The 44,502-nt window shown below is 70.3% G+C and carries 41 protein-coding genes and 3 pseudogenes (1 of these 44 running past the window's edge); 24 read left to right on the forward strand and 20 right to left on the reverse strand.

The annotated features are described in order from the left end of the window. The 5 genes from MCHUDSM44219_RS22945 to MCHUDSM44219_RS22965 form a co-directional block, all read left to right on the forward strand. Positions 1-204 carry the 3' portion of an SRPBCC family protein gene (locus MCHUDSM44219_RS22945; RefSeq protein ID WP_048420565.1) on the forward strand. It extends 180 nt beyond the left edge of the window, so only the last 204 of its 384 coding nucleotides appear in the window; its start codon lies off the left edge, out of view; the stop codon is at positions 202-204. 38 nt (positions 205-242) lie between these two features. After that, a complete protein-coding gene (locus MCHUDSM44219_RS22950) occupies positions 243-524 on the forward strand; it encodes a GlsB/YeaQ/YmgE family stress response membrane protein (RefSeq protein ID WP_048420566.1) in 282 nt (93 codons plus the stop codon). Continuing rightward, complete coding sequence (locus MCHUDSM44219_RS22955) at positions 525-965, forward strand: SRPBCC family protein (protein WP_048420567.1); 441 nt, start codon at positions 525-527, stop codon at positions 963-965. 200 nt (positions 966-1,165) lie between these two features. Continuing rightward, entirely contained in the window at positions 1,166-2,767 is a 1,602-nt protein-coding gene (locus MCHUDSM44219_RS22960) for a thiamine pyrophosphate-binding protein (protein ID WP_048420568.1), read from the forward strand. 9 nt (positions 2,768-2,776) lie between these two features. After that, complete coding sequence (locus MCHUDSM44219_RS22965) at positions 2,777-4,252, forward strand: sodium:solute symporter family protein (RefSeq protein WP_048420569.1); 1,476 nt, start codon at positions 2,777-2,779, stop codon at positions 4,250-4,252. On the opposite strand, the gene MCHUDSM44219_RS22970 is transcribed toward MCHUDSM44219_RS22965, so the two are convergent. Genes MCHUDSM44219_RS22970 through MCHUDSM44219_RS22980 form a run of 3 tightly spaced genes read right to left on the reverse strand, consistent with a single transcriptional unit; the run spans position 4,245 to position 8,396 of the window. Further along, positions 4,245-5,966 carry a glycerol-3-phosphate dehydrogenase/oxidase gene (locus MCHUDSM44219_RS22970; protein WP_048420570.1) on the reverse strand — a complete coding sequence of 574 codons (1,722 nt, stop codon included), beginning with the start codon at positions 5,964-5,966 and terminating at the stop codon, positions 4,245-4,247. The genes MCHUDSM44219_RS22965 and MCHUDSM44219_RS22970 overlap by 8 nt on opposite strands. 38 nt (positions 5,967-6,004) lie before the next feature. Beyond that, positions 6,005-7,522 carry a glycerol kinase GlpK gene (gene glpK, locus MCHUDSM44219_RS22975; protein WP_048420571.1) on the reverse strand — a complete coding sequence of 506 codons (1,518 nt, stop codon included), beginning with the start codon at positions 7,520-7,522 and terminating at the stop codon, positions 6,005-6,007. Between the two features lie 43 nt (positions 7,523-7,565). Beyond that, positions 7,566-8,396, reverse strand: coding sequence for an MIP/aquaporin family protein (locus MCHUDSM44219_RS22980; protein WP_048420572.1), 831 nt, complete (start codon positions 8,394-8,396; stop codon positions 7,566-7,568). 163 nt (positions 8,397-8,559) lie between these two features. Between MCHUDSM44219_RS22980 and MCHUDSM44219_RS30545 the strand changes: the two genes are divergently transcribed. Genes MCHUDSM44219_RS30545 through MCHUDSM44219_RS22995 form a run of 3 tightly spaced genes read left to right on the forward strand, consistent with a single transcriptional unit; the run spans position 8,560 to position 11,847 of the window. Further along, positions 8,560-9,321, forward strand: coding sequence for an IclR family transcriptional regulator (locus tag MCHUDSM44219_RS30545; protein WP_048420573.1), 762 nt, complete (start codon positions 8,560-8,562; stop codon positions 9,319-9,321). Beyond that, a complete protein-coding gene (gene glpK / locus MCHUDSM44219_RS22990) occupies positions 9,318-10,838 on the forward strand; it encodes a glycerol kinase GlpK (RefSeq protein ID WP_109777913.1) in 1,521 nt (506 codons plus the stop codon). The genes MCHUDSM44219_RS30545 and glpK (MCHUDSM44219_RS22990) overlap by 4 nt, the downstream gene beginning before the upstream one ends. A 28-nt stretch (positions 10,839-10,866) precedes the next feature. Beyond that, entirely contained in the window at positions 10,867-11,847 is a 981-nt protein-coding gene (locus MCHUDSM44219_RS22995; protein WP_172506309.1) for a tripartite tricarboxylate transporter substrate binding protein, read from the forward strand. 1 nt (position 11,848) lies between these two features. On the opposite strand, the gene MCHUDSM44219_RS23000 is transcribed toward MCHUDSM44219_RS22995, so the two are convergent. The 3 genes from MCHUDSM44219_RS23000 to ilvD form a co-directional block, all read right to left on the reverse strand. Beyond that, positions 11,849-12,700: an SDR family oxidoreductase gene (locus MCHUDSM44219_RS23000; protein WP_269084098.1), complete on the reverse strand. Its 852-nt coding sequence runs from the start codon at positions 12,698-12,700 to the stop codon at positions 11,849-11,851. Between the two features lie 72 nt (positions 12,701-12,772). Beyond that, complete coding sequence (locus MCHUDSM44219_RS23005; protein WP_048420574.1) at positions 12,773-13,387, reverse strand: LysE family translocator; 615 nt, start codon at positions 13,385-13,387, stop codon at positions 12,773-12,775. Continuing rightward, on the reverse strand, positions 13,388-15,106 hold the full coding sequence (ilvD, locus tag MCHUDSM44219_RS23010) for a dihydroxy-acid dehydratase (RefSeq protein WP_048420575.1): 1,719 nt from the start codon (positions 15,104-15,106) through the stop codon (positions 13,388-13,390). A 78-nt stretch (positions 15,107-15,184) separates the two neighbouring features. On the opposite strand from ilvD, the gene MCHUDSM44219_RS23015 reads away from it, so the two are divergent. Both MCHUDSM44219_RS23015 and ricR read left to right on the forward strand, forming a co-directional pair. Next, positions 15,185-15,790, forward strand: a complete 606-nt coding sequence (locus MCHUDSM44219_RS23015; RefSeq protein WP_048420576.1) for a DUF305 domain-containing protein — start codon at positions 15,185-15,187, stop codon at positions 15,788-15,790. Continuing rightward, the gene (ricR, locus tag MCHUDSM44219_RS23020; RefSeq protein WP_048420577.1) at positions 15,787-16,092 is read left to right on the forward strand and encodes a copper-sensing transcriptional repressor RicR; all 306 of its coding nucleotides are present in this window, start codon (positions 15,787-15,789) and stop codon (positions 16,090-16,092) included. The genes MCHUDSM44219_RS23015 and ricR overlap by 4 nt, the downstream gene beginning before the upstream one ends. Before the next feature lie 4 nt (positions 16,093-16,096). Here ricR and MCHUDSM44219_RS23025 read toward each other — a convergent pair whose 3' ends face one another. The 4 genes from MCHUDSM44219_RS23025 to MCHUDSM44219_RS23040 form a co-directional block, all read right to left on the reverse strand. Further along, positions 16,097-17,464 carry an HNH endonuclease signature motif containing protein gene (locus tag MCHUDSM44219_RS23025; RefSeq protein WP_048420578.1) on the reverse strand — a complete coding sequence of 456 codons (1,368 nt, stop codon included), beginning with the start codon at positions 17,462-17,464 and terminating at the stop codon, positions 16,097-16,099. 94 nt (positions 17,465-17,558) lie between these two features. After that, positions 17,559-17,867 carry a 6TM ABC transporter family protein gene (locus tag MCHUDSM44219_RS23030; RefSeq protein WP_131722344.1) on the reverse strand — a complete coding sequence of 103 codons (309 nt, stop codon included), beginning with the start codon at positions 17,865-17,867 and terminating at the stop codon, positions 17,559-17,561. Positions 17,868-17,923: 56 nt separating this feature from the next. Next, positions 17,924-19,147, reverse strand: a complete 1,224-nt coding sequence (locus MCHUDSM44219_RS23035; RefSeq protein ID WP_048420580.1) for a lipase family alpha/beta hydrolase — start codon at positions 19,145-19,147, stop codon at positions 17,924-17,926. A gap of 69 nt (positions 19,148-19,216) precedes the next feature. After that, positions 19,217-19,513, reverse strand: coding sequence for a thiamine-binding protein (locus MCHUDSM44219_RS23040; protein ID WP_048420581.1), 297 nt, complete (start codon positions 19,511-19,513; stop codon positions 19,217-19,219). Between the two features lie 175 nt (positions 19,514-19,688). Here MCHUDSM44219_RS23040 and MCHUDSM44219_RS23045 point away from each other — a divergent pair, with 175 nt between their 5' ends. The 6 genes from MCHUDSM44219_RS23045 to MCHUDSM44219_RS23070 all read left to right on the forward strand — a co-directional run bounded on the left by MCHUDSM44219_RS23045 (position 19,689) and on the right by MCHUDSM44219_RS23070 (position 24,815). Next, complete coding sequence (locus MCHUDSM44219_RS23045; protein ID WP_048420582.1) at positions 19,689-20,711, forward strand: L,D-transpeptidase; 1,023 nt, start codon at positions 19,689-19,691, stop codon at positions 20,709-20,711. Between the two features lie 91 nt (positions 20,712-20,802). Beyond that, on the forward strand, positions 20,803-21,735 hold the full coding sequence (locus MCHUDSM44219_RS23050; RefSeq protein ID WP_048420583.1) for a DUF4129 domain-containing protein: 933 nt from the start codon (positions 20,803-20,805) through the stop codon (positions 21,733-21,735). After that, the gene (locus MCHUDSM44219_RS23055) at positions 21,732-22,214 is read left to right on the forward strand and encodes a hypothetical protein (RefSeq protein ID WP_048420584.1); all 483 of its coding nucleotides are present in this window, start codon (positions 21,732-21,734) and stop codon (positions 22,212-22,214) included. The genes MCHUDSM44219_RS23050 and MCHUDSM44219_RS23055 overlap by 4 nt, the downstream gene beginning before the upstream one ends. Further along, complete coding sequence (locus tag MCHUDSM44219_RS23060; protein ID WP_082162353.1) at positions 22,211-23,182, forward strand: AAA family ATPase; 972 nt, start codon at positions 22,211-22,213, stop codon at positions 23,180-23,182. Before MCHUDSM44219_RS23055 ends, MCHUDSM44219_RS23060 begins: the two co-directional genes overlap by 4 nt. Then, on the forward strand, positions 23,179-24,402 hold the full coding sequence (locus MCHUDSM44219_RS23065) for a DUF58 domain-containing protein (protein WP_048420585.1): 1,224 nt from the start codon (positions 23,179-23,181) through the stop codon (positions 24,400-24,402). The genes MCHUDSM44219_RS23060 and MCHUDSM44219_RS23065 overlap by 4 nt, the downstream gene beginning before the upstream one ends. Beyond that, positions 24,399-24,815 carry a hypothetical protein gene (locus MCHUDSM44219_RS23070; protein WP_048420586.1) on the forward strand — a complete coding sequence of 139 codons (417 nt, stop codon included), beginning with the start codon at positions 24,399-24,401 and terminating at the stop codon, positions 24,813-24,815. The genes MCHUDSM44219_RS23065 and MCHUDSM44219_RS23070 overlap by 4 nt, the downstream gene beginning before the upstream one ends. Positions 24,816-24,819: 4 nt before the next feature. On the opposite strand, the gene MCHUDSM44219_RS23075 is transcribed toward MCHUDSM44219_RS23070, so the two are convergent. Continuing rightward, complete coding sequence (locus tag MCHUDSM44219_RS23075) at positions 24,820-26,769, reverse strand: M13 family metallopeptidase (protein ID WP_048420587.1); 1,950 nt, start codon at positions 26,767-26,769, stop codon at positions 24,820-24,822. A gap of 59 nt (positions 26,770-26,828) precedes the next feature. Beyond that, positions 26,829-27,017 (reverse strand): annotated as a pseudogene (locus MCHUDSM44219_RS31840) (hypothetical protein); the annotation flags it as partial. On the opposite strand from MCHUDSM44219_RS31840, the gene MCHUDSM44219_RS23080 reads away from it, so the two are divergent. Both MCHUDSM44219_RS23080 and MCHUDSM44219_RS23085 read left to right on the forward strand, forming a co-directional pair. Further along, positions 26,983-27,495 (forward strand): Rv1363c family protein, encoded by a 513-nt coding sequence (locus MCHUDSM44219_RS23080; protein ID WP_461786658.1) that lies wholly within the window; start codon positions 26,983-26,985, stop codon positions 27,493-27,495. The pseudogene MCHUDSM44219_RS31840 and the gene MCHUDSM44219_RS23080 overlap by 35 nt on opposite strands. Beyond that, a complete protein-coding gene (locus MCHUDSM44219_RS23085) occupies positions 27,492-28,181 on the forward strand; it encodes a hypothetical protein (RefSeq protein ID WP_048420589.1) in 690 nt (229 codons plus the stop codon). Before MCHUDSM44219_RS23080 ends, MCHUDSM44219_RS23085 begins: the two co-directional genes overlap by 4 nt. 62 nt (positions 28,182-28,243) lie before the next feature. On the opposite strand, the gene MCHUDSM44219_RS23090 is transcribed toward MCHUDSM44219_RS23085, so the two are convergent. Then, the gene (locus MCHUDSM44219_RS23090; RefSeq protein ID WP_109777915.1) at positions 28,244-28,732 is read right to left on the reverse strand and encodes a transcriptional regulator; all 489 of its coding nucleotides are present in this window, start codon (positions 28,730-28,732) and stop codon (positions 28,244-28,246) included. Between the two features lie 2 nt (positions 28,733-28,734). Beyond that, the gene (locus tag MCHUDSM44219_RS23095; protein ID WP_048420591.1) at positions 28,735-31,653 is read right to left on the reverse strand and encodes an MMPL family transporter; all 2,919 of its coding nucleotides are present in this window, start codon (positions 31,651-31,653) and stop codon (positions 28,735-28,737) included. A 268-nt stretch (positions 31,654-31,921) separates the two neighbouring features. Here MCHUDSM44219_RS23095 and MCHUDSM44219_RS23100 point away from each other — a divergent pair, with 268 nt between their 5' ends. From MCHUDSM44219_RS23100 to MCHUDSM44219_RS23115, 4 genes are all read left to right on the forward strand, one after another. After that, positions 31,922-32,419 (forward strand): hemophore, encoded by a 498-nt coding sequence (locus MCHUDSM44219_RS23100; protein ID WP_048420616.1) that lies wholly within the window; start codon positions 31,922-31,924, stop codon positions 32,417-32,419. Positions 32,420-32,557: 138 nt separating this feature from the next. Continuing rightward, positions 32,558-32,956: a heme-binding protein gene (locus MCHUDSM44219_RS23105; RefSeq protein WP_048420592.1), complete on the forward strand. Its 399-nt coding sequence runs from the start codon at positions 32,558-32,560 to the stop codon at positions 32,954-32,956. 5 nt (positions 32,957-32,961) lie between these two features. After that, positions 32,962-33,708, forward strand: coding sequence for a response regulator transcription factor (locus MCHUDSM44219_RS23110; protein WP_048420593.1), 747 nt, complete (start codon positions 32,962-32,964; stop codon positions 33,706-33,708). Between the two features lie 22 nt (positions 33,709-33,730). Beyond that, a complete protein-coding gene (locus tag MCHUDSM44219_RS23115; RefSeq protein WP_048420594.1) occupies positions 33,731-35,071 on the forward strand; it encodes a HAMP domain-containing sensor histidine kinase in 1,341 nt (446 codons plus the stop codon). 137 nt (positions 35,072-35,208) lie between these two features. On the opposite strand, the pseudogene MCHUDSM44219_RS29195 reads toward MCHUDSM44219_RS23115, so the two are convergent. The 3 genes and pseudogenes from MCHUDSM44219_RS29195 to MCHUDSM44219_RS23130 form a co-directional block, all read right to left on the reverse strand. Next, positions 35,209-35,499 (reverse strand): annotated as a pseudogene (locus tag MCHUDSM44219_RS29195) (DUF3054 domain-containing protein); the annotation flags it as partial. Next, on the reverse strand, positions 35,486-36,718 hold the full coding sequence (locus MCHUDSM44219_RS23125) for a peptidoglycan DD-metalloendopeptidase family protein (RefSeq protein ID WP_048420596.1): 1,233 nt from the start codon (positions 36,716-36,718) through the stop codon (positions 35,486-35,488). The gene MCHUDSM44219_RS23125 and the pseudogene MCHUDSM44219_RS29195, both read right to left, overlap by 14 nt. After that, positions 36,715-37,893 (reverse strand): lysylphosphatidylglycerol synthase transmembrane domain-containing protein, encoded by a 1,179-nt coding sequence (locus tag MCHUDSM44219_RS23130; RefSeq protein WP_048420597.1) that lies wholly within the window; start codon positions 37,891-37,893, stop codon positions 36,715-36,717. Before MCHUDSM44219_RS23130 ends, MCHUDSM44219_RS23125 begins: the two co-directional genes overlap by 4 nt. A gap of 76 nt (positions 37,894-37,969) precedes the next feature. Here MCHUDSM44219_RS23130 and MCHUDSM44219_RS23135 point away from each other — a divergent pair, with 76 nt between their 5' ends. After that, complete coding sequence (locus MCHUDSM44219_RS23135) at positions 37,970-39,115, forward strand: AI-2E family transporter (protein WP_048420598.1); 1,146 nt, start codon at positions 37,970-37,972, stop codon at positions 39,113-39,115. Here MCHUDSM44219_RS23135 and mmpL3 read toward each other — a convergent pair whose 3' ends face one another. The 3 genes from mmpL3 to trmB form a co-directional block, all read right to left on the reverse strand. Then, complete coding sequence (gene mmpL3 / locus MCHUDSM44219_RS23140; RefSeq protein ID WP_048420617.1) at positions 39,116-42,136, reverse strand: trehalose monomycolate exporter MmpL3; 3,021 nt, start codon at positions 42,134-42,136, stop codon at positions 39,116-39,118. A 75-nt stretch (positions 42,137-42,211) separates the two neighbouring features. Next, positions 42,212-42,922: an NYN domain-containing protein gene (locus tag MCHUDSM44219_RS23145; RefSeq protein WP_048420599.1), complete on the reverse strand. Its 711-nt coding sequence runs from the start codon at positions 42,920-42,922 to the stop codon at positions 42,212-42,214. Further along, positions 42,919-43,710, reverse strand: coding sequence for a tRNA (guanosine(46)-N7)-methyltransferase TrmB (gene trmB, locus MCHUDSM44219_RS23150; protein ID WP_048420600.1), 792 nt, complete (start codon positions 43,708-43,710; stop codon positions 42,919-42,921). Before trmB ends, MCHUDSM44219_RS23145 begins: the two co-directional genes overlap by 4 nt. 154 nt (positions 43,711-43,864) lie before the next feature. Between trmB and MCHUDSM44219_RS23155 the strand changes: the two are divergent. Continuing rightward, positions 43,865-44,502: pseudogene (locus MCHUDSM44219_RS23155) on the forward strand (hypothetical protein); the annotation flags it as partial.

Here is a 44,502-nt window from a genome sequence, read left to right on the forward strand (position 1 = left end):
ACCATCACCGAACTCGACCAGGGGCGGTCCTGGGCGTGGCGCGTCGCCGGTGTGCCCGCCACGCATCACGGGGTGGAACCGACCGCCGACGGGTGCCGGGCGTGGATGAGCGCGCCGGTGTGGGCGCCCGCCTATCTGCCCGTGCTCGCGGTGGCGCTGGGGCGCATCGAGGCGATGGCGGTTGATTCCGGCGCCGACGGGTAACCCTGCGCCGTCGGGACACCCCTATCGAGGAGCACATCGTGATCGGAACCATCATCGGCGCCATCGTCGTCGGTCTCATTGTCGGAGCACTGGCCCGGCTGGTCATGCCCGGCAAGCAGAACATCGGCGTGCTGATGACCATCGTGCTCGGCGCCCTCGGGTCCTTCCTGGGCGCCTGGGTGTCCTACAAGCTGGGCTACTCGAATCAGAACGGCGGATTCAAGATCATCCCGTTCCTGGTCGGCATCATCTTCGCGACCGTGCTGATCGCCGCCTACCTGGGCATCACCGGCCGGCGCGGCACGAAGCCACGCGTCTAGATGGCCATCACCGAATCCCGCGAGACCGTCATCGCGGCGTCGCCCGCGGAGATCATGGACGTGCTGTTCGACCTCGAGTCGCTGACCGAATGGTCCTCGGCGCACCAGGAGGTCGAGATCCTCGAACGCGACGACCAGGGCCGGCCCGCCCGGTCCCGGCAGGTGGTCAAGATCGTCGGCATCAGCGACGAGCAGGTGCTCGACTACGCGGTCCACGACGACGGTGTCAGTTGGACGCTGGTGAGCTCCTCGCAGCAGCGCGCTCAGGACGCCCGGTACACGCTGGTCCCCGAGGGCGACACCACGCGGGTGACGTTCGAGTTGACCGTCGATCCGACGGTGCCCCTGCCGGGGTTCGTCGTGAAGCGGGGCGCCAAGGGACTGATGGAGACGGCCACCGAGGGGCTGCGCAAACGGGTGCTCGACCTCAAGGGGCGGTGATCGGGCCGAAAATTTTTCGGCCTGACCCGCCCGACGGATCAATCGTCGAGTACATCGTCGGTGCCGCATCTGCGCGGATCAGCCGGGTCGTGTCGGCAGATCGGGACTACGGCAGCCGGTACAGCGACGGAATAGCTTGCGGGTGGTGGGTAGCGGCTTTACCGTGAGCCACACCACATTCCCCACCCGAAGGATCGCCGATGGAGCGCAACGGTGGCGACGTCGTCGTCGAGACGCTGACGGCGCTCGGCGAGTCGCACGTCTTCGGGATCCCCGGGCAGAACGCGCTGGGCCTGTTCGACGCGATCCGGCGCAGCGACCTGACGTTCGTCAGCTCGCGGGTCGAGAACAACTCGGCGTTCGGCGCCGACGGTTACGCCCGAGCCACCGGCCAGGTCGGTGTGCTGTTCCTGTCGACCGGACCGGGTGCGCTGACCGCACTGGGTGCGCTGCAGGAGGCCTACGCCACCGGTGTGCCGCTGCTGGTGATCGTCAGCCAGGTGCCGCGGGCGGCGATGGGCCTGCGGCGCGGTGCGTTGCACCAACTCGACGATCAGCAGCGCAGCGCCGTCAACGTCACGAAAAGCACTGCGGTGGCCCAGCATTCGGGCCAGCTGCCGAGTCTTCTCGTCGACGCGTGGTCGCTGGCGCAGTCCGCGCCCGCCGGTCCCACCTGGGTGGAGATCCCGCAGGACGTGCTCCTCGAGCCGACCGATGTGCCGCCGGTGACCTCCGTCGTCACCGCCGTCACGGCTCGCCCGCCCCGTGCCGAGGTGGTCGCCGAGGCCGCGGCGGCACTCGCCGCCGCGCAGCGACCGGTGATCCTGGCCGGCGGTGGCGTGCGTCGCTCCCGCGGCGGCGCGCAGGCACTGGTCGCGCTCGCCGAACTCCTGGACGCGCCGGTGGTGTCGACCGTGGGCGGCAAGGGCGCCATCCGGTTCGACCATCCGCTGTCCGCGGCGTCGTGGATCGAGGACCGGCACACCACGTCGCTGCTCGAGGACGCCGACGTGCTCCTCGCGGTGGGCACGGCGATGGGGGAGGTGACGAGCAACTACTTCACCCTCACCCCCAAGGGCGCCGTGATCCACGTCGACGCCGAAGCCCGGGTGCTGGCGGCCAACCATCCGGCGCTCGCCGTCCACGCCGATGCCGCGCAGGCGCTGACCGCGATCGCCGCCCAGGTGACACCGCGGACGAGTACCGACGGCGCCGACATCGCCGCGGCCCTGAGGGCGGCCGTCGAGGACCGGCTCGCCGGCCAGGACGTCACGGCCGAGCGCGCACTGATCCGTGCTCTGCGGTCGGCGACTCCCGCTGCGGCACAGACGTTCTGGGACATGACGATCGCCGGGTACTGGGCGTGGTCGGCGTGGGACCCGCTCGACGGCGAATTCCACTCCGCGCAGGGAGCGGGCGGACTGGGCTTCGCGTTCCCCGCCGCGGTGGCGGCCGCGATCGGCACCGGGCAGCGCACGCTCGCCGTGTCCGGCGACGGCGGCGCGATGTACTCGATCGCCGAGTTGGCCACCGCACGTCAGCACGACGCGGACGTCACGTGGCTGATCGTCGACGACGGCGGCTACGGCATCCTGCGCGAGTACATGACCGGGGAGTTCGGCCAGGCCACCGCCACCGAGCTCGCCCGGCCCGACTTCGCCGCTCTGGCAGCCAGTTTCGGTGTCCCCGCGCACCGGGCCACCCTGGACACCGTCGGCGAGGTCGTCGCCGGCACCTTCACGGCACGCGGACCCGCCGTTGTCGTCCTTCCCGCAACGCTGCGGATGTTCTCAGCCACCTAGGAGTTCACCATGGGCAAGCCGCTCGACATCGCGATCATCGTCGTCTATCTCGTCGCCATGCTGGCGTTCGGTTTCTGGGGCAAGACCAGGACCAAGGACTCGGCCGACTTCCTGGTCGCGGGGCGCCGGCTGGGCCCGACGCTCTACACCGGCACGATGGCCGCCGTGGTGCTGGGCGGCGCGTCGACCGTCGGCGGCGTCGGCCTCGGCTACAAATGGGGTCTGTCGGGGATGTGGCTGGTGGTCTCCATCGCGGTCGGTCTGCTGGCGCTGAGCCTGTTCTTCGCCGGCCGCATCCAGCGGCTGCGGGTCTACACCGTCGCGCAGATGCTGCGGCTGCGCTACGGCGTCGACGCCACGTCGTCGTCCGGGCTGGTCATGGCCGCCTACACGCTGATGCTGTCGGTCACGTCGACAATCGCCTACGCCACGGTGTTCAACGTGCTGTTCGGCACCGACCGCACGATCTCGGTGATCATCGGCGGCGCGGTGGTGATGCTGTACTCGTCGATCGGCGGCATGTGGTCGATCACGCTCACCGACATGGTGCAGTTCATCCTCAAGACCATCGGCGTCTTCGCTCTGCTGCTGCCGTTCACGCTGAGCAAGGCGGGCGGCTTCGCCGGTATCCGGGAACGCGCGGGCGATGCGGTGTTCGACCTCGGGGCGATCGGGATGCCCACCATCATCACGTTTTTCGTCGTGTACAGCTTCGGCATGCTGATCGGCCAGGACATCTGGCAGCGGGTGTTCACTGCGCGTTCCCCGCAGGTCGCCAAGTGGGGCGGCACCACCGCGGCGCTGTACTGCGTGTTGTACGGCATCGCCGGCGCGGTGATCGGGATGGCGGCCTCGACGTTCCTTCCCGATATCGAGGCCAAGGACGACGTGTACGCCCAGATCGCGGAGAGCATCCTGCCGGTGGGGATCAGCGGGCTGGTGCTCGCCGCGGCGGTCGCGGCGATGATGTCCACCGCATCCGGAGCGCTGATCGCCACCGCGACCGTCGCCCGCACCGACGTGAAACCGTTGCTGCAGAGGCTGATCGGACGTCCTGCTGAATCGGAGAACGCGGAGCGGGACGTGCACTCCGACCGGCTGTACGTGGTGGTGCTCGGTATCGTGGTGATCGTCATCGCCGCACTGCTGAACGACGTGGTCGCCGCGCTGACGATCGCCTACGACATCCTGGTGGGCGGGCTGCTGGTCGCCATCCTGGGCGGATTCCTGTGGAAGCGGGCCACCGGGGCCGGAGCGCTGTGGTCGATGGCGGTGGGCACCGTCGTCACGCTGGGCACGATGGTGATCGTCGGCGACGTGCTCGCCAACGAGCCCATCTACTACGGGCTGGCCGCCAGCCTCGTGGTCTACGTGATCGCGAGCCTGGCGACGCCGCGCACCTCCCCCGAGGTGCTCGACGAGTGGGACGCCCGGCTCGCGGGGCGGGAGCGCGCCGACCAGGGGGCCCCGCGCACCGTCAGCTGACCGGCACGATGTCGGCGGCGCCCAGCCGTGCACCGTCGGCGGTCTCGTCGTCGGGCATGGCCTGGCTCTCCCGCTCGGCGGCGACGCGGGCCAGGTAGTGCGCGATCTCCCGATCCTTCTGCTCGTCGGACCATCCGAGCACCGGAGCCATCAGATCGGCGACTTCCGAACAGGATTCGGTGCCTCGGTCGAATGTCTCGATCGAGATGCGCGTGCGCCGGCACAGGATGTCGTCCAAGTGCAGCGCGCCCTCGTGGGTGGTGCCGTACACCACCTCGGCGCGCAGGTAGTCGTCGGCCGCCGCCAGCGGCGCACCGAGCGACGGATCTTCCCGGATCAGGGCGAGGATCTCGCCGATCATCGAGCCGTACCGGTTCAGCAGCGCGGCGATCCGCGACTCGTTGAGGCCGGACTCGGCCGCCAACTGGGTCCGGGCATTCCACATCGCCCGGTAGCCCTCGGCGCCCAGCAGGGGGACGTCGTCGGTGATGCATCCCGGAATCCGACGGTCGAAGGTCTCACCCAGGCCGTGGACGGCCTCGTCGACCGCGTCCTTGGCCATCACCCGGTAGGTGGTGTACTTGCCGCCGGCGATCACCACCAAACCCGGAACACTGTGCGCCACAGCGTGTTCGCGTGACAGGGCGGACGTGTCGGCGCTCTCGCCCGCGAGCAGCGGCCGTAGCCCCGCGAACACGCCCTCCACGTCGGCCTCGGTGAGCGGTGTCCGCAGCACCGCGTTGACCTGGTCGAGCAGGTAGCGGATGTCCTTCTGGCTCGCCGCCGGATGGGCCTTGTCCAGCGACCAGTCGGTGTCGGTGGTGCCGATGATCCAGTGTCGGCCCCAGGGGATGACGAACAGCACCGAGGTCTCGGTGCGCAGGATGATCCCGGTCGAGGAGCGGATGCGGTCCCGCGGCACCACCAGGTGGATGCCCTTGCTCGAGCGCACGTGGAACTGACCGCGCTCGTTGGCCAGCGTCTGGGTGTCGTCGGTCCAGACACCGGTCGCGTTGATGACCTGACGCGCCCGAAGGGTGTGCTCACGGCCGGATTCCAGGTCCACCACGCGGGCACCGGTGACCCGCTCACCCTCGCGGATCAGGTCGACCACCCGGGTGCGGGTGGCGACCCGCGCACCGTAGGCGGCCGCGGTGCGGGCGATGGTCATGGTGTGCCGGGCGTCGTCGACCTGCGCGTCGTAGTACTGGAGGGCGCCGACGAGCGAGTCCTTGCTCAGCGACGGTGCGGCGCGCAGCGCACCGCGCCGGGTCAGGTGCCGGTGCAGCGGGACCCCGGCGCCGTGGCCGGACGCTTTCGACATCGCGTCGTAGAGCGCGAGCCCGGCGCCCAGATACAGCCGCTCCCATCCGCGGTGCTTGAGCGGATAGAGGAACTTGACGGGCCGGACCAGGTGCGGCGCCAGCTTCTCGAGCATCAGCCCGCGTTCGGAGAGCGCCTCGGCGACCAGGCCGAAGTCGAGCATCTCCAGGTAGCGCAGCCCGCCGTGGATCAGCTTGCTGGAGCGGCTCGACGTCCCGGAGGCGAGGTCGCGGGCCTCGACCAGACCGGTCCGCAGGCCCCGGGTGGCGGCGTCGAGGGCGGCGCCGGCGCCGACCACCCCGCCTCCGATGATCAGGATGTCGAGCGGTTCGTCGGCCATGTCGGTCAGGGCGGCGTCACGGTTGCGGGGGGACAGGGGGAGGGATTGCATGAGTTGACCTTTCGGGGTCGATGGTGTCGGGGGTGCGGTCAGCTGACGTCCACCCAGTCGAGCGTGCGCGAGACGGCCTTGGTCCACTGGGCGTGGCCGGTCTGCCGCTGCTCGTCGGACCACTGCGGTTGCCAGCGCTTGTCTTCGAGCCAGTTCTTGCGCAGCTCGTCGGTGTCCTTCCAGAACCCGACGGCCAGCCCGGCGGCGTAGGCGGCGCCCAGCGCGGTGGTCTCGGCGACCACGGGCTTGACCACGTCGACCCCGAGCACGTCGGCCTGGATCTGCATGCACAGGTTGTTGGCGGTGATGCCGCCGTCGACCTTGAGCACCTCCAGGTGCACGCCGGAATCGGCCTCCATCGCCTCGACGACGTCGCGGCTCTGGTAGCAGATCGCCTCGAGCGTCGCGCGGGCCACGTGGGCGTTGGTGTTGAACCGGGACAGCCCGACGATCGCGCCGCGCGCGTCGGACCGCCAGTGGGGTGCGAAGAGCCCGGAGAACGCCGGCACGAAGTAGACTCCGCCGTTGTCCTCGACCTGCCTTGCCAGCACCTCCGATTGTGCTGCGCCGCTGATGATCCCGAGCTGATCGCGCAGCCACTGGACGGCCGAGCCGGTGACGGCGATGGAACCCTCCAGCGCGTAGACGGCGTCGGCGTCACCGAGCTTGTAGGCGACCGTGGTCAGCAGTCCGGACTTGGATCGCACGATGTCGGTGCCGGTGTTGATCAGCATGAAGTTGCCGGTGCCGTAGGTGTTCTTGGCCTCGCCCGGTGCGAAGCACACCTGGCCGACGGTGGCCGCCTGCTGGTCGCCCAGGGCACCGGTGAGCGGCACTTCGCCGCCCAGCGGGCCATCGGCGAGGGTCATGCCGTACGGCTCCGGGGAGGACGAGGGCACGATCTCGGGAAGCATCTGACGCGGAATCCCGAAGAGCGACAACAGCTCGTCGTCCCAGTCCAGGGTCTCCAGGTTCATCAGCATGGTGCGGCTTGCGTTGGTCACGTCGGTGACGTGCACGCCGCCGTGACTGCCGCCGGTCAGCCGCCACAGCAGCCAGCTGTCGGTGTTGCCGAACAGGGCCTCGCCGCGTTCGGCGGCCTCGCGGACACCGTCGACGTTGTCGAGGATCCACTTGATCTTGCCGCCGGAGAAATAGGTCGCCGGCGGCAGACCCGCCGTGTGCCGGATGGTGTCACCGTGGCCCTCGGCTTCCAGCGCGCTGGCGATCCGGTCGGTGCGGGTGTCCTGCCAGACGATCGCGTTGTAGTAGGGCCGGCCGGTGCGCTTGTTCCACACCACGGTCGTCTCGCGTTGGTTGGTGATCCCGAGCGCGGCGAGGTCGCTGCTGACCAGACCGGCCTTGCCGAGCGCGGTCTGGATGACCGAGGAGGTGCGCTCCCAGATCTCCACCGGGTTGTGCTCGACCCAGCCGGCCTGCGGCAGGATCTGTTCGTGTTCGAGCTGATGTGCGGCGATCACGTTGCCGCCGTGGTCGAAGACCATGAAGCGGGTGCTGGTGGTGCCTTGGTCGACGGATCCGACGAAATCGGGCATGGGAATGGCCTTCCTGTTGGGGTGGGTTCGGTGGTTGGGGTGTTCAGCGGTCTTGGAGGGCGGCGGGTTGCTCGACGCCGATCTCCTGGGGCTGGGTCGCGGGGGGCAGGAACCTCTCGATGCCGTAGACGAACAGCGCACCGCCGATCAGACCGCCGATGATGGGCGCGACGATCGGCACCCAGACGTAGAGTTCGGGGCCGTTCGCCGAGAACATCGCCTCCTGATAGCCGGTGATCCAGGACGCCAGGCGGGGGCCGAAGTCGCGTGCCGGGTTGATCGCGTAGCCGGCGTTGGTGCCCCACGCCATGCCGATCGCGACGACGAGCAGACCGATGATCAGCGGTGCGGTGTTGGCCAGCGGCGGATTGTTGATGGCGCTGGTCAGCGCGAAGATCACCATGACCAGCAGCGCGGTGCCGACGATCTGGTCGGCGAACGCGGTCATGACCGACACGCCCTCGCCGGGTGAGGTGGAGAAGATGCCCTGGGTGGCCTTGGTGTGGCCGGCGTCCACGGCGGCGATCTGGTCGGCGTAGACCACGCGGACGATCAACGCCCCCACGAATGCCCCGATCATCTGAGCTCCGATGTAGGGCAGCACTTTTCGCCGTTCGAAGCCACGGAAGACGGTGAGCGCCACGGTGACCGCGGGATTGAGGTGGGCGCCGCTGATCCGGCCGGCGACGAAGACGGCCATCGTCACGCCGAGCCCCCACCCGAAGGCGATCGAGTTGTGATCGCCCGAGGTGACCGAGTCGGGGAACCCGCCGGTCACCACCTGGGCGACCACGCCGCAGCCGAACAGGACCAGGATCGCGGTGCCCAGCAGCTCGCCGGACAGTTCACCGAGTAGTGGGTGTTTGGTTTTCATCGTTGCTTCCTCCGTGTCGGTACGTCCCTTGAAGCGGGCACTCGATCGATGACGTGCTGCGAACGTAAGGAGGGAATGTGACGCGCATCAACCGGCGTTGTTCGACAATGTCGAACGGTGCGCAGTGGCCCCCGTCTCAGCGCCTTCAGTCAGGAGCATCTCCATGCCCGGTCCCATCCAGGCCATCGCCCGCGCCACCGCGATCATCGACCTGGTCGAACGCAGTGGGCGCGCGATGCAGTTGCGCGAGATCGCGCAGGAGGTGGACCTGTCCAAGACCACGACCCACGGCATCCTGCGCACCCTGGTCGACCTCGAGTACCTCGATCAAGATCCCGACACCGGGGACTACTCGCCGGGTCCGCGGCTGTCCTCACACGACGTCGTGGAGCTGGACGGCAACGACCTGCGCTCGGCGGCGATGCCCTGGGCGGATGCGCTGGCCCTGAGCACCGGCACCGAGGTGCTGATGACGATGCTCGACGGTCAGGAGGCCGAGATCGTCCACCATGTGTTCCGTCCGGACGACCGGCGCCAGACCCTGCGGGTCGGTGAGCGCCTCCCACTGCACGCCACGGGATGCGGCAAGCTCCTGCTGGCGTATTCTCCTCTGCGAGAACGACTTCTGCGCAACCTCACGCTGGACCGCCTCACCCGACGGACATCGACCAACCGGTCCCGGCTGGCCGCGGCGGTGGAGCGGATCAGGGCGGAGGGGGTCGCGACCGCAGACGGCGAGTGCGATCCGGACTCCGCCGACATCGCGGTTCCCGTGCACGGTCGGCGTTCCACGGTGGCGGCGATGGCGGTGCACGGGGCGCCGGAGGAGTTGCTGCGCAGCGACGGGACGCCGCGCGAGGACCTACTCGACGATCTGCGGCGCGCGGCCGCGGCGGTGATGCTGGCGCTCGAGTCGGCCCGGTGAGCGATCAACGGGTGATCGCCGCCATCGACCTCGGCACGACGTCTGCGCGCTGCATGGTGTTCGACCAGCGCGCCCGCATGCTCGCCATCGCGCAGCGCGAGCAACGCCAGAGCTTCCCGCAGCCGGGCTGGGCCGAGCAGGATGCGCTCGAGCTGTGGCGCAACGTGCGCCGCATCGTGCCCGAGGCACTGAAGGCGGCGGGGCTGGACCGCTCCCACGTCGTCGCTCTCGGCATCGCCAACCAACGGGAGACCACGGTGGTGTGGGATCGCCGCACGGGCCGGCCGGTGGCGCCCGCGATCACCTGGCAGGACACCAGATCCGGACCGGTGGTCGACCAGATCGCTTCGCACGCCGAAGATTTCCGCCGGATCGCCGAACTCGACCCGGCCACCTACTTCGCCGCGCCGCGGCTGCGTTGGCTGCTCGACAACGTCCGCGGGCTCGAAGCGCGGGCCCGCAGGGGCGACGTCCTGTTCGGCACGCTGGAGTCGTGGCTGATCTGGAACCTGACCGGGGGACCCAAGGGCGGCGTCCACGTCACCGACGTGACCAACGCGAGCAGGACCCTGCTGATGGATCTGCACACCTTGCGGTGGAGCTCGAAACTGTTGGGCATCTTCGACATTCCGGAGGCGATGATGCCCCGGATCGTGTCGAACGGCGAGGTGTACGGCCGGTGCGCGACGGTCGTTCCCGGAGTGCCCATCGCGGCGGCGCTGGGCGATCAGCAGGCTGCGCTGTTCGGCCAGCTGTGCTTCGAGCCCAGCGACGCCAAGTGCACCTACGGCACCGGCGCCTTCCTGTTGATGAACGTCGGCACCTCGATCGTCCGGTCCGACCACGGCCTGCTGTCGACGGTCGCGTACGCGGCGCCGGGGGAGGAGACCAGGTACGCGTTGGAGGGGCCGATCGCGGTCGCCGGCTCGCTGGTCCAGTGGTTCCGCGATGCGCTCGGGGTCATCAACACGGCACCGCAGATCGAGACGCTGGCGCGGACCGTCGAGGACAACGGCGGCTGCTACATCGTGCCCGCGTTCTCTGGAATCTTCTCTCCGCACTGGGATTCCGAGGCCCGCGGCATCGTGGTCGGCCTGACGTCCTACATCACCCGGGGGCATCTGGCGCGCGCGGTGCTGGAGGCGGTCGCGTGGCAGACGTGGGAGGTGGTGAACGCGATGACGATCGACTCGGGGGTGCCGCTCGCACGGCTCGCCGTGGACGGCGGGATGACGTCGAACCACCTGCTCATGCAGTTCGTCGCCGACGTGCTCGACGTCCCGGTGATGCGGCCCTTCGTGTCCGAGACGGTGTCCCTGGGCGCGGCCTATGCTGCCGGGCTCGCGGTCGGGTACTGGCCGGACCGCGCGGCCCTGCGCGCCCACCGCCACGTCGCCGCGGCGTGGTACCCGGACATGGATGCGCGGCTGCGCAGACGGGAGGCCGCCGGCTGGCGGTCGGCGGTGTCCCGGGCGCTGACGATCGACGAGGCTGTCGCCACCGACGCCGAGTCATGAGAAGCGCCGACCGTCTGACGAAGGAGTGATGACCGTGTTCCGCCTGTCCACGATCGGCGCCGTGCTGGTGTCCCTCTTGTTCCTCATCGGTTGTCAACGGACAGAGCCTGTTTCGGAGCCGACGCCGTATCCCTCGGCGCCGATCATCATGACCGCCGGCGCGGGCCCCGGCAGCGGTTTCGACCTGACCATCCGGTCGGTCGTCGAGGCGCTGCAGGACGCGCACCTGGTCGATGTGCCGCTGACCGTCGAGAACCGGCCCGGCCGCAGCGGAGCCGATCAACTCGCGACCATGGTGGAGCAGCACGCCGGCGCCGACGACCAGATCTCCGTCACCTCGCTGTCGATGATGATGAACCAGATCCGCGGCGTCTCGCCGTACGGCTACCGCGACGTCACCATGATCGCCCGTCTGATGACGGAGTACTACGTCGTCGTCGCCGACCCGGCATCGCCGTTCGCGACGCTCGGCGACGTCATGTCCGCCGTCGAGCAACGTCCCGCTGATGTCGCCGTCGGTGCGGCGAAGGACGACGAGGCACCGTTCGACCTCCTCGTCTCCGCGGCGGGCGGCACTGCTTCGGCGGTGCGCTACACGCCGCTGGAAGGGGGCGGCGACCAGATCGAAGCGCTGCGGGCGGGCCACGTCCCCCTCGCGATCGGAGGGCTCAGCGAGTTCGTCGACGAGATCAGGGCCGGGACACTGCGGGGGCTGGCGGTGCTGGCCGAGAACCGCGTGCCCGGCCTCGATGTCCCGACCGCCCGCGAGCAGGGGCTCGACGTCACGCTGTCGAACTGGCGGGGACTGTACGGGCCACCCGGCATGCCCGAGCAGGCGCTCGCCTACTGGCAGAAGGTGCTCGGCGAGATGGTGCAGACGCCGACGTGGCAGCGGATAGCCGACCAGCGGCAGTTCACCACCGCGTTCCTGGCCGGTGCCGACCTGAACACCTTTCTCGCCGAGACCCAGGCCGACGTGACGAAGGCACTCGACGACGCCGTGCGCTGACTCACGTCGCTGGCGTCGAGCGCCTCATCACGCCGTTGAGCAGGCGGGGCGAGACGAGGTCGAGTGCCCTCAGCGGCAACGTCTTTCGGGGCGCGATCCGCACCGGGCGCATCCGTGCGGCGTACACCATCCAGTCGGCCGCCTCGTCGGCGTGCAGCGCCGCCAGCCCGTCGTAGGCGCGGGTGGGTGCGATCATCGGTGTTGCCACCAGCGGGTAGTAGATGGTCGTGGCGTGCACCCCGGAGTCGGCCAGCTCGTTGTCGATGACCCGGCTGACCGCACTCAATGCCGCCTTGGACGCGTTGTAGACGCTGAACAGTGGCGAGGACTCCGGCATCACCCGCCAGCTCGAGATGTTGATGATGTGGCCGTCGCCGCGCGCCACCATGCCCGGGGCGAGGCCGCGGATCAGGCGCAGCGGGCCGTAGTAGTTCAGTGCGATCGTGCGTTCCACGTCGTGCCAACGCTCGAGGGAATCGAGCAGTGGTCGCCGGATCGACCGGCCCGCGTTGTTGATGAGCACGTCGATCGGTCCGACGTCGCGCACCAGCTGGTCGATCGCGTCGAGGTCGGCCAGGTTCGCGGCCATCGCGACCGCGGTGCCGCCGCGCTCGGTGATCCGTGCGACGACATCGGCCAGCAGATGTTCCCGGCGTGCGACGGCGATGACGGTGGCGCCGCATGCCGCGAGCTTCCCGGCGGCAGCCTCGCCGATGCCCGAGGACGCCCCGGTCAGCAGAATCCGCTTGCCGCGCAGATCGATCGGCGTGCCCATCGGCACACGGGGCAGGGGCCGCATCCCGGCCAGCCGCAGGGCCCGCCGCACCCTCGCCACCCCGCGTCGCTGGTTCACCGTCTCGATTCTCCGGCATGGCACGTCTTCTGCGGCGGGATCGGACGATGTCGCCGTGGACGCCACCGGCGATCAGCGGGAGGTGACGGCCATCCGCGCCGCGAGCGCCACGTACGTCGCGGCGAAGGTGCGCCGCATCCACGTCACCACGCGAGGACGCCTGATCACGTGCGTCCGCACTCCGGCGGCGAAGACGCCGTAGGCCGCGAACATCACGAGGGTGACCGCCATGAAGACGCCCGAAAGGCCGACCATCCGCAGGAACGCCGGACCGGCGGCCGGGTCGACGAACTGCGGCAGGAATGCGAAGAAGAACAGGGTCAGCTTGGGGTTCAACACGTTGACGCCGACCGCGGTACCGACGATGCGCCACGGCCCGGGCGGCGTCGCGGGCGACGACTCGGCGACCAACTCTGAGTCGTCACGCCAGGTGAGCCACGCGAGGTAGAGCAGGTACGCGACACCCAGATACTTCAGCGTCTGAAACGCCACCGCGCTGCTGTGCAGGATGGCCGCCAGCCCGCTGACCGCCGCCACCATGTGCGGGACGATCCCCAGCGTGCACCCCACGGCGGCGACGATCGCCGCGCGGGTGCCGTGTGCCAGTCCCGTGGCCACGGTGTACAGCGCGCCGGTGCCCGGGGTGGCGACCACGACAAGGGTGGTCAGCAGGAAGGCCAGCGACATCTAGCTGCAGACCGCGCCGCCGGCCGCTGAACCGACCAGCTTGGTGTACTTGGCCAGCACGCCGGTGGTATAGCGCGGCGGCAGCGGCTCGAAACCTGCCTTGCGCGAGTCGAATTCGGCCTCGTCGACCAGCACGTCGAGCGTGCCCTTGGCGACGTCGAGGCGGATGCGGTCACCGTCGCGCAGGAATGCGATCGGGCCGCCGTCGACGGCCTCGGGCGCGATGTGCCCGACGCACAGTCCGGTGGTGCCGCCGGAGAACCGGCCGTCGGTCATCAGCAGCACGTCCTTGCCGAGGCCCGCGCCCTTGATCGCGCCGGTGATCGCGAGCATCTCCCGCATGCCCGGACCGCCCTTGGGGCCCTCGTAGCGGATCACCACGACGTCGCCGTGGGTGATGGTGCCGTCCTCGAGCGCATCGAGTGCTGCCCGCTCACGCTCGAAAACCCTTGCGGTGCCCTCGAAGACGTCGGAGTCGAAGCCCGCCGACTTCACCACCGCACCCTCGGGCGCGAGTGTGCCGTGCAGGATCGTGATGCCGCCGGTCGGGTGGATCGGCTCGGAGAGCGCGCGCAACACCTTGCCGTCGGGGTCCGGGGGCGCGATGTGCGCGAGGTTCTCGGCCATCGTCTTGCCGGTCACGGTGAGGCAATCCCCATGCAGCAGACCGGCATCGAGCAGCGCCTTCATCACGACGGGCACCCCGCCGATGCGGTCGACGTCGTTCATCACGTACGAGCCGAACGGCTTGACGTCGGCGAGGTGGGGCACCTTCGCGCCGACACGGGTGAAGTCCTCGAGCGTCAGCTTCACGTTGGCCTCGGCGGCGATCGCCAGCAGGTGCAGCACCGCGTTCGTGGAGCCGCCGAACGCCATCACCACGGCGATCGCGTTCTCGAACGCCTCCTTGGTGAGGATGTCGCGGGCGGTGATGCCGCGGCGCAGCAGTTCGACCACCGCGATGCCGCTCTTGCGGGCGAAGCCGTCGCGGCGGCGGTCGGTGGCCGGGGGAGCGGCCGAACCGGGCAGCGACATTCCCAGCGCCTCGGCGGCCGAGGCCATGGTGTTGGCGGTGTACATGCCGCCGCAGGCACCCTCGCCCGGACAGATCGCGCGTTCGATCGCGTCGACGTCCTCGCGCGACATCAGCCCGCGCGCGCAGGCGCCGACGGCCTCGAACGCGTCGATGATCGTGACGTCCTTCTCGGTGCCGTCGCTGAGCTTGGCCTTGCCGGGCAGGATCGACCCGGCGTAGAGGAAGACGCTGGCGAGGTCGAGCCGGGCGGCGGCCATCAGCATGCCGGGCAGCGACTTGTCGCAGCCGGCAAGCAGCACCGATCCGTCGAGCCGCTCGGCCTGCATGACGGTTTCCACGCTGTCGGCGATGATCTCCCGGCTCACCAGCGAGAAGTGCATGCCTTCGTGACCCATCGAGATGCCGTCGGACACCGAGATGGTGCCGAACTCCATCGGGAAGCCGCCGGCTTCGAAGACGCCCTCTTTCACGGCCTTGGCGAGCCGGTCCAGCGACAGGTTGCACGGCGTGATCTCGTTCCACGACGACGCGACGCCGATCTGCGACTTGGCGAAGTCCTCGTCACCCATGCCGACCGCACGGAGCATGCCGCGGGCGGCGGCCTTTTCGAGACCGTCGGTGACGTCGCGGGAGCGGGGCTTGATGTCAGGCGTGGTGGTGGCGTCTGGGGACTGTGAGGGCATGGGCACGATTATGCGCCTGGCGTTTCACCCGGCCAAACCGTTATAGATACCCCCGTGGGGTACTAGTACGCTGGGCGCATGATGCCGATCGCCCGTGTGGTGGCCGCCGTGTTCGCCGCCGTGATGCTGGCCGGGTGCGGCAGTTCCGGGTCGTCGTCGGGCGGTGGGGCGCCCACGTCGACCGACACCCCGGTGATCACCGGCGAACCGGCCGGGTTCAACGCCCACGACGTGACGTTCGCCCAGCAGGTGATCGACCATCACCGCCAGGCCGTCGCGATGGCGAAGCTGGTGCCGGACCGCTCGACCAACGCGCAGCTGGCCGCGCTGGCCGCCCGCATCGCCGAGGAGCAGCAGTCCGAGATCAACACCCTCAACGTCTTTCTCGTGCAGTGGAACGAGCAGCCGAAGCTGGGCCAGGCCGACCAGGAGGCTCCGGATCAGACCATGCCCGGCATGGTCGACCCGGCGACGATCACGCGGTTGGAGTCGCTGCGCGGCCCCGAGTTCGACAGACTGTGGCTGCAGTCGATGGTCGGTCACCATCAGGGGGCGATCGAGATGGCGAAGGCGGAGATCGCCCAGGGCGAGAACGTCGACGCCGTGTCGATGGCCAAGACGATGGTGTCGACGCAGCAGGCCGAGATCGGGCAGATGAACACGATGCTGGAGGGCAACCCGTGACCGAAGCAGACGACACCGGCGTCCACGGCTACTCCGCGCAGAAGGAGAACTACGCCAAGCGGCTGCGCCGCATCGAAGGACAGGTGCGCGGCATCGCGAAGATGATCGACGAGGACAAGTACTGCATCGACATTCTCACGCAGATCAGCGCCGTCAACAGCGCCCTGCAGTCGGTGGCGCTCGGGCTCCTCGACGAGCACCTCGGCCACTGCGTCACCCATGCCGTGGAGGCCGGCGGCGCCGAGGCCGACGCGAAGCTCGCCGAGGCGTCCGCGGCGATCGCGCGCCTGGTCCGCTCCTGACGCCTCACCCGTCGGGGTCTCCGCGCAGCAACTCCTCGGGGTGATGGGCCCGGTTGACGCCTGGTGGTGCCTCTCCGTCGGTCCAGGCCAGCCGGCCGTCCTCGGTGACGGCGGTCTGCCAGTGCCCGTCGGTGACCAGCTTGTGGTCGGGTCCGCACGCGAAGTACAGCGCGTCGGCGTCCGTGCGGCCGTCGGGATGCCAGGCCGGGCTGTGGTGTACCTCGCTGTGGTACCCGGGCTCGAGACAGCCCGGACGCGTGCAGCCGCCGTCGCGCGAATAGCAGATGATGCGCTGATCGGCCGTGGCGATACGGCTCTGGCGGCCGAGGTACAGCGGCCGCTCAGTGTGGTCGTCGAAGACCGCGAGATAGTGAATCGCGTCGGCGGCCATGCGCACCAGGTCCCGCATGGGTAGCGCTGTCGAGCCGCCGGTACGGGCCGGGGCTGGCATCGAGACGCCCGGATCGACCACTGCGTGGGCGGCCTGCTCGAGCTCCGCCAGTGTGGTGCGCACGATGACGGTGACCGGGTGTCCGCGATGGGAGCCCATCTCTGTCGTGCCCAGGGCGATTTTCAGGCCGAGTTTGATGCCGTCGTGACAACGCTGGGCGGGGCTCCGCTCGTCGCGGTTCTGCGCTTCGACGGTCCCGTCGGGTTGATGGCGTCCTGGGCGAACGGCCGCAGCGACGGCCTCGATAGAGGCCCGCGCCTCCGGGTCGACGAAGCCGGTCAACTTCGACATGCCGTCGCTGCCTTGCGCGCCGAGGGTGAGGCCCCGGCGGCGCGCGCGGTCGGATTCGTCGTAGTGGCCATCTGGGTTGAACACCTCGTCGAGCCGCCTGCCGAGTTCGGTCACGAAATCGGCGTCCTGCTTGGCAGATTCACGCACCAGGGTGGCTTCCACCTCGGTGCGGTCGGTGACCGAGGTGCAAGAGGGCAACTTGGCCATCGTGTTGGCGATCGCCTTCAGATGGTCCTCACCCAGCGTGCCCTGCGCCGTCGCGTCAGCGACCACGGGGAGCAGCGGCGGCAACGCGGGCCCGGACACCTGGCGCCGCGCACACAGCAGCGCGGCGGTCCTGAAGCGCCGGGTGACCTCGCGCACCGGGATGCGCAGCCGTGCGGCCAGTCGCGGCTTGATGGCCGGGACGCTCCCGCTCTCGTCGGGCGGGTCGGCGAGTTGACCGAAGACCTGGTACATCAGCGCGCGGTTGCGGCGCTCCTGGAGTTCCAGCCGTTCTGCCATCGTCATCCGGAATCCGGAACCGATTGAATCGGAGGGGGTTTCGATCATCTCGGCATAGGCGGCGTCGACCTGGTCCAGCAAATCGCTGAACCGGTCTCGCGCCGCGGCGCCGCCGACGTCACCCATACCGCCACGGTAGGCACGGCAGGGATTGACGTCGACGTCGGAACAGCAACGCGCAGTGGATCTGTGGATGAATCCGGCTCTGTGGATGAAACTCTCACTGCGGCGGGGCGACGTCCTCCGGACGTTCGGGCGTGACCGCGGTCGTCCGCTGACGCAGCCGACGGTGTTCGGCCACCAGCCAGCCCACCCCCGCCGACAGCGCCAGAACGGCGATCACGACGCCGGCCGTGGCGAGTCCGCTGCGGCCGACGGCGAACCCGGTGAGCGAGAGCGCGAACGCGAGCAGTCCCGCGGCGATCAGGGTGTGACCGGGCCAGCTGGCCGGGTCCTTGAGCGTCTCTCCGGCGACGGGACCCACCGGCTGCGCCTCCTCGGGCATGGCGTGTTCTCTGTGTGTGTCCATGTCAGTGAGACGGTGTCAGCGGGGGCGATCCGAACGCCGAACCCGTGTGGTTCTGCTCACCCGGCGCCGAGCCAGTGATGCAGTCGTTCGTAGATCCGCGGGTGGTTGAGCAGATCGAAGTGATGCAGGCCGGTCAGCACCAGGCCGTCGTCGTCACCGAACGGCAACCGGCGCTTCCGGCCCCGCCCCGCCGCACTCGACGGCCGCACCAGGTGGTCGCCGAACAGCATGCCCAGCGCCGTCGGCGCCGCGGAGGTGGCGACGAAGTGGTAGCGGGCGTGCGGGAGGAACGGCGCCTCGCCGCACCGGTCCCGCAGGAACTCGTCCGGATGGGCCTCGGCCCAGTCGTCGTCCAGCACCGAACCGAAGCGCAGGTCCTTGATGCCATCGCTGCGCAGGTTGAGCAGCTCGGCGATCGCGCGCGTCTCCCGCAGGCGAATCAGCAGCCACGTCGCGGCGTTCACGCCCTTCTCCAGGTCGGCGCCCAGGTGCGGCGAACCCAGACACACCACCTGCTGCGTCGCCCGGGTCCATCGACGGTTCCGTTCGTGGCCGTAGTGGCACGCCGACCGGGCCACGAGTCCGCCCATCGAATGACCGATCAGCGCGATCCGGCGCACCGGCACCGGCCACACCTCGACCAGCCGGGTCAGCAACTCGTCGAACGCCCGACCGTTGGTCGAGATGTGCAGACCGGTGTTGTACCGGATCTGCACCGGCGTGAACCCGAGGTCGTGATGCAACCGTTCGCCGTACCACCGCGCGTCCGCCCCCTCCATGGGCCGCGGCGAGCGGTGCCACGACGACTCCGTCTGGCACAGCCCGTGCAGGAACACCGCCAGCGTGTCGGTGGGCGCCGGGAAGGCGTCGGTCACCGCGTCGGGCGTGAGCGGCACCGGACGCCCGGCCACCCGCACCGCCATCGGCGCGGCCAGCGCGTTGTCGCGGTCGGCCAGTTCGTCGCCGTAGATGCCGTTGAGCGCGGCGATGGCTTCGGCGACACCGGGCCGCTCGTCGAGGGGGGCGTCGTCGTCGAAGGCCAAACCGGCGATTGCGAGACCGGCGACCGCCGGGGGCAGCCGGTGTCCCGTGGCATCGAGGGCGTCGCAGACGGCGCCGGCGATCGCGTCGTGCACGCACTCGACCGGCCGCGCCGCCGGCCCGATGGAGCGGAAGACGCGCCCGGCGATGCCGGTGTGCAGGCCGCGCACCAGTGTGTTCAGCACGGTCAGGCCCTCGGCGGCCACCTCGCCGAGGGACTCGATGTCCGTCGTCCGCATCCCAGCACCCTTCAGTGAACGACTGTTCTTACTGAAGAGTAAGGTCTCCGCTGCCGGGAGGCAACGGGGTCAGCTCAGCGCATCCTCGATGCGCTGCACCTTCGCGGTCAGCTGACCCGTGTAACCGGGCCGGATGTCGGCCTTGAGGACCAGGCTGACGCGGGGCGAGACCGCGGCGACGGCGTCGACCGCCTGCTTGACCACGGCCATCACCTCGTCCCACTCGCCCTCGATGTTGGTGAACATCGCGTTGGTCTCGTTCGGCAGGCCTGAGGCCCGCACCACCCGCACCGCCGCCGCGACGGCCTCACTGACTCCACCGGTCTCGTCCCCTCCGGAGGGGCTGATGCTGAATGCGACGATCATTCGGTCGAGCGTACGGCTCCCGCCCAGGTAACGCCTGACGCGGCTGTGGCGATCATCAGTGCAGGTCAGGGCTCTCGAATGCGGGGCCGTCAGGGGTGTTGAAACCCGCTGGCCAGCACGATCGACTTCAGCGCTGTGCCACACTGGGTGCAGTCGCGGGACTGGAGGTACACGCATGCGGCAGGCAAACAGGAGCGGTTTCATCGCCGTGTTGTCGGTGATGACCGTGGTCGCAGGACTGGTGCTGAGCGCCCCGTCGGCGTCCGCGCAGCCCGACGTGGCCCCGCCGCCGGTGCCGGCCGACCCGATGGCGCCGCCGCCTCCACCCGATCCGCTGGCGTTCCCGAATCCGTTCGCGCCGCCCGCGCCCGCACCGGCCGCGGCGCCGACCCCGGCCGACCCGTTCGCGCCCATCCCGGGCGAGCCGATGGCCATCCCGGAGGGCACGCCCGCCGGCCAGAACCCGACCCCGTTCGTCGGCCAGCCGCCGTTCGTGCCGCCGTCGTTCAACCCCACCAACGGGTCGATCGCGGGCGCGGCCAAGCCGATCTACATCAACTTCCAGCGGCCCATCGCCAACAAGCAGATGGCCCAGGACGCGGTGCACATCTCGTCGGTGCCGCCCGTCCCCGGCCGGTTCTACTGGACCAGCGACACCCAGCTGCGCTGGCGGCCGCAGGACTTCTGGCCCGCGGGCACCGTCGTGAACATCGACGCCGCCGGCACGAAGTCGAGCTTCACCGTGCCCGAGCAGCTGGTGGCCACCGTCGACGACTCGACGCACACGATGACCATCGTGCGTAACGGCAAGGTCGAGAAGACCTTCCCGGTGTCGATGGGCAAGACCGACGGCAAGCACGAGACCAAGAACGGCACGTACTACGTGCTGGAGAAATTCGCCGACATCGTGATGGACTCGTCCACCTACGGCGTGCCGGTCGACTCCGCGGAGGGCTACAAGCTCAAGGTGCAGGACGCGGTGCGCATCGACAACAGCGGCATCTTCGTGCACAGTGCGCCGTGGTCGGTCGGCGACCAGGGCAAGCGCAACGTCAGCCACGGCTGCATCAACCTCAGTCCGGCCAACGCGCAGTGGTTCTACGACAACTTCGGCAGCGGTGACCCCGTCGTGGTGAAGAACTCCAAGGGCGGCCTCTACAACCAGCCCGACGGTGCGTCGGACTGGCAGATGTTCTGACGTACTCCGGTCCGCGAAGACCGCAGGCGCTTTCGCGCCGCGGTAGCCGCACGCCGTGCCACCATGGGGGCACGGCGAAGGGTGGGCGCGGATGCCCGGTGACGACAAGGCGGTGGTCCGCACCGTCGGCGTGCTGGTGCTGACGTTGCTCGCCGTGGTTGCACTGCGCGGGTTCCTGCCGGGTGCGCCGCCGCCGGCCGAGCCCGCCGAGACCGACGCCGACGGCACCGGCTCACTCGTCGCCGTCGTGGTCATGCTCGCGGTGTCCCTGATGGCCATCGCGGTGTCGCTGGCGGCGAACGGCCGGTCGCCCCGGCCGCCGCGCGCCCCCGGCGAACTGCCCCGCCGCCGCAGCGGCGAGCCTCGCGCCATCCCGTGGCGGCTGCTGCTGATCGCCGCAGCCGCACTGCTCGCCTGGCTGCTGGTCATCGTGCTGCTGATGCGCTGGATCTCGCCCGTCGACGTCGGCGCCGCCCCCGCCGAACCGACCGGCCGTCCCGATCCGGTGACGGCGAATCCGACACCGCCGCAACCAGATTCGGGTGGCGGGTCCAGCGTCTTCAATCTGCTGATGGGCGCGGCGATCCTCCTGCTGCTGATCTCGGTTCTCGCCACCGTCCTCGGCCGCAGGCGCCGCACCGCCGCGGAACCGGTGCTCACCGACGACGCCCCGCGCGCAGCGCCGCCGCCTGCGGGGCCCGATCTGGCCAGGGCGGCCGAGCGCGGGCTGGCCGAGGTCGGCGACCGCAGCCGCGATCCCCGCGAGGCGATCATCGCCTGCTACGTCGCGATGGAACAGGAGCTGGAGAAGTCACCGGGCACCGTTCCGCAGGCCTCCGACACCCCCTCGGAGGTGCTGGCCCGCGCCGTCGCCCGCCGGGCTGTCCACGCCGGCAGCGCGACGCAGCTGGTGGACCTGTTCGAAGAGGCCCGCTTCAGTCCGCACGTGATGACCGAGGAGCATCGCGCCGAGGCCGTGGAGGCGTTGCAGGTGGTTCAGCGTGCACTGCAGGGTGTCTCATGACGAAGCTCGTGGTCGCCGCGGTCGCGGTCGTCGTGGGGGCACAGATGTGCGCATGGGCGCTGCTGGACCGTGAGTGGGTGGTGGCGGCCACCGGTGCGGCGCTGGTGACGGTGCTGCTCACCGTTCGGTGGCGGCTGACGCAGCGCACCGAACCCGACCCGGACGTGACGACGGACGGCGCCGGAGCGTCGTTGCAGCGCTGGCTGTCCCGCACCGAAACGCTGATCTCCTGGTCGGAGTCGTCGCGGTCGGACTGGGACCGCCGGCTGCGCCCGATGCTGGCGCGGCAGTTCGAGCTCGCGGCCGGTCAGCGGAAAGCCAAGGATCCCAGAGCCTTCGACGCGACCGGGCGCATGCTGTTCGGTGACGCGCTGTGGCCGTGGGTGGATCCCGACAACATCTCCCGCACCGGCAACGCCGAACCCGGACCCGGCCGGGCCGCACTCGACGAGATCCTGCGCCGTTTGGAGCGACTGTGAGCCCCCAGCTGCAACCCGCCGCCACCACCGCGCAGTGCGAGGCCGTGCTCGACGAGATCAGCAGAGTCGTCGTCGGCAAGCGCGCGGCGCTGACGCTGATCCTGACGACGGTGCTCGCCCGCGGACACGTCCTCGTCGAGGATCTCCCCGGACTCGGAAAGACGTTGATCGCCAAGTCCTTCGCGGCCGCGCTCGGGTTGCGGTTCACCCGCGTGCAATTCACCCCCGACCTGCTGCCCGCCGACCTGCTGGGCTCGACGATCTACGACATGCAGTCCGGCCGCTTCGAGTTCCGCGGCGGCCCGATCTTCACCAACCTGCTGCTGGGCGACGAGATCAACCGCACCCCGCCCAAAACGCAGGCGGCGCTGCTGGAGGCGATGGCCGAGCGTCAGGTGAGCATCGACGGCGTCACCCACCGACTGCCCGAGCCGTTCCTGGTGCTCGCCACCGACAACCCGATCGAGTACGAGGGCACCTATCCGCTGCCGGAGGCCCAGCTGGACCGGTTCGCGCTGCGGTTGGAGCTGAAATACCTGTCCGAGCAGGAGGAGACGACGATGCTGCGCCGCCGCCTCGAGCGGGGATCGGCGGCGCCGGAGGTGGCCCAGGTGGTCGACGGGCACGACCTGATCGCCATGCAGGAGTCGGTGGAACTGGTCACGGTGCACGACGACGTGCTCGAGTACGTCGTCGCGCTGGCCACCGCGAGCCGGCACCATCCGCAGGTCGCGGTCGGTGCGAGCCCGCGCGCCGAACTGGATCTCGTGCAACTCGCCCGCGCCCGCGCGTTGCTGCTCGGCCGCGACTACGTCGTGCCCGAGGACGTCAAAGCGCTGGCCGTGCCGGTGATGGCGCACCGCATCAGCCTGCGGCCGGAGATGTGGGTGCGCAAGGTGCAGGGCGGCGACGTGGTCGACGACCTGCTGCGCCGCACCCCGGTGCCGCGGGCCCGGGGGTCGTCGTGACTGACGCTGAATTACGCTGGCGCGCCTCGCCGTTGACGCGCTCGATCGCCACGTGTGCCGCCGTCGCGATCGCGGCCGCACTGCTCACCGGCCGGTGGGAACTGATCGCGTTCGCCGCGCCGCTGCTCGCGGTGCTGTGCTCGCTGGGGTGGCAGCGGCCCGTGCCGACGGTCTCGGTCACCGGCGAGCCGGCGCTGCACCGCTGCTTCGAAGGCGAACAGGTGACCGTCACGTTGTCGGCCCATGCCGATGACGGCGGCGCGGTCCGGCTGGCCGCCGTGCCGCCGCCGGGCATGGACCTCGACGTCGTCGCCGCGGGATCCGCGCCGACGGTGGCCGTGCGGGCGCAGCGCTGGGGCCGCTACTCGATCGAGGCGACGGTGCGTGTCCTCGGCCGCGGCGGGCTGCTGGAGGGCACCGGCACCGTGGCCGCCGCGCAGGTCTGCGTATTCCCCGTCGCCCCACCGCAATCCACGGCGATCCCGCGCACCGATCTGCTCGACCGGCTGGGCACCCACCTCACCCGCCACACCGGGCCCGGGGTGGAGTACGCCGACATCCGCCCCTACGTGCCCGGCGACCAGTTACGCACCGTCAACTGGCCCGTCAGCGCGCGCCGCGGCACGCTGCACGTCACCGAACGACTCACCGACCGCGCCGCCGACGTGGTGGTGCTCTTCGACACCTACCCGCAACCGCCCGGACCCGCCACGGCCGCAACGGAACGCACCGCCCGCGGCGCGGCCCAGGTGGTGCAGAGCGCGCTGCGCTACGGCGACCGGGCCGGCCTGGTCGCGCTCGGCGGCCGCGCCACCCGGTGGCTGGGCGCCGACATCGGGCAGCGGCAGTTCTACCGGATCCTCGACACGATGCTCGGCGCGACGGGTGACCACGAGTCGGCCACCGGCACCCTGGCGCCGCGCCCGGCGCTGCCGGCGGGCGCGATCGTCGTCGCGTTCTCCACCATGCTCGACACCGAGTTCGCGCTCGCGCTGATCGACCTGCGCCGGCGCGGGCACCCGGTGGTGGCGGTCGACGTGCTGGAGGGCTGCCCGGTCGACGGCGACGTCGACCCCCTCGTCGATCGGATGTGGGCGATGCAGCGCTCCTTCATGTACCGCGACATGGCGACCGTCGGTGTGGACATCGTCGCGTGGCCGGGATCCGCGACGCTCGACCAGGCGATGGCACTGGTCCCCGAACACCGGGCGCGACGATGACGGCGCTCCGGAAAGCCCTGCTGCCGTTGATGTTCGGTGTCGTCATGGTGGGTGCGGCGGCGCGCACCGGGCACGGATGGGCGCTCGCTGCGGCCGCGGCCGCACTGGCCGCCGTCGTGGTCGGCATCTGGTGGCGGCCGGCGGCAGGCGTCGCGGTGGCACTGACCGTGCTGACCGTCGTGCTCGCGGCACCGGCCCCTCTGGACACCACGCTATCCGGGCTGTCCGCCACCGCGTACCTGGTGACGCGCTACGACGCCGCCACCGTCCCGACGATGACGGCCGCCGTCGGATTCGCCACCGTCACCGCCGTCGTCGTCGCGGTGCCGGTCGAGGTGCCCTGGCTGCCGCTGGTGGCACCGCTGGTGCTGCTCGCCGCCTACCTGCTGGCGTTACGGCCCTATCTGCGCTGAGCGGTCAGTTCCAGATGCGGACGCGCCGCGCGGGTTCCAGGTACAGCTCGTCGTCCTCGGTCACCTCGAACGCCTCGTAGAACGCGTCCATGTTGCGGACCACGCCGTTGCAGCGGAACTCCGGCGGCGAGTGCGGATCGATCGCCAGTCGCCGAACCGCTTCGGCCTCGCGGGATTTCGTGCGCCACACCTGCGCCCATCCGAAGAACACCCGCTGCTCGCCGGTCAGCCCGTCGATCACCGGCGCCGGCTGGCCCTTCAGCGACAGGCGGTAGGCCAGCAGCGCGATCGACAGGCCGCCGAGATCACCGATGTTCTCCCCGACGGTGAACGCACCGTTCACGTGGTGCGACGAATCCAGCCCGCGCGGCGTGAACTGCTCGTACTGCTCGATCAGCGCGTTAGTGCGCGCCCCGAACTCGGCCCGGTCCTCGTCGGTCCACCAGTCCACCAGATTGCCGTCGCCGTCGTACTTGGCGCCCTGATCGTCGAAGCCGTGCCCGATCTCGTGTCCGATCACCGCGCCGATACCGCCGTAGTTGGCGGCGTCGTCGGCCTCGGCATCGAAGAACGGCGGCTGCAGAATCGCTGCGGGGAACACGATCTCGTTCATCCCGGGGTTGTAGTACGCGTTCACGGTCTGCGGGGTCATGAACCACTCGTCGCGGTCCACCGGGCCGCCGAGCTTGGCCAGGTCGCGGTCGTACTCCAGCGCGTGGCCCCGCACGTAGTTGCCGTAGAGGTCGTCACGCGCGATCACCAGCGACGAATAGTCGCGCCACTTCGAGGGATAACCGATCTTCGGCGTGAACTTGTCGAGTTTGGCGTGCGCCTTCTGCCGGGTCTGCGGCGTCATCCACTCGAGGGTGTCGATGCTGACGCGGTAGGCCTCGCGCAGATTGGCCACCAGCTCGTCCATCCGCGCCTTGGCCTGCGGCGGGAAGTACCGCTCGACGTAGAGCCGACCCAGTGCGTCGCCCATCAGGGCTTCGACCACCGAGACGCCCCGCTTCCACCGGGCCCGGATCTCCTCGGTGCCCGAAAGCAGCCGCCCGTAGAACGCGAAGTCCTCGGCCACCAGCTCATCGCTGAGCAGCGACGCGCGGGCGTGGATCAGCCGCCACTGCAGCCAGCTCTTCCACGTCGCCAGATCCACGTCGGACCACAGTGCCGCGAACGCGGTCAGGAAGTCGGGCTGGCGCACCACGACCTCGGCGGCCGCCTCCTCCGACGCCCCCAGCGCGGTCAGCCAGCCCCGCCAGTGGAAGCCCGGAGCGTCGGCGGTCACGTCGGCGAACGTGCGCAGGTTGTAGGTCAGATCGGCGTCGCGGCGCTTCACCACGTCCCAGTGCGCCGCGGCGATCCGGGTCTCCAGCGCGACGATGGCCTCCGCCGTCTCACGGTGGTCACCGCCGTGCACGAGCGCGAACATCGCCGCGATGTGGCCGGGATAGGCCGCCAGGATCTCGGCGTGCCGCTCCTCGCGGAAGTACGACTCGTCGGGCAACCCGATGCCCGACTGCGTCAGGTGCAGCAGGTAGCGGCTGGAGTTCTTGGAATCGGTGTCCACGTACAGGCCGGCGCCCCCGCCGACGCCGGTGCGCTGCAACGCCCCGAGCACCGCGGCCAGCTCCTCGGGGCTCTCGGCGGCGTCGATCGTCGCCAGCTCCGCGAGCAGCGGCGCCAGACCGCGCTCGCGGATGGTGTCCTCGTCCATGAAGCTGGCGTACAGATCGCCGATGCGTTGCTGGTCGGTTCCTTCGGGCGCGTGGGCCTCGGCTGCCTCCGTGATGAGGTCGCGGATCTGCTCCTCGGCGCGGTCGTAGAGCGTGCGGAACGCACCGTCGGTGGCCCGGTCCGCGGGGATCTGGTACTCCGCGAGCCAGCGGCCGTTGACGTGACCGAACAGGTCGTCCTGGGGCCGGGCGGAGTCGTCGACGTAGCGCAGATCGATGCCGGACTTGAGGGAGCCCCAGGTGGGTACCGTAAACCCACTACTCGCACTTCACCGGNGGGGATGGCGCCCCCGGAGGTGACCGGGAGCCGCTGCGCGCCGGGCCGTGCGGTGAGGGTTCCCGCGTCGCGGTCGTAGACGATGCGGGGTCGCAGCTCGGCGAATTCGGTCGACGGGTACTTCCCGGACAGCAGGTCGAGCGTCGCCTCGGCGGTGCTGGCCCTCGTCGCGGTGGCCGCCGTCGTGCTCGCCACGCTGATCTGGAACGCCCACCGCGGCGACACGGACGAACGGGCCTATCGCACCCGGGTGCTGCAGGCCGCCGCCGAGTGGACCGGTGTGCTGATCAACATGAACGCCGACTCGGTGGACGCGGATCTGAACACGTTGCACGAGGGCACCGTCGGGCAGCTGAACACCGACTTCGAGGCGACCGTCGAGCCCTACCGGAAGCTGGTGCGCACGCTCAAGGCGCGCACCACCGGGCAGATCAACGCCGTCGCGATCGAGACGATCCACCACGACCAGCCCGGCGCACCGCCGCCGGCGCCGCGGTCGGACCTGTCGGGGCTGGCCGCACGCACGGACACCGTCATGGTCATCGCGACGTCGGTGAGCGAGAACGCCGGAACCGAGGCGCCGCAGACGGTGCGCTGGACGCTGCGCATGGATGTGTCCGACGTCGACGGCACACTGCTGATCTCGCGGCTGGAACCGATCCGATGAGGAACCTGCTGCGCGTCCTGCTGTTCGACGTCCTCGCCCCGGCGGCCGCCGTCGCGGCGCTCATCTATCTCGGGGTCGCGCTGGCATGGCCGCTGTGGTGGGTGTCGGTGTGTTCGGTGCTGTGCCTGCTGGTGGTGCAGGCGGTGATCGTCAACGTCGTGCTGGCGCGCCGCGACGGGGTCACCGTGGGCACCGACGACGACGGACCCGGGCTGCGCCTGGCCGTGGTGGGCACCGCGACGGCGGCGCTGGTGGCCGCCGCCGTGGTCGGTTACACGCAGTGGACGGTGCCCGACCGCACGCTGCGCGAGGACAGCGCCGCGGTGACGGGCATCGCGAGCAGCGTGGCCGAGGCGTCGGCGACGTTCACGCCGCAGAACCCGACGGCCTCGATCGACCGCGCCGCGCAGATGATGACCTCCGAGAGCGCCGACCGCTTCAAGAACGATTTCGCCGGGGTGGCCAAGGACCTGGGCAGCCGCAACGTCTCCGCTCAGGCGAGCACGGTGTCGGCCGGCGTCGAGGCGATCGGGCCGCAGGCGGCCAGCGTCGCGGTGGTCCTGCGCGGCACCCAGACCTCGCCGGGCAAGCCGGCCGACACGGCGGTGCTGGCGCTGCGGGTCACGCTGTCGAAGACCGACGGACGCTGGCTGGTCGAGGACGTCTCGCCGATCCACTCGCGATAGAGAAGCCAGGGCTGTGATCGGCCGCCGATCGCAGCCGGGAATGCGCTTCCGCGGGAAAGGGGTTAGTGCCCGGGGCGCTGGGAGCGCATCTTGGCGAACCGCTCGGAGAGCCGGCCCATCCGGATCATCAGCGACGCCGGCGGGCTGACCTTGCCGCCCAGGTAGGCGGCGAAGTCGGCGGCGGGCACCCCGATGCGGGAGGCGAACTCCTGCTCACCGAGCCCCGACCGGTCCAGCAGCAGCCGGACGTGGCGGGCCACCTCGGCGCACTCGTTGGCCTCGAGGTGTTCGCGGGTGCGCACCAACACCTCCGACATCGCCCGGGACACCCCGTACGGCTCGGCGGTCTCGAGGACCTCCTCGACCTGGCGGGCCGTCCGGCCGTACGGATCGCGCTTGATCGCCACCACGATGCGCTGCCACACGCTCAGATCGTCGTGTTCGAGGGCGGCGCGGATCGCGGCCGTCGGCCAGAACTCGACGGGCCGGTCGTCGGCGTGCGGGCCCCGGGACTGCCCGCCGGCCTCAGAGAAGCGAGGTTCCGACGACACAGTCACCTCGCCTCCTCCAGCATGGCCACCGCCACGGACAGGCACCGCTGCCTGACCCTGGCCCAGTCGGTCTCCGCGTCGGCGCCCGAGGATGCGATGTCGGGCCCGTCGGAAGGCCGGGGATCGGCCAGGCGGCGCACCAGCTGGGTGGCCACCCAGTGCTCGCGCGCCGGTTGACCACAGTAGTACCGGTCCATGCCCGTCAGCACTTCCGCCGCGGTGTGCGTGTCCATCGAGGCCACGAGGTCGGCGAAGTCCGAGTAGTCGCGGGCGCCGTTGCGTTCCATGATCAGGAAGCTCTTCAGCCGCAGCGTCTCCGCGCCGGTCGGGATCTGCAACCGGTCACCGGTGGGCAGCAGCACGTTGGTGGTCTCCATCGGGCTGATCCGCTCCAGCGGTGTGCGCCCGGCGTGCTCGGCGGCGGTCCTCTCCACGGCCAGCGCGTCGAGCGCCACGTCGAGCCGGCCCCGCCACATCGTCACCGGGTGCTTGGGCAGCTTCACCGCGACCGTCTTGCCGTGGGCCCGGTTGCCGATGGTCGCGGGCACCCGGCCCTCGCTCTTCAGGCGTCCGGGGACCAGCTTGCCGCACGGCTGGCAGCCGCTGAACGCCAGCGGGTCGGCCACCGTGATGGCTTGCGGTGCAAGGGTTTTCAGCTTGGCCGCGGACTTGACGACGGTGCGCAGATCGGCGCCCGACGGCGCGAGCGCGGAGATGTCGTCGGGGATGATGATCAGGTCGCCGATGTCGGCCTTGGGCAGCGGCTTCTCGAAATCGACCGACGGCAACACGCGGTCGAGCCAGCGCGGCAGCCACCAGTTCCACTCGTCGAACATCGCCATCAGCGCGGGCACCAGCACCAACCGCACCACCGTCGCGTCCACCGCGATCGCGACCGCGCACGCCACGCCGAGCTGGGCTACCAGCGGCATGCCGGCGAACGCGAACCCGATGAACACCGCGATCATGATCAGCGCGGCGCTGGTGATGGTGCGCGCGCTGGTGGACACGCCGTAGGCGACCGCGTCGCGGGTGTTGCCGGTCTGCAGGAACCGTTCCCGGATCCGGGTGAGCAGAAAGATCTCGTAGTCCATCGACAGGCCGAACGTCAGCGCGAGCACCAGCGGCGGGATCGTGCTGTCCAGCGACGAGATCTGCTTGAAGCCCAGGTCGGCCAGCCAGCCCCACTGGAACACCACCACCAGGCTGCCGTAGGCCGCCGCGACCGACAGCACGGTCATCACCACGCCCTTGAGCGCCAGGAACACCGAGCGGATCGAGATCAGCAGCATCACGAACGCGATCAGCGCCACGAACAAGAACACCAGCGGCTGGACCTGGGCCACTCGGTCGTCGAAGTCCTTGATCAGCGCGGTCGGCCCGCCCACGTAGATCTGTGCGGCGTCGCCGGCGACCGGCGGCAGCTGCTCTCGCATCCAGTCCACGGTGTCGCGGGAGCCCATGTCCTCGGGGTCGACCGACAGCACCGCCGACAGCAGCGCGCTGCGGTAGTCGGTGCCGAACACCGGCGGTGTCACCGACACGGTGTTGGGCGCCTGGGCCATCTTCTGCCGGATCGAGGCGAGCAGCGGCTCCTTCGCCGGCGCCGAGGCCGCGTTGCCGTCCGGGAAGGTCACCAGCACCCGGACCGGGCCGAGCGCACCGGGCCCCAGGGCCTCGGCCGCGGCGTTGACACCGCCGCGGATCTCGTGGGTGGGGTCGAACTGCCGCTGCATGCTGTTGCCGAGCATCATCGAGAACGCCGGAGCGGCCAGCGCCAGCAACACGGCGGCCGCGCCGAGCGCCGACAGCCACGGCCTGCGCATCACCCAGCCGGTCCAGCGGGTCCAGAACTTCGACTGCGTCGCCTCGACCCCCCGACCCCAGTGCAGGTACGACGAGCGGCGCGCGGCCCGGCGCCCGAACGTGGCGAGCACGGCCGGGGTCAGCGTCGTCGACGTGAGCACCGCGACCGCGACGGCGAGGATCGCCCCCGTGGCCATCGAGCGCAGCACCGGGGTGTTGATCAGGTAGATACCGGTGACCGACGCGATCACCGTGAGGCCGGACAGCACCACCGCCAGACCAGAGGTCGCCATCGCGGCGTCCGCGGCGTCCTCGGGTTCCCGGCCGGCGCGCAGCTCCTCCCGGAACCGCATCAGGATGAACAGCGAATAGTCGATGGCCACCGCGATGCCGAACATCGACACCGTGGAGGTGACGAACACCGACATCGTCGTGTAACTCGACAGCAGGAAGACCAGCCCCATCGTCACCACGACGGTGCAGATGCCCAGCAGCAGCGGCATCGCCGCGGCGGCCAGCGACCCGAACACCGCCAGCAGGATCACCAGGACGATCGGGAAGTTCCACTTCTCGGCCTGCGCGATGTCGTGTTTGGTGGCCAGCGTGGCGGCCGCACCCAGCGCGCCCTGGCCGATGACGTAGAGGCGGACCTTGCCGTTCTCCGTCTCGCCGGGTTCGTCGCCGTCGATGCCGACCTTCTCGCGCAGCTGTTCGGCGACGTCGACGGCGCCGGTGTTCTCGAACCCGAGCTGCAGCGTGATGACGTAGGGCCGGTCGGGCTGCGGGGGCGGCTGGGCCGGGTTGGGCATGATCGTGACGCTGGGCACCTCGCGCGCGATGGCCTCCAGGCGCGCGACCGCGGCGTTCATGTCATCGAACGAGGCGTCCGGGCGGGGCGCGGCGACCAGCGCGAGCGGGGAGGCGCCCTGGTCAGGAAATTGCGCCTCCAGCTGGCGCTGGACGTAGAGCGACTGCGAACCCTCGACCTCGAAGCCGCCGCCGGTCAGGTTCCCCGACTGGTTCATCGCGAGGTAGATCGAGGGCACCAGCAGCAGCAGCCACACGGCGAACACCGCCCAGCGGAATCTGCGCAGGTTGCTGCTCACGCGCATCATGAACTGCTGGATGGGAACTCCCCACTTTCTCCCCGGCCTTTCGTAGCGAAAGGGTACAGCAGCGACCTGTTCGCCGACCGCGCTGAACAGTCCTGCCAGAGATGCCTCATGCAGCTTTAATGCAGCGCCGGCGGCCGTCTCGATTGGGCACCGGGCCACGGCGATGGCACGATGGCCCCGACGAGGTTCGTCGGTCGGGGATTCTTTGCTGTTGACCGTACGACGTTTGCGGGGCGTGTGGACGCCCGCAGACCGTGAGGAGTTCGTGATGGAAGCACCCTCGGGTTTCACCGCGCGCCGGACCGGCGCCGCACTGGCAGCGGCGTTCGCCGTCGGTGCGGGTGCGGTGCTGCTGACCGGGCCCGCGGCGCCGACGGGGCAGGCCGCGCCCGACCCGTGCGCGGCCAGCGAGGTCGCCAAGACCGCGGGGTCGGTGGCGACCAGCACCGGCGCCTACCTGGAGACGCATCCGCAGACCAACCAGGCGCTGACGCTGATCACCCAGCAGCAGAGCGGCCCGCAGTCGCTCGGCGCGCTGAAGTCCTACTTCGACGCCAACCCGCTCGTCGCCGCCGATCTGCAGCGGCTGCAGCAGCCGCTGACCGCGCTGGCCGGCCGGTGCAAGCTGCCTGTGACGCTGCCGCAACTCCTCGGGTTGATGCAGGCCGCCCAGCCCGCCGCCCCCGCATCCCCGGCGGCGTCACCGGCCGCGCAGAGCGTCGGCGTCGGCTCCGCCGAGGCCGCCACCGCGCCGCCGCTGCGCTGACCCGCCGGAGCGGTTTTCTCACGATTGGTTAATTGCTCGGCGGGAAACTCGGCTGCCGGTCTGCTTAGCTTCCTAGGATGGTCTCAGGTCGGCCACCGACACGGTGCCGGCTGTCCACCTCTTGATGAAGGAGACTTCATGTTGATCTCGGGCCCCATCCTGCGCCGCGCCGTCGCCGGCGCACTGGGCGCGGGCGCCGTCACCGGCGCCTCGCTGTTCGGGGTGCTCGCCGCCGCGCCGATGGCGTCGGCTCAGCCGGCCCTTCCGCCGAACTGCACCGCGGCCGATTTCTCCGGGGTGGCCTCCGGCGTCTCGGCGTCGACGTCGGCCTACCTGTTCACCCACCCCGAGGTCAACGACTTCTTCTCCGGGCTGCAAGGCCTGCCCGCCGACCAGCTGCGCAGCGAGGTCGTCGACTACATGAACGCCAACCCCCAGGTCAAGGCTGAGTTGACCTCCATCCGGCAGCCGCTGGTCGACATCAAGAAACGCTGCGGCTTCTCGGAGGACGACCGCAACGGACCGCTGTTCCCGTAGACGCGATGCGAGACAGGGTGGATGCTTCGCCCACTCGTGGGGGAGAGCTGTCCGCCCAGGACGGCGCGGGTCGGACGGTGCTGATGGTGGACGACGACCCGGATGTCCGCACCTCGGTGGCCCGGGGTCTGCGGCATTCGGGGTTCGACGTGCGCGTCGCGGCGACGGGGAAGGAAGCGCTGCGGCTGCTGTCCAGCGAATCGCACGATGCGCTGGTGCTCGACGTGCAGATGCCCGAACTCGACGGCGTCGCGGTGGTGACGGCGCTGCGCGCTCTGGGCAACGACATCCCGATCTGCGTGCTGTCGGCGCGCGACACCGTCAACGACCGGATCGCGGGTCTGGAGGCCGGTGCCGACGACTACCTGACCAAACCGTTCGACCTCGGTGAGCTGGTGGCCCGGCTGCACGCGCTGCTGCGCCGGGCGCACAACTCCGACCCCACCTCCGACACCATGACGGTCGGATCGCTGACCATCGACACGTCCCGCCGGCTGGTGTTCGTCGCCGGCGAACGGGTCGACCTCACCAAGCGGGAGTTCGACCTGCTCGCCGCGCTGGCCGAGAACGCCGGGGTGGTGCTGAGCCGCCAGCGTCTGCTGGAACTGGTGTGGGGCTACGACTTCGACGTCGACACCAATGTCGCCGACGTCTTCGTGTCCTATTTGCGGCGCAAGCTCGAGCGCGACGGCCTGCCGCGCGTCATCCACACCGTGCGCGGGATCGGATACGTGCTGCGGGAAGAGCCGTGAGAAGTCAGCGCCCGGTTCGCCGGTGAGACTGCCCCGCGCGCTGCGGTCCGCCTCGCTGCGGACACGGGTCGCCATCGCATCGGCGGCTGCCGCGGCCGCGGTGGTTGCGGCGTTCACGATCCTCACCTCGCTGGTGCTGGCCAACAACGATGCGGCGCAACTCGATCGGCGGCTGGACGCGATCGTCGACGCCAGCGTCTACCCCGAGCAGCTCACCGATCCGCGTCGCGGGGTACTGCAGACCGGACGGTCGCGGTCCTCGGGACAGGTGGTGTACCAGCGCGGGTTCCAGTTGCCGGCATTGCCGCCGGGCACCGAGACGGTGATGGTCAACGACGTCGAGTACCGGGTGCGGACGGTCCCGGTCGAGCAGGACGGTGGCGTGCTGATGTCGATCGGCATCCGCGCCGACAGCATCCTGCTCAACCGTGCCCGGGTGCCGCTCTACATCGCCGTCGGCGTCGTGACGGTGCTGATCGCCGCGGGTCTGGGCTGGCTCCTGGCGGGCCCGGCGATCCGCCCGCTGCGCAAGCTGACCGAGCACACCAAGGCGCTCGGCAAGGGGTCCGAGCAGATCCCGACCGTGCGCGGCGTGCGCGAGGCCGAGGACCTGTCGGAGGCCATGGCCGCGATGCTCGACCGGCTCGCCGCCGCCCAGCGCGCCACTACCAACTCGCTGCAGGCCGCCCAGGATTTCGCCGCCAACGCCGCCCACGAGCTGCGTACCCCGCTGACCGCGATGCGCGCGGACCTGGACACGCTGCGCATTCACGACCTGCCCGCCGAGGAGCGCGCCGAGGTGGTGGCCGACCTGTCGCGGGCGCAGCGCCGGGTGGAGGGCATCATCACCGCGCTGGGGCAGCTCGCCTCGGGTCAGCTCGCCCAGGCCGAGGACCGCGAGGTCATCGACGTCACCGACATGCTGGACCGGGTGGCCCGGGAGAACATGCGGGTGAGCCGCGACGTCACGATCGAGGTGCACGCCGCCGACGACCTGGGCTTCGTGCTCGGGTGGCCGGGCGGTCTGCGGCTGGCGGTGGACAACCTGGTGCGCAACGCGATCACCCACGGCCGGGCCACCCGGATCGTGCTGGCCGCGCACCGCCGCGCGAACGTGATGACGATCGTCGTCGACGACAACGGCCGCGGTCTGCCCGTCGACGAGCATCTGACGGTGCTGGGCCGCTTCTCCCGCGGCAGCAACGCCGCGCCGGGCGGGTCGGGGCTGGGGCTGGCGCTCGTCGCACAGCAGGCTTCGCTGCACGGCGGCTCGATCGAGCTGTCGGACGGTCCGCTCGGCGGCCTGCGGGCCACCCTCACGGTCCTGACAGAGCCTGCGCCGCAGGATGATTCAGGCGACTGATCGGGCATCGACCCCTGGCATTCGCGCGCGGCGTCGAGCAGTGCGACAACAGTCTCCTCGTCGTCATGCTCCGCGCTGGCCCGCAGGTGCGCAGCAGCCGCAAGCGGGGATCCGCCGCGGCCGAGAATGTGCCGGGNCTTCGCGACGGTCAGCGAGCCGGCCTTCTCGGCGGCGATCTCCTCCACGACGGTCGCCACCCACACCACGACGCCCGTCGGCAGCAGTGCCAGCGGGCGCCGCCAGGCCCGGGCGAGCACCCAGCCCAGCGCGGTGCCGGTCAGGAACGGCCAGGCCGTCTCGGCGACGCCGGCCAGGGTCAGCCCCTCGGCGTGACTGCGCCGCCCGATCGCGCAGAACACCACCACGCAGGCGACGTCGGCAGCCAGCGCCGCCGGGGTGCGGCTGCGGCGTCGATCACGAAGCGGCATAGGTCATCAGGTCGTTCTGCAGCGGCATGACGTCGCGCTGCGGCCGCACCGGCGAGGGCGGGGGCAGCGCCGCGGGCCGGCCGGCCGTCAGCGCGTCCTCCGAATCGGGCAGTGTGGCCTGCAGGTCGAAGGCCGAGAACACGAACGGCAGGCCGTCGGAGCGCAGCGGATCCGGGGTGCTCATCACATGGAAGTGTAGGTGCGGGGCGTCGGTGTTGCCGGTGTTGCCCAGTCGGGCCAGCACCTGCCCGGCGACAAGCCGGTCGCCCGGCTTGACCGCGATGCTGCCCGTCTGCAGATGGGCGTAGAGCGCATAGTTGCCGTTGCCGAGATCCTGCACGACGTGGTTACCCGGATACTGGTCCAGCGCCAGCCCCGTCGGGGCGGCGAACGGCACCGCCTCGGGCATGCCGTCGGCGACGGCGATCACCGGACCGTCGGCGACGGCGTGGATGTCGGCGCCGTAGTACGGGAAGCTCGCCAGGTCGGTGCTCGCGCCGGTGAACAACCGGCCGTCGGGGGTCAGCTGAACGTAGTCGATCGCGAAACGTTCTGCGGCCCAGATCTGTCCGTTGATGGGGTTGAGTGCGCCGCGGTGTCCGGAGATGCCGCAGCAGCCGACGGCGTCCAGCCAGCTCGGTCCGGTCAGCGGCGAACGCAGGACGATCGGCGTGCGCTTCTGCACGGCGACGGGCGCGATCTCCTCGGTCAGGGTGGCCGGGATCAGCGGGGGCTGGGGTCGGGGCATCGCGATTCCCAGCGCGTGCGTGAGTCGCTCGGGAGCGGGTTCGCCGTCGGGCACGACAACGTCCAGCCAGACGTAACCGCTTTGGGCTGGTCCGAGAACCGTTGTGGGAGAGGCGGTTCCGGACAGGCGCGTCCATGCGCCGATGCGGTCGGCGGGCAGGTCCAGCAGTGTCCGATCACCGTCACGCACCGTCAGGTAGGTCAGCGTGACGTTCTGCGAGAGCGTGTTCGTCAGCGCCAGCTCGTACACCAGATGGGTCTTGCCGTCGGTGGCCGGCACCGGGATCGGTTCGGCCACCGCATGCGCGATGACCGGGGTGAGCACCGACGGTTCGGCGGGCTGCGTCGTCGCCGGGGCGGCCTGCGCCGTCGTGGCCGTCGTGGCCGTCGTGGTGGTCTCGGGCGCCGGCGCCGACGAGCATGCCGCGACCACGCTCACCGCCAGCAGGGCGGCCGGGCGCCGAAATCTCATGAAGCTTCGCGTGTCTGGTGGTCAGGTGGGTCGGCTGTGCGGTCCGGCGGATGGGGCGCCTCGGGATCGGGGCTGAACTGCGGGCACGCGGCGTCGGCGGCGCGCGGAACCGCACCCGAGTCCGGGTCGACGTCCTTCTCGGTGCGGAACATCGCGAAGAACACCACCCAGCCGATCGCCGCGATGAAGATCCAGCTGATCAACCGGTAGATCAGCATCGCCGAGATCGCCGAGGCTAGCGACATGCCGCTGGAAACCAGCCCGGGCACCAGCACCGCCTCGACCACCAGCAGTCCGCCGGGCATCAGCGGGATCGAGCCGACGGCGCGGGCCGCGGCGTAGGCCACCGTCACCCCGGCGAGCGACGGATGGCCCCCGGTCGCGAAACACGCCGCCAGCAGACAGCCGACGTCGGCGATCCAGTTGAACAGCGACCAGCTGAACGCCACCGACAGATCGCGCCGGCCCAGCTGGACCGACTCGAGCTGGGACAGGATCTCGCGCCACTTGGCCAGCCCGGTGTCGGTCGGTCGGCCGCGCGCCGAGTTCACCCACGACAGCACCCGCACCCCGATGCCGTCGATCAGTTCCGGACGGGTCGCCACCGCCTGGGCCAGCAGGATCAGCGCGAGGAAACCGCCGAGGGAGAAGATCAGCGACAGCGGGTTCTTGCTGGCGCCCAGCATGAACGCGCCGGCCAGGCCGAGCAGTGCCAGACCGACGATCTGCAGCACCCCCGACATCACCAGCTGCCACGACGCGACCAGCGGCGACGCGCCCCACAGCCGCTGCTGGCGGTAGATGAACGTCGCCGAGAGCACCGGCCCGCCCGGCATCGTCGTCGACAGCGCGTTGCCGGCGTAGAACGCGGCCTCGCTGCGCCACTGCCGCACCTGCACGCCGGCCGAGGCCAGCAGCGTGCGCTGGATCTGCGCGAAGCTGTGCATCGAGGCCATCGCCGCGGCCGCGGCCGCCAGCACCCACCACCAGTCCGCCGAGTACAGGCTCTTCCACGCCTTGGCGAGCTGATCGCGCACCAGCGCCAGCTCGATGGTCAGCACGAGGACCGCGACCACGATGAGCACCCATCGCAGCCACCAGTACTTGCCCCGTGCGGGCCGCTCCCGGCCGGCGCTGCCCGCCTGGGTGCCGCTCGGAGGAGCGTCGTGTGACACGCCTACAGGGTAAGGCGTGGGCACCCCGAATCCGGCGAACCGAATTCATGATCAGCGAGGCCGTTACGCTACCGGAATGTCAGCCCAGCCGTTCTCCGACCCCGCTGCCGACGAATCGGTCAGCCCGCTGGTGCGCAGGGGTGCGGCGTGGGCGTGGCGGCTCCTGGTCATCTTCGGCGCGGTGTTCGCGGTGCTCTGGGTGGTGATGCAGGTCGAGATCATCGTCGTGCCGGTGGCGCTGGCCACGCTGGCGGCGGCGCTGCTGATGCCGGCGGTCGATTTCCTCGACCGCCGGGGCGCGCCCCGTGGCGGCGCCGTGGCGTTGATCCTGCTCGGTGGACTCGCGTTGGTCGGCGGTCTGCTCACGTTCGTCGTCAGCCAGTTCATCGAGGGCGCACCGGCGCTGGTCGACCAGGTGACCCGCAGCATCGACGGGCTGCGTCGCTGGCTGATCGATGGTCCCCTCGGGCTGAGCCGCGAACAGATCGACAACGCGGGGAACTCGGCGATCGAGGCGCTGCGCGACAACCAGGAGAAGGTCACCAGCGGCGCGCTGTCCACCGCGGGCACCATCACCGAGATCGTCACTGGTGCACTGCTGGTGCTGTTCACGCTGATCTTCCTGTTGCACGGCGGCCGCAACATCTTCGAGTTCGTCACCCGTATCTTCCCGCCCTCCACCCGGCAGCGGGTGCGCGATGCGGGCCGCGCCGGCTTCCACTCGCTGATCGGCTACGTGCGGGCGACGTTCCTCGTCGCGCTCGTCGACGCGCTCGGCATCGGCGTGGGTCTGGCGATCATGGGGGTGCCGCTGGCGCTGCCGCTGGCGTCGCTGGTGTTCCTGGGTGCGTTCATCCCGCTGGTCGGCGCCGTGATCACCGGATTCCTGGCGGTCATCGTCGCGCTGCTGACCAAGGGCCTGATCTATGCGCTGATCACCCTCGGGCTGATCCTCGCCGTCCAGCAGTTGGAGGGCCACGTGCTGCAGCCGCTGGTGATGGGCCGCGCCGTGTCCATCCACCCGCTGGCCGTGGTGCTCGCGATCGCGGGCGGCGGTGTGCTGGCCGGCATCGTCGGCGCGCTGCTCGCCGTGCCGATCCTCGCCTTCCTCAACAGCGCGATCCGGGTCCTCGTCGCCGACGACCCGGCCGAGGTCGAAGCCGCGCAGGAGGCCGACGACGGGCCGGTGCTCAGCGCCGAGCCCGACGACGTCGAGACGTAGTTACAAGCGGCCTTCGCGGCGCAGCAGTTCCTGCGCGCTCAGCCCGTTGCCGCCGCGGCGCGGCGCGTCGCCCTCGGGACGGGTGTTGAGCTTCTCGGTCGCCGTGTCGGCGTCGGACTGCCGCGCGGTCGGGATGGCGCGGGTGGCCTCGGCGGAGTCGTCGTCCTGCGCCGCCTCGGGCCGCTGCGCGGAGAACGCGGTGGTCGGCTCGTTACCGGCCGGATCGGGCCTGGGATCGGGCCTCGGATCGGGCCTGGGATCGGCCAATGCCCGCGTCGGCTCGGCCGACGGCCGCGCCGGTGCGGCCGGTCCCGTGGTTCCGGCACCGGTGCCGCGCAGGTCGCCCAGCCAGGACTCGATCTCGCGTTCGTCGCGCTTGGGCGCCGGCGGCGGGGCCGACGGCCGCTGACCGCGCTGGGTCACCGCGTCGGCGGCACTGCTCACGGCGTTGCGGACGGCGTTCTTGGCCACCGACAGCCGGGTGGTCTGCGGTTCGGACTCGGGCTCCGGGGCCGGCGGCCGCGTCGGCGCGCCGGGCAGCCGGGTGGTGCCCGCGGCGGACGGCCCGCCGGCGTGCGCCCCCGTCGCGATGCGGGTGGTGACGGCGGGCGTGGGCCCGCGGTCGGGCGCGGGATGGCCGGGATCGTGCGGCGGCAGCGCCCGAGGCGGGGCCGTCACCGGCGGACCACCGGCGCCGACGAGTGCCTCGGCGGGTGCGGTCTCGCGCACCAGTGGCCGCTTGCGCTCGTCGGGCAGTTCGGTCTCGCCCAGGCCCAGCTTCTCCTGGACGCGCTTCATCCAGCGCGGCGCCCACCAGCAGTCGTCGCCGAGCAGCTTCATGATCGCCGGCACCAGGAACATCCGGATGATCGTCGCGTCCAGCAGCAGCGCGATCAGCAGACCGAACGCCAGGTACTTCATCATCACCAGATCGGAGAACACGAACGCGCCCGCCACTACAGCCAGCACCAGCGCGGCGCCGGTGATCAGGCGGCCGGTGGTCGCGGTGCCGATCCGGATGGCCTCGGCGGTCGACATGCCCCGCGCTCGCGCCTCGACCATGCGGGAGACCAGGAACACCTCGTAGTCGGTGGACAGACCCCAGATGACGGCGATGATCAGGCCGATCATCGGCGCCATCAGTGGCTGCGGGGTGTAGTTCATCAGGCCGGATCCGTGGCCCTCGACGAACATCCACGTCAGGATGCCCATCGTCGAACCCAGCGTCAGCGCGCTCATCAGCGCGGCCTTGATCGGCAGCACGATCGACCCGAACGCCAGGAACATCAGGATCGTCGTGGTGAGGATCAGCACCACCACCATCAGCGGCAGCCTGTCGAACAGGCTGTGGATGCTGTCCTGCTCCAGCGCCGGGGTGCCGCCGACCGAGATGTCCAGGCCGCGTGGCGGCGTGATGGACCGCAGCTCCTCGATCTTCTGCGGTGCGTCGTTGCGGCTCACCAGGCCGTTCTGGATCGTCCGGACCGACGGGTCCTTCGACCCGCCCTCCTGGACGGAGCGCTCCTGCCACATCTTGCTCGGGTCGTTGTCCGGATCGGTGAACCCGTTGATCGTCATCGCCTTGGCGCGCACGTCGGCGAGCTGCTGGTCCGTGACGGGCTGCCCGTCCTGCCGCTCGACGACCAGCGTCAGCGGTTCGGTACGGAACCCGGGGAACGTCTTGTCGAAGTCCTCCTGGGCGATGCGGACCTTGTTGTCCGGCGGCAGGTACTTCTCGCTGATACCGCCGAGGGCCAGCTGACCCAGTGGGATGACCAGCAGGATCATCACGATCAGGATGGGCGCGGCGAACGCGATCGGGCGTTTCATCACGACGTTGACCAGCCGGCCCCAGAAGCCCTTCTCGACCTCGGCGCGGGTCTTGGTCTTCTGCGTCTTGGCGGCCAGCCACTCGAGGTAGACGCGCATCGGCTTCCAATTGCGGAAGAACGGCACCCGCAGCAAGGTGCGCACGCCCAGCGCGTCGACATTGTGGCCGAGGATGCCTAGCGCAGCCGGCAGCACGGTGATCGAGAGGATCGCCGCGAGCATGACCGACGCGATGATCGCGTAGGTGATCGACTTCAGGAAGCCCTGCGGGAACAGCAGCAGCGGCACCGACGACGCGACCAGGATGACGGCCGAGAACATGATGGTCCGGCCGGAGGTCATCACCGCGCGTCTGACCGCGGTCTCGGTGTCGTAACCCTCCGCGATCTCCTCTCGGAAGCGGCTGACCATGAACAAGCCGTAGTCGACCGCGATGCCGAGCCCCATCAGCGTCACCACCGGCTGGGCGAAGAAGTGCACCGGCATGAACTCGGCGGTCAACCGCATGATGCCCAGCGCGCCGGCGATCGTCAGGCCGCCGATGATGCCCGGCAGCGCGGCGGCGACCACACCGCCGAACACGAAGAACAACACCACGCAGACCAGTGGGATGGCCGCGACCTCGGCGCGTCGCTGATCCTCACCGATGGTGCCGGTCAGCTCACTGGCCAGCGGATTCAGCCCGGCCAGCTGGATGTTGCCGCCGTTGACCTGCTCCAGGTCGGGCTCGATGGTCTGGTAGTTCTTCAGGATCGTGTCGTCGTCGTCGCCCTTGAGCGGAATGCTGATGAACGTCTTCGAGCCGTCTTCGGTCTTCATCTGCTGGACGGTCTCGGCGGTGGTGTCGGGTGCCCGCAGCCAGCCGACCCAGCTGACGACCTGATCCTTGTGGTTGTCCACCACGTCGTTGAGTTCGCCGACGACCTTCTTCTGCCACGCCGGGTCGGTCACCTTCTTGCCGTCCGGCGGCGTCAGGATCGCCACCACGTGGCTGGTGCGGTCACGTCCGTACACCTCGTCGGAGATCACCGACGCGTGGACGGACTGACTGCCCTCGTCATAAAAACCGCTCTGGGTGACGTGCTGTCCCAGGCTGATGCCGTAGACGCCGCCGCCCAGGCACAGTGCGACCATGACACCGATCACTATGTATCGGTACTGGTACACCGTTCGACCCCACCAGGCGAACACGTTCAGCTCCTCACCGTTTCGCAAAAGTCTGTGATCATCGGCATGCGCACATCACGACCAGGCTTTTCCATTGTTCTAGACACGCGACGCCAGCAGCGAGGACAGCGGCCGGAATGGCTGCAGCCACGCGCCCTGCTCCGGTAGCGAATCAAGCCCGATTCGCGGTAGCGGCTCCCGGAAGACACCAGGGATGTCCTCCAGGTCGACGAACTCCAAGGTATCCGACGCTAACGCCCAACTGGCATGTTCGCGAAATCCGAGGACCTGGACCTCGACGCCCTCGTGCGCGATGTCCTCCAGCGGCAGCCGGAAGGCCTGCCCGTCGGCCGAGGCGACGATCAGCCCCGCCAGACCCTCGCTGCGGCGCAACGCGATGTGCGCAAGCATGTCGGCGTCGACGTCGCTGTCCTCGTCGATCTTGGGTTTGGCGAACACCGCGAAGCCGACGTTGCGCAGCGCCTCCACCCACGGCCGGACCACTTCGGCGCTGCCCGGCGCGATGTTGGTGAACACCGTCGCCTCGGGCTCCAGCGACACCGCCTGGCCGTCCGCGCTCGCCTGCGCGGACAGGTCGGCGGTGCGGGCCAGCAGCCAGCGGCCCAACGCGTCGAACCGGGGCCGGTGTGCCGCGGTCGGCCGGCCGCCGAGGATCGAGCCCAGCCCCATGTCGAGGTTCGGGGCGTCCCACACCAGCAGCACGCGGGCGGGCGCGGGTGCGGGCACCGCGGCGTCGACGTCCGCGAGGACCTCCGGGACCTCGGTGGGGATGTGATCGGTCACGCTCATGACCTCTCCCACAGCAGCTCGGCGACGTCGGGACCGGCCAGGGCCTTGCGTTCGTATTTGGTGACGGGCCGGGCCACCGAGATCGGCAGATCCGTCGCGTCGGGGCTGATGCGCCGCAGCCGGGGCTCCGCGTCGCCCACCTCGGCGATCTGTTCGGCGTATCCGGCGTGGTCGGTCGCGGCGTGGAAGATGCCGCCGGGGCGCAGCCGGTCGGCGATCAGCGCGACGGTGTCGGCCTGCAGCAGCCGGCGCTTGTGGTGGCGGGCCTTGGGCCAGGGGTCGGGGAAGAACACCCGCACCCCGGTCAGCGAGCCGGAGGTGAGCATGTGGGTCAGCACGTCGACGCCGTCGCCGCGGATGAGCCGGATGTTGCTGACGGGGTCGGTCTCGGACGTGCGATCGATCGCCGCCAGCAGCTGGGCCAGCCCGCGGCGGTAGACCTCGACGGCGATCACGTCGATGTCGGGTTCGGCCTGCGCCATCGCCAGCGTCGACGTCCCGGTTCCGCAGCCGATCTCCAGCACGAGCGGGGCGTGCCTGCCGAACCAGGCGTCGGTGTCGAGCGGCGCGGCGGGCTCGTCACCGGTGCGGGCAGCCAGGCCCAGTTCCGGCCAGCGCTCGTCCCAGATCGCCTGCTGTCGGTCGGAGATCGTCGATCGGCGGGCGCGGAAACTGGTGACGCGGCGGGGGAAGTGCGCGGGGCGCTGGCCGTCGGTCCCGTCCGTCGCGCCGCCGGCGACCTCGACGTCGCTGGGACCCGGCACGTGCATCCGTCCATCGTCGCTCATCACGGAGTCACCTCCCGCATCGTGTTACAGATTGATACCCAACAGTTGCCTTCGGCTGGTACGCCGATCGGCCGCCCCGGAATTCGTGCGTCCAGCAGGTCGGCGCGGATGCCACGATTTCTGTCAGGGACAGACTTGGGGACAGGTGACGGGTGTGACGGATGTGCTGGCCGGGTGCGGCGCCCTGACCGCAGATCCGCGTGTGACCGCCGTCGAGCGGCGCCTGCGTGTGCCCGTCAGCGTAGCCGTGCGGGGCCGCCGCGGGGTCGGCCGTGACGCGGTGACGGCGGCGCTGGCCGCCGCGGGCGTGGCGGTCGTGGCGGCCGGGGTTGCCGCCGAGGTCGATGTCGTGGTGCTTGCCGAGCGGCTCACCGACGAGGAGCGGGCGGTGCTCGAGCGCCGGTCGGTCCCGACTCTGGTCATCCTGAACAAGGCGGATCTCGGTGGGCCGGGGGCGGGCGGTCCGCCGTCCGCGGCCGACGTGGCCGCCGCCCGGCTGTCGGTCGCACTGGGGCTCCCGGTGGTGCCGATGATCGCGCTGCTCGGGGTGGCCGAGGTGCGCGACGACGACCTCGCGGCCCTGCGCGCGCTGGTCGACGCCCCGGCGGACATGACGTCGGTGGACGCGTTCGTCGCGGGCGAGCACCCGGTGCCGGCCGGGACGCGGCGGGAGCTGCTCGACAGGTTCGACCGGTTCGGGCTGGCGCACGCCGTCCTCGCGGCCGCCGACGGGCTCACGCCGGACGCGGTGACCGCCCGGCTGCGCGCGCTGAGCCGGATCGACGCGGTGCT

Source organism: Mycolicibacterium chubuense (assembly GCF_001044255.1).
GTDB classification, from domain to species: Bacteria; Actinomycetota; Actinomycetes; order Mycobacteriales; family Mycobacteriaceae; genus Mycobacterium; species Mycobacterium chubuense.

Bases quoted from the DNA above. Each gene is read 5' to 3' on its own strand.
- MCHUDSM44219_RS22995 (WP_172506309.1), top strand. From the start codon at position 10,867: ATGACCGTGTTCCGCCTGTCCACGATCGGCGCCGTGCTGGTGTCCCTC.
- MCHUDSM44219_RS23145 (WP_048420599.1), bottom strand. From the start codon at position 42,922: ATGAGCGTGACCGATCACATCCCCACCGAGGTCCCGGAGGTCCTCGCG.
- MCHUDSM44219_RS22960 (WP_048420568.1), top strand. From the start codon at position 1,166: ATGGAGCGCAACGGTGGCGACGTCGTCGTCGAGACGCTGACGGCGCTC.
- MCHUDSM44219_RS23095 (WP_048420591.1), bottom strand. From the start codon at position 31,653: ATGATGCGCGTGAGCAGCAACCTGCGCAGATTCCGCTGGGCGGTGTTC.
- MCHUDSM44219_RS23105 (WP_048420592.1), top strand. From the start codon at position 32,558: ATGTTGATCTCGGGCCCCATCCTGCGCCGCGCCGTCGCCGGCGCACTG.
- MCHUDSM44219_RS23100 (WP_048420616.1), top strand. From the start codon at position 31,922: ATGGAAGCACCCTCGGGTTTCACCGCGCGCCGGACCGGCGCCGCACTG.
- MCHUDSM44219_RS23085 (WP_048420589.1), top strand. From the start codon at position 27,492: ATGAGGAACCTGCTGCGCGTCCTGCTGTTCGACGTCCTCGCCCCGGCG.
- MCHUDSM44219_RS23005 (WP_048420574.1), bottom strand. From the start codon at position 13,387: ATGTCGCTGGCCTTCCTGCTGACCACCCTTGTCGTGGTCGCCACCCCG.
- MCHUDSM44219_RS23025 (WP_048420578.1), bottom strand. From the start codon at position 17,464: ATGGGTGACGTCGGCGGCGCCGCGGCGCGAGACCGGTTCAGCGATTTG.
- MCHUDSM44219_RS23015 (WP_048420576.1), top strand. From the start codon at position 15,185: ATGATGCCGATCGCCCGTGTGGTGGCCGCCGTGTTCGCCGCCGTGATG.
- glpK (WP_048420571.1), bottom strand. From the start codon at position 7,522: ATGCCCGATTTCGTCGGATCCGTCGACCAAGGCACCACCAGCACCCGC.
- MCHUDSM44219_RS22970 (WP_048420570.1), bottom strand. From the start codon at position 5,966: ATGCAATCCCTCCCCCTGTCCCCCCGCAACCGTGACGCCGCCCTGACC.
- MCHUDSM44219_RS23045 (WP_048420582.1), top strand. From the start codon at position 19,689: ATGCGGCAGGCAAACAGGAGCGGTTTCATCGCCGTGTTGTCGGTGATG.
- MCHUDSM44219_RS23035 (WP_048420580.1), bottom strand. From the start codon at position 19,147: ATGCGGACGACGGACATCGAGTCCCTCGGCGAGGTGGCCGCCGAGGGC.
- MCHUDSM44219_RS22965 (WP_048420569.1), top strand. From the start codon at position 2,777: ATGGGCAAGCCGCTCGACATCGCGATCATCGTCGTCTATCTCGTCGCC.
- MCHUDSM44219_RS23125 (WP_048420596.1), bottom strand. From the start codon at position 36,718: ATGAGATTTCGGCGCCCGGCCGCCCTGCTGGCGGTGAGCGTGGTCGCG.
- MCHUDSM44219_RS22980 (WP_048420572.1), bottom strand. From the start codon at position 8,396: ATGAAAACCAAACACCCACTACTCGGTGAACTGTCCGGCGAGCTGCTG.
- MCHUDSM44219_RS23030 (WP_131722344.1), bottom strand. From the start codon at position 17,867: ATGGACACACACAGAGAACACGCCATGCCCGAGGAGGCGCAGCCGGTG.
- MCHUDSM44219_RS23040 (WP_048420581.1), bottom strand. From the start codon at position 19,513: ATGATCGTCGCATTCAGCATCAGCCCCTCCGGAGGGGACGAGACCGGT.
- MCHUDSM44219_RS23070 (WP_048420586.1), top strand. From the start codon at position 24,399: ATGACGGCGCTCCGGAAAGCCCTGCTGCCGTTGATGTTCGGTGTCGTC.
- MCHUDSM44219_RS30545 (WP_048420573.1), top strand. From the start codon at position 8,560: ATGCCCGGTCCCATCCAGGCCATCGCCCGCGCCACCGCGATCATCGAC.
- MCHUDSM44219_RS23110 (WP_048420593.1), top strand. From the start codon at position 32,962: ATGCGAGACAGGGTGGATGCTTCGCCCACTCGTGGGGGAGAGCTGTCC.
- MCHUDSM44219_RS23135 (WP_048420598.1), top strand. From the start codon at position 37,970: ATGTCAGCCCAGCCGTTCTCCGACCCCGCTGCCGACGAATCGGTCAGC.
- MCHUDSM44219_RS22955 (WP_048420567.1), top strand. From the start codon at position 525: ATGGCCATCACCGAATCCCGCGAGACCGTCATCGCGGCGTCGCCCGCG.
- ilvD (WP_048420575.1), bottom strand. From the start codon at position 15,106: ATGCCCTCACAGTCCCCAGACGCCACCACCACGCCTGACATCAAGCCC.
- MCHUDSM44219_RS23055 (WP_048420584.1), top strand. From the start codon at position 21,732: ATGACGAAGCTCGTGGTCGCCGCGGTCGCGGTCGTCGTGGGGGCACAG.
- MCHUDSM44219_RS23050 (WP_048420583.1), top strand. From the start codon at position 20,803: ATGCCCGGTGACGACAAGGCGGTGGTCCGCACCGTCGGCGTGCTGGTG.
- trmB (WP_048420600.1), bottom strand. From the start codon at position 43,710: ATGAGCGACGATGGACGGATGCACGTGCCGGGTCCCAGCGACGTCGAG.